We start from the raw sequence: 52,998 nt of genomic DNA on the forward strand, positions 1-52,998 counted from the left end.
GCCAGGGGGCGAGTCACCGTGAAGCCGCCGTCGTACTGGAGGAGTTGGGCCGGAACGTCACCCCGGCGCCCTACCTCACCAGCTCGATCGTGGCGACCGAGACGCTGCTCGCCTGCGACACACAGAGCACCGATGTCGCGGGGCTGCTGACCGCGCTCGCCAACGGCCACCGGGTGGCTGTCCTCGCGCTGCCGCTGTCGACGGCCCCCGACGCGCCGCTGCCCCTCGGCCTCGACACCATCACCGGTGTCGCCGACGCGGTGCGCGCCGATGTGCTGCTCGTCCCGCGCGGCGACGGCCTGTACGCGGTGGAGCTGGGGACGGAGTCGAGCGGTGTCACCGTCGAGCGCCTGACACCGCTCGACCTGACCCGCCCCCTCGCCGCGGTCACCGTGGAAGCGGGGGCGGGCGTCCGGATCGCCGACGCGGAGACCGCCGAGGCCGCCGTACGCCGCGGACTGCTGGCCGGGGCGGGGCTGCTCGCCTCCGAACAGCTCGGGATCGCCGAATGGTGCCTGGAGGAAACCGTCAGGCACACCAAGGAACGGCACCAGTTCAACCGCCCCATCGGATCCTTCCAGGCGCTCAAGCACCGCATGGCGCAGCTGTGGCTGGAGGTCGTCTCGGCCCGCGCCGCCGCGCGCAACGCGGCCGACGCGCTGGCCACAGGCAGCCCGGACGCTCCACTCGCGGTGGCCGTAGCGCAGGCGTACTGCGGACAGGTCGCGGTGCACGCGGCCGAGGAATGCGTGCAGTTGCACGGCGGGATCGGGATGACGTGGGAGCACCCCGCGCACCTCTATCTCAAGCGCGCCAAGAGCGACGCGGTCGCACTCGGATCCGCGGGCCGGCACAAGGAGACGATCGCCGCACTCGTCGGTCTGCCGGGGCCTTCCGCGACCCGGTAACGGCGCCCGTCCGGCCAATCACCCGTACGGCCGACCTGTCAGTCGGCTGTACGGGCCCTCCCCTCCGACACACTGGCGGCCGAATGCCGCATATGTCGCGCGGCGGAGGAGGTTCTCGATGGCCATTTCGATCTCACTGGTGCTGTTTCTCACGATTCTCGCGGTGATCTTTCTGCGCAACGGAGGACTGAAGCTCTCGCACGCGGTGGTCTGCGCTCTGCTCGGTTTCCTTCTCGCCAGTTCGAGCATGGCGCCGACCATCGCGGACGGGATCTCGGCCACGGCGGGCCTGGTGAGCAGCGTCAGACCGTAGGCTCTCCCGGCCGGATCCGGCCGGGGCCACGAGCCGGCCTCACCCGAACGCAAGCCCGCGCAGCCGGCCGGGCCCCGGGCCGCCGTTACGTACCGATCAGCCGCGAACGGATCAGGAAACGCACCCCCTCGGGAGCCTCCAGGGAGAAGCCGCTGCCGCGCCCCTCCACGACGTCGACGATCAGCCGGGTGTGACACCACGCCTCGTACTGGCTCACCGACATCCAGAAGGGGACCGGCTCGGCCACCCCCTCCACCTCCAGCGACTGGAGCAGCACGTCGGAGCCGCCCGTGCGGAACTCACCGGCGGGAAAGCACATGGGCGCGCTGCCGTCGCAGCAGCCGCCCGACTGGTGGAACATCAGGGGACCGTGGTCCGCCCGCAGCCGCCGGATCAACTCGGCGGCCGCCGCGGTGATTTCCACGCGCGGGGGCTGCTCGCTCATCGGGTGTCCACCACCGTTCACCACCGTTCTGGAAAGCCGGGCCCGTCGTCTCGTACGGGTACGCGCGCCGCTCGTACGGGGACACGTGCCGCCCCTCGCCGAAGCGGTGAGTCGAGTCAACTCCCGGCGAGGTTGCGAGGCCGTTGCACCCGACGTCTCGCACGCGTACCCGGCCGACCGGTCCTACTCCGCCGCCACATACGAGATGAGCTTGGCCATGTTCGCCACGTAGGCGGCCGAACTGATGCCCATCGGGTGATCGGCGGGCTGGTACGGGGCTTCCCGCGGCGGATCCTCGGGGTTGTAGGGCGAGGTGTCGCGCAGGTCGCCGACATTCTTGCTCATGTACGCCGTGCCGTCGTACGGCGTTTCCGAGCCCGGGCCCCGGAAGGGATTGGTGACCGCGTCGATCGGGGTCAGCCAGTGGTCCTTCGTGCCGAGATCGGTCACGAGCGCCGAGGCCTGCGCCTCGGTCACCTCGGGCAGTGGCAACGGAGCGTCGCGCAGCAGATCGGACAACTGGAGGTCCCGCACCGAGAAGAAGCGCGGCAGCGGGATCGGGCGGTCCGAGGAGAGCGGCGACCGGGCGCGCAGACCGGCCACTTGAGCCGGGGTCATTGCGGCCAGTTGGGTGTACGTGCTCCGCAGGCTGTCCACGTCGATGGAATGGCCGGAGCCGTAGTGGCTGAGCGTGTTCTTGTGGTCGTAGTCGTAGTAGTACGCGCCGTTGCGGATGTTGGAACCGAAGCGGTGGGTGAACTTCGCCCGGTTGGTGCCCAGTTCGACGAAGGTCGGGTGGGTGCTGCTGGCCAGCAGCGGGTTCTCCTCCTTCTGCCGGCTGGTGAGTGTGCAGCTTTCGAGCCAGGACAGCGCCTCGGGTACGCGGCTGAGGTAGGCGCGGTCGCCGGTCAGCCGGAAGTAGTGGAAGAGCTGAGTGATGTTCGTCTGGGTGGTGTGTGTGGCGAGGGCCCGCGGTTCGTAGGAGCGTGCGCCCGCCGGTGCCCCGGCCGGCCTGCCGTCCTTCTCCCGCGACAGATGCTGGAGCCCCCAGCCTGCTTGGGGCGCCGGCTGCTGCATGCGGCGCAGGCAGGCCATGGCGCGCTGCACCGGTGCGATCAGGTCACGGCGGCCGAGCGCCGACACGCACATCAGCAGGAACTTGATGTTCTCACCCAGGACGTCGTCGTTGAAGGTGACGTGGTGTGTGTAGTCCCCGTCCTCCATACCGTGCTGCGCGTCGCGCGGCAGCCAGGGCGGACGCTTCTCCGGCCAGGGCGTCCGGCTGACGGAGCCGGAGTACGCGGGAAAGCGCTGGGGCCAGCCGCCGTCGGCTGTTCCGCCGTTGAACTGCGAGGCCAGTACGAAGTTGACGGCCTTGTCCAGTGACCGCTTGAAGCGCGGGTCCCGGCGCTCCACATACAGCCGCAGGATCAGCTGGGCGGCGGCCGACGTGCCGGCGTCGTCGAATGTGGCGTTGCCGTAGTAGTGCTGGAACTCCTCAAGTCGCCAGCCGTTGGCGCCGATTGTCTCGTACCAGTCGCGCAGGGACTCCTCGCCGGCGAAGTCGTGTATGTAGTTCCAGCCGCCCACGGGGAGTTGGGCCTCCACCAGGGCGAGGCCCGTGCGGGCCGCGGCCCGGTAGCAGACTTCGCTGCCTGTCGCGTGAAAGGCGTCGAGCATGCTGTGCCCGACGGACGGGGTACCGGGCGGCTGGACCCAGCACATGGTGCGCTTGGCTTCCATCTCGCCCCAGGTGACCGAGAGATCGGGAAGGTAGTTCCAGACGTAGCCGCCTCGGTAGGAGACTTCTTCGTCCATGAAGGCGGCCGCGCGGCTCATCGCTCGGGTCGCGTCGGAGCGCTGCGGCGAGGCAGACGCGCCGGAGGGTGCGGGCGGCCCGGCGGCGGCAGCTGTTCCCGGCCCGAGTACGGCGGGGGCCGCGAGCAGCGGCGTGGCGGCGAGCTGGGTGAAGGTGCGGCGGCTCAGGGGCTTCTTCATGGGTGAAGTGCCTTCCTCACAGGTGGCCGGAGCGGATTGCGGCATGCGGCGGTGTTCAGCGGACTGAACGTTGATCCTGCTTGGAATCCGCTGATCTCCCTTGTAACGAGGCGAACGTAGGTCAGCGGACCTGAGTCTTCAAGTATGTGGACAAGAATTGCGTATAAGAACCATGGGGTTGGCCGTGGGAACGACAGGGCAGCGCCTGGAAGGTCCGCTCTCGGAAGGGTTTCGGTGGGTGTTCGGGGAGGCTCACGTCGTAGGGCCGAAGTGTGGCCCGGCGTCCACGCCCGATAGCCGTGAATGTGCGGTACGGCGCCCGGGGGCGGCTGCCCCGGTGCCTGGAGTTTCGATGCTGGGTGCCTCGCGCGGCGGGCCTTCCTCTGCGCGGCAGTGGGCATCGCCCAACACCACACACCGCCCGGTCGGCACGCGCCGTGACGCGCGAGCCGGCCGGGCGGCCAAGCGTGACCACCGCGGAGGGGGAAGTCGTCGGGCGACTCAGCCCTGACGCGCCTTGAACCGCGGATCCTTCTTGTTGATGACGAAGACGCGTCCCCGGCGCCGGATCACCTGCGCTCCCGGCCGGGCCTTCAGTGCGCGCACAGAGTTACGTACCTTCATGCCACATCTCCTCATAATTTGTCCGTACGCGGACAACGCCTCGCTCGGCGGTCCTATTCCGGCCATCCGCGGAACGCGGCGGATCCGGACCGCAGGATTCCGCTCGTGCTCCGCCGAGCCCTCCCCGCCCACCCCCTGTCGATCGGGCATCCTCGGACACCCCGGTTGCCGCCACAAGGAGTGATACCCATGGCAGAACTGCAAGTCATCGCCCGCTACACGCTCTCCGCCGGCAAGGAGGAGGAGGTTCTTCCGCTGCTCGCGCGGCTGGCCGAGGCCAGCCGGGCCGAGCCCGGCAACATCTCCTTCGGCGTCTACCGGTCCCTCGCCGACCCCCAGGACGTCGTCCTTCTGGAGCGCTACGCCTCCCCGGAGGCCTTCGCCGCTCACCGCGAGAGCCCGCACTTCAACGGCCTCGTGCTTCAGCGGATCGTTCCGCTCCTGGACGGCCGGGCGGTCGAGACATACGAGGCCCAGCAGGCGTGACCCCGCGCCCTGGCGCGTCGCCGGGCGCGCCAGGGAGGGGCGGTCCTGCTGTGTGGGTTACAGGAAACAGCCGGAGACAACACGAAAATCAGATCGCGATCGGTTCGGGTGATATGCGTGTGACGTCGCGTAGCGTCCCCTTCTGCCGCTCGGTTGGTGTCGCGGCCGTTCTCAACCACCGTGTCGAGGAGGAGAGCCTTACGTGACTGACCACACCCCCACACCGGAACTGGTCACCAGGAATCCCGAGCAGATCCCCGGCTACACGTACGGCACCGACAAGGTCTCACCCTCACCGCTGACGCTCCTGGATCTCGACCGGCTCAAGGAAGCGGTCTGGCTGACCGCGGACGACGAACAGGCGCTGCGCGAGACGGCCGAGGTTCTCGCGGACCAGGCCGAGGGCATGGTCACCGCCTACCGTGCGCGCCTCGGCGACCAGCCGTGGCGGGCAGGCTATTCGGGTCATCCCGACGGCACACCCAACCCGGAGTACAGCGCCGCGTCGAAGCCACGCTTCGACCGGTGGATCATCGACGCCTGCACCCGGCCCCTGGACCAGCACTGGCTGGACTGCCAGCGCGAAATCGGGCTGCGGCACTCGGCGGTGAAGAAGAACAAGACCGACAACGCCGATTCCCTCGACCGTGTCCCGATGCGCTACCTCCTCGCTTTCACCGCTGTCGTCATCGCCACGGCCCGCGGCTTTCTCGCCGCGAAAGGCGCCCCGCTCGAGCAGGTCGACCGGATGCACTCCGCACCAAATCCGTGATGCTTCACGTCACCGTGTGGACCCGCGCGTACATGGACGCCTCCGCCTGGTGAGCCGCGACGGGAGTGGGCGATCCGGCAGCCCACCCGCGCGAGGCGTCCACCGACACGGAAGACGGCGGCGTCCGTCCCCCCGGCCCCAACGTTCAGAAGGAGAACGGTGAAGAACAGTCTCAAGCCTGCCCGTACGGCCAGGTTCGCCCTCGCGGCAGCCGCCTCGCTCGCCACCCTCGTCGTCCCGGCCACCGCGCAGTCCGCACAGCGTTCCAGCCTCTCCGGCACCGCCGTGTTCGTCCAGACCGACAACACCGGCGGCAACCAGATCGTCGCCTACCACCGTGCCCCCGACGGCTCTCTCCACCGGACGGAGACCTACGGCACGGGAGGCAGGGGCGGGGTCCTCACCGGCTCCGTCGTCGACCACCTCGCGTCCCAGGGGTCACTGGCGTACGACCGCGCGCACCACTTGCTCTACGCGGTCAACGCGGGCAGTGACACCATCACGGTGTTCTCCGTCGACGGCGAACGGCTCCACCGGGAGCAGATCATCTCCTCCGGCGGCACGTTCCCCGTCAGCGTCACCGTGCATGAGGACCGTGTCTACGTCCTCAACGCCCGTAAGGGCGGGGCCATCCAGGGCTACCGGCTCACCGACCACGGGCTGCGCCTCATCGAACCATGGCACCGGCCGCTGCGTCTCGACACCGCCACCGCCCCCGAATTCCTGCACACACCGGGGCAGGTCTCCTTCACCCCCGACGGAACGCAGCTCGTCGTCACCACCAAGTCCGGCGGCAACAGCATCGAGGTCTTCAACCTCAGCCGCTCCGGGGCGCCTTCGGACAGACCGGCCGTCAACAGCAAGGAGGGATCGGTTCCCTTCGGAGTCACCTTCGACGCCCACAGCCGGCTGGTCGTCGCCGACACCGGCCCCAACGCCGTGCTGACCTTCCGCCTGCACCGCGACGGGGAAGCCGAACTCGTCGACGACATCCCCACCGCGCAGCAGGCCAGTTGCTGGATCGTCCGCGCCGGCGACCGCTTCTACGTCTCCAACGCGGGCAGCGACTCCCTGTCCGGCTACCGGCAGACACACGGCGCGCACCTCGCGTCACTCGGCAACACCCCCACAAGCCCGGGCACCGTCGACACCGCCGTGACCCCGGACGGCCGCTTCCTCTACGCCCAGACCGGAGGCAAGGGCATCGTGGACGCCTTCCGCGTGAACCCCGACGGCACACTCACCAGGATCGGCACGACCACGGTCCCGGACGCCGTAGGAGGCGAAGGCATCGTCGCGCTGTAGCGGCGGCTGCGGACGGGACGGACGTCCGGAGCGGCACGAGGCCTTGTCCCGGAACCGGCCAAGCGGACAACGGTTCCGGACACGGCCCGGCCCCTCCGGGACGACGCCGGCCGAATCGCTGTACCACCCTTGCCGCAGCCGCTTGTTGATCGCACGCCAGTCGCATGGCTCCGGCATTCAGCGAGATGAAGGGCGTACGACCTGTCCCCGCGTTTCGCCTGTGACAACCTCGGCGTACGTGCGGGCGACGTGGCGTACGGACACGCCTTCCCCGCTGTCCATACCGAGGTCTTCGAGCGTCTCCTTCACCCATCCCGGGCTGACGACGTTCACCCTCAGCCCGCGGGGCATCTCGAGGTCCGCAGCCCGGACGAACGCCTCCAGCCCGGCATTGACGAGTGCGCCGAACGAGCTGCCCGGCGTGGGCTTCTCGAAGGTGCCGCTGGTGAGCGTGATGGACCCGCCGTCCCGTACATGTCCCAGAGCCCGGCGCAGCAGCACCACCTGCCCCAGCAGCTTGCCTTGCAGACCGAGCGTGAACTCTTCGTCGGAAGGGGACGCGAGCGGAGTCAATCCACCACTGGCCGCGCAGCAGACGACCGCGTCCACCGTGCCGACGGTGTCGAAGAGGGCGTCGATCGAGTCCGGTTTTTCCAGGTCGACCCGTGCGCCGCGGTTGCGTGAGGCCCGGATGACCTCATGCTCGGTTTCCAGCCCGTCCGCGACCGCGCGGCCGATGGTGCCCGTTGCCCCGATCACAATGATCTTCATGCGATTCCTTCCGCAGTCGCGTGAGACAGGCCCGTTGGTCCAGCGGTCGGTCGCCCCCGTTCGCCATCGGGCTGTCCTGGTCATGTGACCAACGATCCGGCCGCCGCGCGTAACCGTCCAATACCTGCTTCCATAACGTGGCACCACCGGTATCCGCGGCCCCGCCCGCGGCGCCGCTCCCGGTGGACCCGTACCCGGTGTGCCCCGTACCCGTTGCCCGGGACCGCGCGTACCGTACGAAGCAGGATGCAGACGCACCGTGAACGCCACCCCCGAGGTTGTCCTGGGCGGCTCGCCGGCGGTCCGCGCGGGAGCGGTGGCTGCCGTGGGCGTCGCGGTGCCGGCCGGGTCGTGCGGCCCGGTCGAGGCCGGCGGCGCCGGGATCCGGTCTGCCCGCTGAACGGCTTATGGATACGAGGAGTTGTCGATGGTTGATCACTATGACGTCGTCGTGCTGGGGGCCGGCCCCGGGGGTTATGTCGCGGCCATTCGGGCGTCCCAGCTGGGACTGCGTGTCGCGGTCGTCGAGGAGAAGTACTGGGGAGGTGTGTGTCTGAACATCGGGTGCATCCCCACCAAGGCTCTGCTGCGCAACGCCGAGTTGGCTCATATCTTCACCCGTGAGGCCAAGACGTTCGGCATCAGGGCCGAGGGCGAGGTGCGCTTCGACTACGGCGAGGCATTCCAGCGCAGTCGGCGCGTGGCGGACGGCCGCGTGAGGGGCGTGCACTACCTCATGAAGAAGAACAAGATCACCGAGTACGACGGCCGTGGCACCTTCGTGGACGCGACCAGCCTCCAGGTGGCCCGGGCCGACGGAACCACCAGCACCGTCAGTTTCGACCACTGCGTCATCGCCACGGGCGCGAGTCCTCGTATGCTGCCCGGCACGAGCCGCACCGAGCGGGTGGTCTCGTATCAGGAGCAGATCCTTGACGGGACCCTGCCCGAAAGCATCGTGATCGTCGGTGCCGGGGCGATCGGTGTCGAATTCGCCTACGTCTTGCACAACTACGGCGTGAAGGTCACTCTCGTCGAGTTCCTTGACCGCATCGCCCCGCTGGAGGACGAGGAAGTCTCGGACGAACTGGCCCGCCAGTACCGCAAGCTCGGCATCGAGGTCATGGCCTCCACGCGCGTCGAATCCATCGACGACTCCGGAACCCAGGTCCGGGTGAACGTCCAGACGAAGGACGGAACCGGGCAGACTCTGGAGGCGGACAAGGTACTTGTGGCCATCGGGTTCCAACCGAACGTCACCGGCTACGGCTTGGAGAACACCGGCGTCCGGATCACCGAGCGCGGCGCGATCGAGGTGGACGGACGCTGCCGCACCTCGGCACCGGGGATCTACGCCATCGGCGACGTCACCGCCAAGCTCATGCTCGCGCACGCGGCGGAGGCGATGGGGGTCGTGGCGGCGGAGACCATCGCCGGCGCGGAGACCATGGAACTGGACTATCCGATGATCCCGCGCGCCACCTTCTGCCAGCCGCAGGTCGCCAGCTTCGGCTGGACGGAGGCGCAGGCGCGGGAGAAGGGCTTCGACGTACGGGTCGCGAAGTTCCCCTTCGCCGCCAACGGCAAGGCCCACGGCCTGGGCGACGCCACGGGCTTCGTGAAGATCCTCAGCGACGCGACGCACGGTGAACTCCTCGGCGCGCACATGGTGGGCCCCGACGTCACCGAACTCCTGCCGGAACTGACCCTCGCCCAGCAGTGGGACCTCACCGTGCACGAAGTCGCCCGCAACGTCCACGCCCACCCCACGCTCTCCGAAGCGGTCAAAGAAGCCGTGCACGGCCTGGCCGGACACATGATCAATTTCTAGCGCCGCGACGGGACGCCCGTCGGCCGGGAAGGGCACGTGGCCGTGGAGGCCCCTCCCGGCCTGCTCACCACGGCGGTGCCCACGTGCTCCTGGTGCACCGCGACCACCGGCACCGGCACTCACCTCGTGGTCAGAGGCGACGGCACCGACACCGAGGTTGATCCCGCCGCCGACATCCGGTCCCGATTACCAGGGAAGAGCGCCCTCGGCGTCGAAGTAGCCCCCGGTGGGGCCGTCCGGTTCCACCTGAGCCATGCGCACGATGATCTCCGCGCCCTGCTCGACCGTCTGCACGCCCGTGTTCCCGTTCAGATCGGTCTTGGTGAAACCGGGCTCCACGGCGTTGATCCGCATGTTCGGGAACGCCTTCGCATACTGCACAGTGATCATGTTGACCGCGGTCTTCGACGCCGGATAGGCAACGCCCGGGTAGGCGTACGCGGGGGTGCCCGGAGCGGAGAGCCCGGTCAGCGAGGCCAGGCCGCTGCTGAGATTGACCACCACCGGGGCGGCCGAGCGCTGCAACAGCGGGAGAAACGCGTGGGTGACGCGTACCGTGCCGAAGACGTTCGTCTCGAAGGTCTGCCGCATCAGGTCGGCGGTCACGTCCGCGGCGCCGATCACGGTGTTGCCCTCGCCCCTTTCCTCGATACCCGCGTTGTTGATCAGTACGTCCAGCCCGCCGTCAGCTGCGACGGCCTTGGCCGCGGCCTCCACGGACGCGTCGTCGGTGACGTCGAGCTGGACCGCCCGCGCGCCCAGCTGTTCGGCGGCCCGGCGTCCGCGCTCGGCGTCACGGCTGCCCAGATAGACGGTGTGACCCGCGGCGATGAGCCGGCGGGCGGTCTCGAAGCCGAGCCCCTTGTTCGCTCCGGTGATCAGTGTGGTTGTCATGTCTCCACGATGCGACGAAGCGGCGCGGTCAGCCAGACGTCCCGTCTTCCTGGGACTGCCGGTACCAGGCAGTCACCCGTCCGGCGGTGCACACTGGACAGCATGGCGACGGCGGAATTCGGCAAGGCGATACGGCGCCGCCGCGACCGGGTCTCACCCGAGACGGCGGGGCTGCCCGCAGGCGGACACCGCCGCGCGGCAGGGCTGCGCCGCGAGGAGCTCGCCCTGCTGGCCGGCATCTCCGTCGACTACGTCACCCGCCTCGAACAGGGCCGGGCGACCAACCCGTCGGCCCAGGTTGTCGAAGCCCTGGCCAGGGCACTGCGCATGGTCGGCGCCGAGCGCGAGCACCTCTTCCGGACGGCCGGTCTCGTGCCCCCGGGGCCGGACACGGTCCCCGCGTACATCACCCCGAGCGTCCAGCGCCTGCTGGACAGGCTGACCGGCACTCCGGTGGGGGTCTATGACGCGGCCTGGACGCTGCTGATGGCCAATCCCCTCTACGCGGCACTGATGGGCGACCCGTCCGCGTGGCGCGGCAACGAGCGCAACGGTGTGTGGCGCAATTTCCTCGGCCCCGGCAGCCGGGTCCGGCACACTCCGCGCGAGCGGCGCGCGTTCGAGGCGTCCCTCGTCGGCGATCTGCGTGCGACCGCGGGTCGGTACCCGGCCGACCAGCGACTACGGCGCCTGGTAGCGGAGTTGCGCACGAACAGTGACCGGTTCGCCGAGCTGTGGGACGCGGGCGCCGTCGGCCGTCAGGAGGCCGCGCGCAAGACGGTCGAACATCCGGAGGTGGGCCCCCTCACACTGGACTGCGACGTGCTCAGTGTGCGGGGCAGCGACCTGCGCATCATGATCTACACCGCGGAGCCGGATACTCAGGACGCCGAACGGCTCGCGCTCCTCGCTGTTCTCGGCACGCAGACACTCGTCGGATAGCCACGCAACCGGGCGTTCGCGGGCGGCGCCGGATCAACGTGACGGTGGCTCAGGCCGAACTCCCATGGTCAGTACGGATCATGTGACGCGGGCTGCCTGAGGTGCCCGATGCGGCTCAGGGCAGATACCGGACGAGCCGGTCGGCCAGATCCAGCGGGTGCGACAGTGCGGCCAGATGGCCCCCTGGGGTCTCGTCGGTGTCGGTTCCGAGACGGTCGCCGGCCACACGGCGCTGGAACTCCAGTGGGAAGAAGCGGTCCTGGGCTCCGGCCAGAACGCGCGTGGGTACGTCCGGCCAACGTTCGATGCCGCAGGGCTGGCTGAACGCGATGTCGGCCTCGGCCCGCTCGTGAGCCGCTCCGGCGGCGACCACCTCGGGCGGAACGTCGTGCAAGAAGTAGGTGGGCAGGTCGAATTCGACGCTGTAGCCGCCCGCTTCGGCCGCCGCGACACGGGCCGCCGGGGCCCCGGTGTTGTCCCACCACTGTCCCGGCGTCTCGGCCGGCAGCGGGATCATCGCATTGACCAGTACCAGCAGATCGACCGGCACGCGAGCGCAGACCATGGGGGCGGTGAAGCCGCCCATCGACTGAGCGACCAGTACGACATCACCGCGATCACCGATCACGTCCGCCACAGCGTCGGTGTACTCGGGCAGCCCCGCCGACTCGTCGTCGCCCGGCAGATCGACGGCCGCGGCCTCGTAGCCCCGGGCCCGCAACGTGGACACCACGCGATGCCAGTACCAGGCCGCGCCGCCGGCCCCGGGAATGAAGACGAACATGAGCGCCCCTCGCCTTGATCCGATGGTTTCTCACCCTATGGGACTGACGGGAAGGCCGAGAATCATCGGTCGGCGCGTGCCGCCCCGGCCCGGCGTCGCGTGCCGCCCCGGCCCGTAACCTGGCCACGGCAGCGCGCGTCGCCCCCACCAGTCTTGTACGGCTCTCAGCCGGCGGCTCCTCCCGTCACAGTGCCGGCGCCGGCGAAGTGCCAGTGGCCCGACCCGACCGCATAGCTGGCGCCGTCACCATCGACGCGCAGCAGCTTCGCGCCGAGTGCGGCGCCGATGCCGTCGTCTCCCTGGCCCTGGCCGCCGGCAAGCGGCACAGTCACCGTCGCGGTTGTCCCGATGGGGACGGTGACGTCCAGCTCGAACCGGTCGTCGGCAGTCCTGGTCCAGGACGTGGCGACGGTGCCGTGCACGGTGTCGATGGAAGCGGACGCGTGCGCGAGAGTGCCGGGGATCCGCGGGGCGATGGTCACGGTGCTGTAGCCCCGGTCCTGTCAGTGTGATGCCGCCCAACGCGGTGTAGAGGGAGGCGTTGATCCCGGCGAACATGGCGTGGTCGTGGGTCTCCATGTCCGAGCTGTACATCCACTGTTCCCAGGAGCTGGTCGCGCCCTTGCCGATCTCGAACCCGAAGCCCGGTTAGGTGCGTTGGTCCAGAATCCGCATCGCCACATCGATACGGCCGATACCGGAGAGGGCGTCCATGAGGTAGCGGGTTTGGCCACGGGGCCGGTGGCACCCTGTCGTCCCGATGCTCCCTCGCCACTGCCGGCCTCGGTCTCCCCATCGTCGCCCATAGCTTCAACTCCCTCTCTCTGAAGGCTCTTTGGAAGCGTCTCGGCTAGCGCGCAGGGATGTCAACGGGAATATGTGACGTGCCGTCAAGGCACTTGTCCGCCGGTACTCGAAGTGGTGACAGACTGATCGGCGGGCAGGCACCGAGTCTCAGCCCGGCGAGTGACAAGAGCCTGCCGCCGATGACAGCGGTGAACCGGTGGATGCCGAGGTGAGGGAGGGCCAGTCCGCCGGCCGCGCCCCAGCAGCCGATCATGCGGCCGGCGTCCGTGCAACCGCCATGTGACCGTGGACATCGGAGTCGAGTACGTAGCCGGTCCCTTACCCGACGTCATCATGGGGCTGGCCGAGTGTGGCGACGGCACGGTGCTCGACGTCCGTCCCTCGCAGCTCGGGTCGGGTCCGAGCGCTGCCCCCCGGACGAGGTCGGTGACAAGAGCGGGCGTACCGACGGGACCGGAACGCGCCGGGGTCCCCGCTGGTAATCTGGTGGCACGCTTCGAAACCGTTGGGGCCCGTACCGAGGGGTACGGGCCCCGGCGCGTTCCGGCGCCAGACCGAGGAAGGGTCCCCCCATGAACGCGAAGCCGCCGGCCCCGAAGGGCGAACTCACAACGCCGCAGGAGGCTGGCCTCGGCCTGCCGCCGGTCGAGTCCTTCGACGCACTCGGGCTGCCGCCGAAACTTACGGCGACGATGACCCGCCTCGGCGTGACAGAGCCCTTCCCGATCCAGGCGGCGACCCTGCCCAACGCGCTGGCAGGGCGTGATGTCCTCGGCCGTGCCCGGACCGGCTCCGGCAAGACGCTTGCCTTCGGACTTGCGCTGCTGGCGCGGACGGCGGATACGCGGGCTGAGCCGAAGCGGCCGCTCGCACTGGTCCTGGTGCCGACCCGGGAGCTCGCACAGCAGGTGAGTGACGCGCTGGCGCCGTACGCGCAGGCGCTGAACGTGCGGCTGGCGACGGTGGTGGGCGGGCTGGCGATCAACCGGCAGGCGGCGCTGCTGCGGACCGGCGCCGAAGTGGTCGTCGCGACGCCGGGGCGGCTCGCCGACCTCGTATCGCGCCGGTCCTGTGATCTGCAGCAGGTGCGGATCACCGTACTGGACGAGGCGGACCAGATGTGCGATCTGGGATTCCTGCCGCAGGTCTCGGAAATTCTGGACCAGGTCCGCCCCGACGGACAGCGGCTGCTGTTCTCGGCCACGCTGGACCGCAATGTCGACCAGTTGGTGCGGAACTATCTGCACGAGCCGGTAGTAGCCTCGCTCGACCGTGTGGCGGGCTCGGTCACCACGATGCATCACCATGTACTGAACGTGCACCCTGCCGACAAGTACGCGACCGCGACCGAAATCGCCGCGCGGGACGGCCGGGTCCTGATGTTCCTGGACACCAAGGCCGGCGTGGACCAGTTCACCCGGCACCTGCGGGCCAGCGGCGTGCGGGCCGGCGCCCTGCACGGCGGGAAGTCGCAGCCCCAGCGCACACACACGCTCGCGCAGTTCAAGGGCGGCGAGATCGCCGTGCTGGTGGCCACCAACGTCGCGGCGCGAGGCATTCACATCGAGGCTCTCGACCTCGTCGTCAACGTCGACCCGCCGGCTGACGCGAAGGACTACCTGCACCGCGGCGGGCGTACGGCTCGCGCCGGGGAGTCCGGGAGCGTGGTCACGCTGGTCACCCCGAACCAGCGGCGGGATGTGAACCAGATCATGACCGACGCCCGGATCCGGCCGACTGTCACCGAGGTGCGGTCCGGCGAGGCGAAGCTGACCGCCATCACCGGGGCGAAGCGCCCGCCGATCGAAGGGAAGGGCAGCGGCAACGCCCCCTTCCGCGGCATGGGCACTCGTCCGGGCCGCCCCAAGGAGTCCCGCAGAGCGGCCGACGCCCGCAAGACGGCGGAAGCACGCGCGGCGGCCCGGGTACGCAAGGGCCGCTGACCCGGGCGGACGTACCGGAAGGGGACCGAGCGCCTCCGAGGCCGCCGTCCGTCCGAGCACCGGTCAGTGGCCGCTGCCGAACATGGGCGAGCACTTCGACGAAGACGACCTTGAGGATGCCGGCACCGGCGTGGTTGTGCTGCGGGCGAATGGTCTGTACCGCGGTCTCCGCTGCGGCGTCGCCGATTCGCTTTGCAGCGGGCCGGAGGCGGCCAACTGCTTCGGCTCCTCGCTCCGCGGAGCGGTCATGCGTGACGGCAACTCACTTACGGGGCCTGCCCGGAGGTGAGGGACGGGCCGCGCTTCGACACACGCGACGTACGGCGTGGCACGTCGCCGCTTTGCGCAGGATCTCGCGGGGCGAAGGGCGCCTGACAGGTGAACTACCTGGTCAGGCGCCCTCTTTCGGCGTCTAGAAGAAGCCCAGCTTCTTCGGTGAGTACGACACCAGGAGGTTTTTCGTCTGCTGGTAGTGGTCGAGCATCATCTTGTGGTTCTCGCGGCCGATGCCCGACTGCTTGTAGCCGCCGAAGGCGGCGTGTGCCGGGTAGGCGTGGTAGCAGTTCGTCCATACCCGGCCCGCCTGGATCGAACGGCCCGCGCGGTAAGCGGTGTTGATGTCGCGGGTCCAGACTCCCGCGCCCAGTCCGTACAGGGTGTCGTTCGCCGTTTTGATCGCGTCGTCGAAGTCGTGGAACGACGTGACCGCGAGGACGGGGCCGAAGATCTCTTCCTGGAAGATCCGCATGCGGTTGTCGCCCTCGAAGATGGTGGGCTGTACGTAATAGCCTCCGGCCAATTCGCCTTCGTACTCGATTCGCTGACCTCCCGTCAGCAACTTCGCGCCCTCCTGCTGACCGATGTCCAGATACGAAAGGATCTTCTGGAGCTGGTCGTTGGAGGCCTGGGCGCCGATCATCGTGGTGGTGTCCAGGGGGTGGCCCGGCACGATGGCCTCGGTGCGGGCCACGCCCGCTTCCAGGAACTCGGCGTAGTTGCCGCGCTGGATGAGGGCGCGCGACGGGCACGTACACACCTCGCCCTGGTTCAGGGCGAACATGGTGAAGCCTTCGAGGGCCTTGTCGCGGAAGTCGTCGTCGTGTGTCCAGATGTCGTCGAAGAAGAGGTTCGGGCTCTTGCCGCCCAGCTCCAGCGTGACCGGCTTGATGTTCTCGGAGGCGTACTGCATGATCAGCCGCCCCGTCGTGGTCTCGCCGGTGAAGGCGACCTTGGCGACGCGCGCGCTGGAGGCGAGCGGCTTGCCCGCCTCGACGCCGAAGCCGTTGACGATGTTGACGACGCCCGGCGGCAGCAGGTCCGCGATCAGGCTCATCCAGAAGTGGATCGAGGCCGGGGTCTGCTCCGCCGGCTTCAGCACGACGGCGTTGCCGGCCGCGAGCGCGGGCGCCAGCTTCCATGTCGCCATCAGGATCGGGAAGTTCCACGGGATGATCTGCGCGACCACACCGAGTGGTTCGTGGAAGTGGTACGCGACGGTGTCGTCGTCGAGCTCGCTGAGAGAGCCTTCCTGGGCGCGCAGCGCTCCCGCGAAGTAGCGGAAGTGGTCGATGGCCAGCGGGATGTCGGCGGCAAGGGTTTCGCGTACCGGCTTGCCGTTCTCCCAGGTCTCGGCGACCGCGAGTTCTTCGAGATGCGCCTCCATCCGGTCGGCGATCCGGTTGAGGAGGGTGGCCCGCGCCTCCGGCGACGTCTTCGCCCAGCCGGGCGCCGCGCCGTGTGCCGCGTCCAGCGCGCGCTCGACGTCGTCGGCCGTGCCGCGTGCGATCTCCGTGAAGGGGCGGCCGTTGACCGGGCTCGGGTTCTCGAAGTACTGGCCGCGGGCGGGCGGTACGTACTCGCCCCCGATCCAGTGGTCGTAGCGGGACTGGTACGACATGAGTGCGCCGTCGGTGCCTGGAGCTGCGTAACGGGTCATCTCTGCTGGCCTCCCGGAATCCGCGCCGTCCGCCGTTGGGCGGCGCCCGGGCCGAGGCTAGGGGCCGGGAGGTTGCGCGCACGTTGCGCTGCCATGGCGTCAGAATCCCTCGCTCCACGTCTCTTTGACCATGTCGGCGCACTTCTCGCCGATCATCATCGTCGTGATGCACGGATTGACGGCGGGGAGGAACGGCATGACGGACGCGTCGGCCACCCGCAGCCCGGCGACGCCCTTCACCCGCAACTGCGGGTCCAGTGGCGACTCCTGGTCGCCGATCGCCCCCATCCGTACCGTGCCCGCCGGGTGATAGACGGTGTTGTGCGTCTCCCGGATGTACGCGAACAACTCGTCGTCGGTCTGCGCCGCGGGCCCCGGCGCGAGTTCCGCGCCGGTCCACCCGGCCATCGGAGCCCGCGCGGCGATCTCCCGGGCGAGCCGCATCCCGTGGGTCATCACCCGGATGTCGTGCTCGTGCGTGAAGTAGCGCGGGTCGACCTTCGGCTTGTCCCGGAAGTCACGGGTGCGCAGCCGGACGGTACCCAGGGACCGCGCCCGGGTGACGTTTGGTGTCAGACAGAACGCGTTGTCCGTCGTCGGGTAGCCGCGCCGGTAGGTGTTCAGGTCGAACGGCACCGAGCCGTAGTGGAACATCAAGTCGGGCCGGTCCAGGCCGGGTTCCGTGTCCGCGAAGATCCCGATCTCCCACCACTGGGTGGAGGAGGTGACCATGGGCTGCTTCGCCTCCCACATGATCACACCCTCCGGGTGGTCCTGGAGGTGGGAGCCGACACCGGGGGAGTCCACCTCTACCTCCACGCCGAGTTCACGCAGATGCGCGGCGGGCCCGATGCCCGAGAGCATCAGCAGCTTCGGTGAGTCGATGGACCCGCAGCTGACGATCACCTCGCGCCGGGCGGCGACCTCACCGCTGTGGATCGTGTCGGGCTCCAGGTATTCCACCCCCGTGCAGCGGCGGCTGTTGTCGAACAGCAGCCGCTTGGCCTGGAGTCCGGTGCGGACCTCGAGGTTCGGCCGGCCGAGCGCCGGGTGCAGGTACGACACGGAGGCGGACGAACGGGTGCCGTCCTCACGTGCGTTGATCTGGAACCAGTGCGCGCCCCTCACCACCGTCGGGCCCGCGTTGAACGGTGTGAGAGGGATGCCGCTTTCGATACACGCTGCCAACAGGGCTCTTCCGCAGGGGTCGTTGGGCGGAACCGTACGGATGGTCACCGGGCCGGATCGGCCGTGGTGGCCACCCGGCGCGTCGTTCGTCTCCAGCCGTCGGTAGAGCGGAAAGCAGTCGGCCGCGCTCCAGCCGGTGAGCCCGAGAGCGCCCCACTCGTCCAGGTCCTCGGCCGGCGCCCAGAAGGCGATGCAGGAGTTGTGCGAGGAGCAGCCACCGAGCACCTTGGCGCGGGCGTGCCGCATGAAGCTGTTGCCGTTCTCCTGGGGCTCCACCGGATAGTCCCAGTCGTACCCGGACTCCAGCAGGGCCATCCACCGGTCCAGCGCGAGGATGTTCTCGTCGCCCACGTCCGAGGGGCCGGCCTCCAGCACACACACCGTGACGCCCGGGTCCTCGGACAGCCGGGCCGCGACAACGGCGCCGGCCGTGCCGCCACCGACAACCACGTAGTCGAATTCGTGCACAGGGTTCGGCGTGGACATCGCTGCTCCTGATTCGGTGGGACTCGACGAGCCCCAGTGGGATCCGGTGGGTTTCAGGGAGTGCTGATCGGCGGGTCTTCGGCCAGAGCGCGGTGTGCGTCGAGCACACCGGTGTGCCTGCGCTGGACGAACCAGTAGTAGGCGAATCCGCCGCCCCCGACGATCGCCAGGAAGAGGAGCGCGCTCCAGCGCAGGTACCAGTGGTGTGGCGGGGTCGCGTTGTAGACCTGGTTGCGCGGCCAGGCCAGGTTGACCGACATGGCGAACCCCCAGAGCACCGCGAGGATGTTCACGGGCAGCCCGAACCTGCCGAGCGAGAAGTGCCCCTCGGCCGACTGCCGGTCGCCTCGCAGCCGTTTGATCAGCATGGGCGTGGTGACCAGCAGGTACGCCACATAGATCATGATGATCGCGATGCTCGTGATCACCGAGAAGATCTGCGGCTGGTCGATATTGATCACCAGGACGACGACGGCGACCACACCGATGATGATCGCCGGCAGGACGGGTGTCTTGAAGCGCGGGCTGACCCGCGCGAGCAGCGAGGACGCCGGCAGGTTGTTGTCGCGCGCCATCGCGAACGCCAGCCGGATGCCCGCGGCCTGTACGGCCAGTTCGCAGACGGTGACGGCGATGACCACACACCACAGCACGATCTCGCCGATGGTCGAGCCCAGTGTGGAGAGCACCACGAACTGCAGCCCGTCCTTGGACAGTTGCCTGGAACGCAGATCGGGTACGGCCAGCAGCGCGAACAGCAGGATCAGCCCGCCGATCAGGAAGGAGGCGCAGAGCGCCCGCAGGATCGCGCGCGGCCCGTTGCGGCTGGGGTTCACGGACTCCTCGCCGAGCGAGGACGCGGTGTCGAACCCGTACATCACATAGGCGGAGGCCAGCGAGGCGGTCAGGAACGCGCCGAAGTAGCCGAGCGACTGTCCCGCGCCGAAGCCGTTCGTCCGCACGATCGCGCTGGGACCGCGGGTGATGTGCGCGGCCAGCAGTCCGATCAGCACAACGGCGGCGATCAGCTCGATCATCACACCCGCCGAATTGATCGTTGCCATCAGTTTCACACCGAAGGCGTTGACCAGCGTGGTGAAGATGATCAGTACGGAGCCGAGCAGCACGGCGTTCTTCGCCGTGTCGGTGCGCCCCGCGCCGGTCCCGACGAACTGGAACACCGAGGAGATCTGCGGCAGCGTCACCTGGTAGGCGAGGGCCACGGCCGACAGCGACACCATGGTGGCGGTCAGCATCATCCAGCCGCCGAGCCAGCCGACGTGCGGCCCGCCCAGCTTCTTCGACCAGTTGTAGACGGACCCCGCGACCGGGTAGCGGGCAGCCAGTTCGCAGAAGCACAGCGCCACCATCAGCTGGCCGACGAACACCATCGGCCAGGACCACCAGTACCCGGGCCCCGCGAAACTGATACCGAAGTAGAAGAGCTGAAAGGTTCCGGTCAGGATCGAGATGTAGCTGATCCCGGCGGCGAACGTGTGGAAATTGCCGAGCGTGCGCTTCAGCTCCGGCCTGTAGCCGAACGACGAGAGCGAATCGTTGTCGTCCTCGCGCTGAGCCGTGGCCCGTGCCGCGCGGTCTGCTTTCTTCCTGTCGGCATCGTCCTGACTCACTCGAACCAGCCCAGCGGACGTGGGGCAAGATTGCGCCACACGTGTTTCGTCTCCTGGTACTCGGCGAGGCCTGCCGGGCCCAGCTCGCGTCCGAAACCGGACTGCTTCATCCCGCCCCACTCGGCCTGGGGCACGTACGGCTGGAAGTCGTTGATCCATACGGTGCCGGCCCGCAGCCGGGACGCCACCCGGTGGGCACGGCCGGCATCCTGTGACCAGACCCCGGCCGACAGCCCGTAGACCGTGTCGTTGGCGAGGGCGACGGCCTCGTCCTCGTTGCGGAACCGCTCGACCGTCAGGACGGGCCCGAACGATTCGTCGCGCACCACGGTCATCGTCGGAGTGCACTCGTCCAGGACCGTCGGCAGGTAGTAAAAGCCGTCGCTCAGTGCCGGGTCGTCCGGCCTGGCGCCGCCGCAGCGCAGCACGGCCCCCTCGGCCACACCCGCCGCCACGTACGCCTCGATCTTGGCGCGGTGCTTCGCCGAGATCAGCGGTCCGGTGCGGGCATGCTCGTCGAACGGGCCACCCAGGGGAATCACCCGGGCCCTGGTCACCACGTCCTCGACGAAGCTGTCGTGCAGCTCGTCCTGGACCAGCAGCCGCGCGCCCGCCGAGCAGACCTGCCCCGAGTGCAGGAACACCGCCGTCAGCGCGTAGTCGACGGCGGCCTCGTAGTCGGCGTCCGCGAAGACCACATTGGGGTTCTTGCCGCCCAGCTCCAGGGCGATCTTCTTCACGGTCGGCGCGGCGGCGGCCATGACGCGCCGCCCGGTCACCAGACCGCCGGTGAACGACACCATGTCGACCCGCTGATCCTCGCTGAGCGGGGCTCCGGCGGTGGGTCCCGCGCCGAGGACGAGGTTGGCGGTCCCGTCGGGAAGCCCCGCCTCCGTCAGCAGCCGCATCAGCATGATGGCGGTGTGCGGGGTCAGCTCGCTGGGTTTCAGTACGAAGGTGTTGCCGGCGCCGAGCGCGGGAGCGATTTTCCAGGCGGCCTGGAGCAGCGGATAGTTCCACGGGGTGATCAGCGCGCATACGCCCACCGGCTCGTGCACCACCCTGCTGTCCACCCCCGGGTCGCCGGTGTCGATGATCCGGTCCCTGCCGCCCGCCGCCGTCAGATTGCCGAAGTAACGGAAGCAGTTCGCCACGTCGGTCATGTCGAACTCGCTCTCCACCAGCCGCTTCCCGGTGTCCAGGGACTCGGCACGCGCGAGCGAGGGCTTGTCGCGCTCCAGCAGATCGGCGACGCGCAGCAGCAGCCTGCCCCGCTCGGCCGCGGGGGTGGTGGGCCACGGCCCCCGGTCGAAGGCCGTACGAGCCGCCGCGATCGCCGCCGAGGTGTCCCGGGGACCTCCTTCGTCGACGGTCGCGACCAGCGTGCCGTCCGCGGGGCAGCGGATCTCACGCTTCGCCCCGTCGGCGGCGGCGGTCCATGCGCCGCCGATGAACAGCTCCGGCATGGGGGCTCCTGTCGGGTAGGACCTGCGGTCACGTGCAGCACGTTTTGTGGTGATCCATTCACCGAGAGTAAGGATGCCATGCCGTGCGCGCAGTCCGGGACGGGCGGCCGGACACGCGGGACGGTGTCCTGGCCCGGGACGGTGGCCCGAGCCCAGGTGAGGTGTTACGCGCCCTGCCAGGCGTCGAGTTCCCGCACCCGGGCGAGTACGGGTGGTCGCTGCCGGGCGGGGAGCGCGGCGGCCAGGGCCTGCCAGAGGGGCAGGTCGTCCTCGCCCCACGGGCTGTACGCCCAGTCCGCGAGCAGCCCGGGATCGCCACGGGCGATCAGCGCGGCCCGCAACTGGCCGGCGAGACGCCGCCGCAGCCGCACCACCGCGGGCGCCCGCGACCCGGGCAGCAGAGGTCCGGCGTACGCGCTCATGGCGGAGGTCACCGCGCCGGAGGCGAGCCGGCGCGCCACGGCGTCGAAGTCCGTGTCGACGCGCCCGGCCAGCCGGTACGGGCGTGAGAGCAGCAGCCCCGGCCCGAGCAGCGCCCGTAACCGGGAGAGCTCGGCGCGCAGCGTGACCGGCGTGACCGACTCGTCCTCGTAGAGGTCCACCAGCAGCTCGTCACCCGTGACGCCCTCCGGGTGGCGCGCGAGCAGCGTCAGGATCTCGCTGTGTCTGCGGCCGAGGGAGATCTTGCGCCCTTCCGTCACGAGCAGCGCCTCGTCACGGCCGAGCGCCGACAGCTGTACGGACCCGGCGGCGGGCGGCGGCGCGAGCAGCGCGAGCTGCGCTTCCGCCGCACGCGCGACGGCGGTGACGAACGCCAGGCTGTGCGGATGCGCGAGCCGGTCACCGCCGGTGATGTCCACCGCGCCGAGCAGCCGGCCCGTGCGCGGATCGTGGACCGGCGCCGCCGCGCACGTCCAGGCGTGCACGGGCCGCTGGAAGTGCTCGGCGGCGAAGACCTGTACGGGCCGGTCCAGGGCGACGGCCGTGCCCGGCGCGTTCGTGCCCGCTGCGGCCTCGGCCCAGCGGGCCCCCGGTACGAAATTCATCAGACCGGCCTGGCGCCGGGACGCCGTGTGCCCCTCGACCCACAGCAGCCGGCCGTGCGCGTCGCACACCGCGACCAGATGCTCGCCGTCCATGGCGTAGGCGCCCACCAGCTCGCGGAAGAGCGGCATCACCCGGGCCAGCGGATGCCCGTCTCGGTAGCCGGCGAGCGCGTCGTCCGACAGATCGATGCTCGCCATGCCCTCCGGACTGACGTGCGCGCGGGCGGAGCGCCGCCAGGAGTCGGCCACCACGTCCCGTACGGGCCGCTCGACGCGCCCCGCCGTCGCGAACGACTCGTAGGCGCTGCACAGCGCCCCGCGGCGCTTCGCCGGATCGGCGCCCGCCTCCAGAGCCACCCATGCGTCGGTCAACTCGCCCTCCCCGGTCCCCGTTTCACCGGACACGGCCCATCGTCGCCCCAGCGGCCCGGACCGGCAAGCATGCCGTCAGGGTCGGCATGTGGACGGATGCGGGGCGAACGGGACTGCTGCCGAGGCGTGATGACGGTGTGAAAGTTTCGCCGCGCGAGCCCGGACCAGCGGCGATCGCGCCAACGCCACGTGCGCCGACAGCGTCCGTACCGTGAGATGGTGTGGGTCGGAGCCGACGACGGTCAGCGATTCCGGAGATCCCCACGCGCATGTGCCGCGGGAATCCCGCACGCGGCCACGACTCATTCCTCACGTTCGATCACGCGGTCGGAGCCGCCGAAAGCGCCCCACCGCGAAGCCACGCGGGAGCGGCACCTCCGTAAGACCGTCGCTCCAGCCGGGCGGGGTGTACCCAGCACCCCCCGGCCCCGGGCAGCCCCCCGCCGTTTTCCGGGTGGTAGCGCCATGGTCGCTCACCCCGCACCCCCGTACGTTTCATCAGGTCAGCGCGTCATGCGCGACCTTCACCCCAGAGCATCGGCCGACAGACCGGAGACCGACATGCCCCAGGCCACCGCCGCAGCCCTCATAGCGGAGCCCGTCCCTGACCCGGCCGCCGGTCGCACGGCGGGCAGCGACTTCGCACCTCTCCTGCGGACGGTCAAGGAGCAGGGCCTCCTGGAGCGCCGCGTCGCGTGGTACACCCGGGGCATCGCCGTCAACGTCCTCTTCCTGGCCACACTCGTGGCCGCTCTTGTCCTCATCGGCTCGTCCTGGTGGGCCCTGTTCCTGGCGCTGCCGCTGGCCGTCCTCTCCGCGCGCATGGCGTTCGTCGGACACGACGCGGGGCACAGCCAGGTCACCTCCGACCGGGGCCGGGGACGGCTCATCCAGCTCATCCACGCCAATGTGCTGCTCGGTATGAGCCAGGAGTGGTGGAACGACAAACACAACAGGCACCACGCCAACCCCAACCACATCGACAAGGACCCGGACGTCGCCGCCGATATCCTCGTCTTCACCCAGGGGCAGACCGCCGGCCGTACGGGACCGCGCGGCTGGCTCACCCGCCACCAGGCCTGGCTGTTCTTCCCGCTGACGACCCTGGAGGGCATCGCTCTCAAGGTGTACGGCTTCCAGGCCGTCTTCTCCCGCAAGGACGGGACCATGCCGACACGCCGCCGTGTGGTGGAAGGCCTGCTGCTCGCCGTGCATGTCGGCGCGTACGTCACCCTGCTGCTGACCACGCTGAGCCCCGGCCAGGCGATCGTCTTCGCGCTGATCCACCAGATGCTCCTGGGTCTCCACCTGGGGATGGCGTTCGCGCCCAACCACAAGGGCATGGAAATGCCCGACCCGGAGACCAGCGCGTCCTGGGGGCATCTGCGCAGGCAGGTACTGACCTCGCGGAACATCCGCGGCGGGGTGCTCACGGACTGGTTCCTCGGCGGTCTGAACTACCAGATCGAACACCATCTCTTCCCCAGCATGCCGCGCCCTCACCTGCGCCTCGCCCAGCCGCTCGTCCGCGCGCACTGCGCCTCGCTCGGCGTCCCGTACACCGAGACAGGGCTGGTGGACTCGTACCGCCAGGCCCTCGGGCATCTGCACGAAGTCGGCGAACCGCTGCGCGCGGACGCATAGTGGAACTGGTGGGCACGCGCACGCGTTCACCCAGCAGGAGCGGCCACGGCCGCGGAGGAGGCGTCGAAATGTCGACAAGGGCGAAGATCGCCATCGGGGGAGTGGCCGTAGGCCTCCTTCTGTGGCCGCTGATCGGATTCTGGTTCTCGCTGCTGGTGGTGCTCGGAGTGCCCGCGGTGGCGTATCTGATGCTGGATCCCTCGCAGCGTCGCAGGTTGCGAAGGATCAACCGCAACCAGATAGGGCGCTGAGGCCAGGCGGCGGCTCACCGCCGGCGACTGATCGCGGCGCACGGAGAAGCACCGCGGAGCAGGCATCCAGCCCGCGGGCCCGGATCATGCGGCTCGCCGGGCTGGGTGCTGCCTTGTCCCGCGCCTGTCGCACCGCGTGTCGCGTTGCGGGATCAGGACGGGCGTACCGCCATCGCGTCGAGCTCCTGGAGCAGGCGGGGAAGCTCGCTGCCCCGGCCGACCGGCATCACCTCGCCCGGCTCGTCGTCCAGCAGGATGAACGCCATGTCGTCGGTTCTGGCGACGAAGGACCAGCCGGGACCGTCCGCGCGCAGCGTCCGCGCCCCTTCCGGGGCGAAGGTGGAACGTACGCGGCCGGGCGGTGGCGCCGCGTCCACATAGCCGTGCAGTGCTGCGAGGGCCTTCCGCACCCCCGGGTGAGAGGGCGGGGGAGGCCTGTCGGCCTCCGCGTTCTGCTCGGGCTCGGATGTCTGCGGGACCTGCGTGGTCTCGGCAGCTTCCGAGGTCCGTGCTGTCTCCGTCTGCTGTTCCCCGGCGTCGAACTGTTCCCGCCAGGCCGTCCACTGCAAGGCGATCTCGTCCGCACCGAGCCGTCGCTGTGCCGGGCCCCAGATCTCGGTGTCGGGGGGCTCGAGCGCCGGCAGTGCGTCGCCGGCTCCGGGCCCCTCCTGCGAGCCTGCCGCCGGCTCGGGCTTCGGGTCGTGCGGCGCGGGTACGCCGGGCGTCGCCACGGCCAGCGCGAGCGGCCAGCCGGGGAGCGAGGCGACCACCGTGTCGTCTCTGGGAGACAGGTCGTACTCCATACCGCAGTCCCAGGAGGCGATGGCGACCGCGACCAGGGACACGTCGTCAACCACCACCGTCCAGCGAGCGCCGTCGGCGTCCTGGCCGAGTACCAGGCCGTACCCGCCCGCGAACGGTTGGAGACCGAGGGCGCCGCAGGCCCCCGGATAGTCGTCGCCGAGCACACTCGGGAACTGGGCGGGCGTCAGCAGCACCGCTGTCAGTACGTAGAACGCGTCCTGGTCGACGGATTCGCCGACGGCATTGTCCGTTCCGGTCACCGCACCTCCTCCTCCGGGTCCCTTGTCGGCGCACCTTAGCCAGTCGGTAACCCGGACGTCGAGCCTTCGGAAGGAGGCTCTCACCTGCTGAGCAGCCCCAGTGGGCCCGGTGCCACGGTCTGCGGGGACTCGTCCCGTCCCGCGGCGTGCGCCGGACGGCATGACGGGCCCCCGGATCCTCCGCAGGCCGTCTCACGGAGTGCGTGCCCACCATTCCTGGGAGCGGGACCTGCCTCGCTACGGTTTCGGCGCTTGTGCCGGCATGGGCGGTCTGCCGTCGGCGCCCGCGCCGTCCGCGCCGCTCAGCATCCGCTTGCGCAAGCGTGACGCGCGGAGGTTCGCGGCGTTGCCGCAGGTGCGTACGTCGTGCCAGACGCCGCTGTTGTTGCGGGACGTGTCGTAGAAGGACGATCCGCACTCCGGGTTGCGGCAGACCTTGAGCCGGGGCCAGATGCCGGCCCGCTGGGCGAGCAGGGCCTCCGACCAGAGCGCCGACTCGAGCCATCCGCGGCCCGCGCCGACCGGGACCAGCCGTACCTGGCCGTCGGTGTCCGGGACGAGCTGGACGGTGACGCGGTGGCCCGGGGCGCTCGGAGGGGCGGTCGCCTCGCTCTCCGGGCTGCTCAGCAGTCTGGTGAAGATCGCTCTGAGGTCGCGCAGCGGCGCCAGATCCGCGGTGGACAGCGAGCAGTCGACGGGATGCGTGCCCTGGAGAGCCGACCACTCCTCCGCGGCGCCGGTCAGCCACTCTTCGGCGCTTTCCCGGCGGATGAGCAGGTCAGGGGCGTACGTCCTGATCGCACGGGTGTTGATCAGCTCCTGCACCAGGGCGAACCCGTCGGGAGCCTGGCGGACACCGTATCGCTCACTCGCCGACCAAGACATAACCGAATCGTACTTGACTCTGTCGCCGTGTCACAGCAGGCTGAAGGCAGAGGCTATTTATTGACGCCTCTGTCTTCGGATGCGGAAGGAGAACGCCATGACCACCGTCAATGGAGCGACCGTTCTGGTCACGGGCGGGCAGCGCGGTCTGGGCCGGGCTTTCGTACGTGAACTGCTGGAGGCCGGCGCGGCCAAGGTCTACGCCACGGCCCGCACGCCGGTGGCGGAGAGTGACCCGAGGATCGTCCCGCTCGCTCTGGACGTGACGGACGAGGACTCGGTCACCGCGCTGGCCCGCGCCACCGGAGACGTGACCGTCGTGATCAGCAACGCGGGGGCCTACAACGGAGACCCGCTCACTGAGGTCGCCATGGACGACGTGAAGGCCGTGTTCGACGCGAATGTGTTCGGCGCTCTGCGGATCGCCCAGGCTTACGCGCCGATCCTGGCCGGCAACGGCGGAGGCGCGCTGGTGAACATCCATTCCGTGCTGTCCTGGCTGGCGGGCAGTGGCGCCTACGGCGCGACGAAGGCGGCGCTCTGGTCGATCAGCAACTCGCTGCGCCTTGAGCTGGCTCCCCGGGGGACGCAGGTGCTCGGAGTGCATCTCGGCTACACCGACACCGACATGACCGCCGGGCTCGATGTCGTCAAGAATGATCCGCGCGATGTGGCCCGGGATGTTCTCGCCGCGCTGGAGCGGGGCGAGAGCGAAGTCCTCGTGGATGACGTCACCCGTCACTTCAAGGCACTGCTTTCCGGACCGGTAGAGGGGCTTGGCCTCCCCGTCGCCGTCTGAGTGGCGGGTCCGGGCTACGGGTGGGGCCGCTTTCTGCCGGCAGGGCCACTCCTCGCGAGGGGAGGGGCCCTGCGCCATGCGGCGGTAAGGAGGGGGCGGTGCGCGAGGGGGCAGGTGGTGTGGCGGGCCGGGTCGGACAGGCGGTCAGGCCGCTACGTCCGCCATGGCGACGGCCTTGTCGACCCGTACCCGCACCAGCAGTTCGCCAGGTACTCCGTTGAGCTTCCCGATCTCCTCGGCGCGCTGGTCGCCCATGTACCGGGCGGCGATCCGGGTCGCCCACGTCAGCAGGTCGTCGGGATCCTCGCTGAGCTGGGCCTGCCCCTGGAGCACTACGAAGGAGAACGGCGGCCGGTCGTCGTCCACGCACAGCGCGACCCGGCCGTCCCTCACCAGATTGCGGCCCTTCACGCTCTCCTTGGCCGTGTTGAAGACGAGGTCGTCGCCGTCCAGTACGAACCAGACAGGCGCGATGTGCGGACTGCCGTCGGTTCGTACGGTGGACAGTTTTCCGGTGCGGGTGCCCTCGGAGACGAAGGCATGCCACTCGTTCTTGCTCATTTCTGTCGCCATGTCCGTATTTTCGGTCTCCGCGGCATCCGGCGCGATGCGACGCCCCGGGGTGAGGCGGAAACGCTTGCCCACGAGCGGCAGGTGAGGAAGTCTTACGGGCATCGCGTCAAAGGGAACAAATGAACGGGGAGGCTTGGAAATGGCGCTGGAAAAAGGGCTCGACTGGCTGCTCGACGACCTGACCGCACGGGTGGAGCACATACGTCACGCGCTGGTCCTGTCGAACGACGGCCTGGTGACGGGAGCGAGTTCGGGGCTTGAGCGTGAGGACGCAGAGCACCTCGCGGCGGTCTCCTCCGGGCTGCACAGCCTGGCGCGAGGATCGGGGCGCCACTTCAACGCGGGCAAGGCGCGGCAGACGATGGTCGAGTTCGACGAGGCGCTGCTGCTCGTCACGGCGGCGGGGGACGGCAGCTGCCTCTGTGTGCTCAGCGACGCGGAGGCCGACGTCGGTCTGGTCGCCTACGAGATGACCCTGCTGGTCAACCGCGTCGGCGAGCATCTCGGCGTCGCGGCGAGGCAGCGGGGCGGCACGGCGGTCGGCGGCCAGTGAACGGGGTTTCAGTACTGTCGGGTGAGTTATCCACAGGGCTCGACGGAGCGTGTTCGCACACCTACGGTTGTCACTGAGAGTAGTTGAGCACTCGCGGGGAGAACTGTCATGTCTGTCAGTAACACGCAGTACGCCAGGGCCGGGAAAGCGAAGGCGGCCGATGTCGTCGAGACGGTGGGCGTGGGACGGGCCGCGCAGGAACTGGAGCTGAAGCGCGGCGAGTTCGAGCTGGCCGTTCAGCTCGGGCACATCCGCACCACCACCTCGGTGGCGGGCGGCAGACGGCTCGTCGCTCGGCCGGAGATCGCCCGGCTGCGGGCCGCGGAGGGTTTCCCTGACACTCTGCGGGCGTGGACGAAGACGGTGGGTACGGCGGAGGGCGCGCGGCTCATGGCCGTCAGTCCCGGCCGGTTCACGCGGCTGGCCAGGGCGGGGTGCCTCACTCCGGCGAGGTTCTATCTGAACCGGTACCGAGTGATCGTCTGGCTGTATCTCGCCGATGAGCTGAGGGCGTTCGCGGCAAAGGAGCCGGCCTTGCTGACGGGGCGGCTTCCGCGCTCGCTCGCCGCTCTCGCCGACGAAGAGGACAGGCGGTCGCGTAACTGGCGTGGCCGGCGTATCGGGCATCTTCTGCGGCAGAGCGAGGATCCGTGGGAACGGGCCGCCGTGTTGAGCGGTGTACTCGACTCGGTGCAGTTGGCGGAGATCGTGCGTGATCCCTACGAACGGGCTTATCTGCGCCGGCTGGCGCCGGACCTTGCCCTCGGCCACCCCGACTCGGAGGCGGCACAGGCGGCGATGCGGCGCCTGCTGGTGGCCGACCATCCCGATGAACTCCAGTGGCACAGAACAGGCCTGGGCGTGCTGCTGGACGAAGCCCGGCGAGTACGCCCGGCCCCGAGGCCCGGCCCGGCGCCGGGCCGTGATCCGGCAGCAGCCAGAGACGGGCTGTCTCCGTACGGCGGGGATCACGGCGCCCCGATCGGCGGAGGCGCGACGCTCCCGAGGCGATCGGCCGGGGTACCGGATCGCGGCGGCCGGGGCGGTCTGCTGACCCGGCTCCGGGTGGCGAGGGGCAGAAGGCCGGTCCCGGGCCCGGCCGCGCCACGCTGACGCGACCGGCGACCGGCGACCGGCGACCGGCGACCGGCGACCGGCGACCGGCGACCGGCGACCGGCGGGCCCGGCAGGTCGTCAGGAGGCGACGTGCAGCACGAGCTTGCCGCGGGTGCGGCCCCTCTCGCCCCGGCAGTGGGCCTCTCCGGCGTCGGCCAGCGGCAGGACCTCGTCGATCTCCACCTTCACGGCGCCCTCGTCGATGAGGTGCGCGATCCGGTTCAGCGAGGCGCCGTCGGGCTCCACCAGGAAGCCGCTCGCTCGCAGTCCCTGGGAGCGGGCCCTCTCCAGCAGTTCGGGCGACACACCGGAGGGAACGGCGACGATGAAGCCGCCGGGACGCAACGTGGTGAGAGAGCGGGTGGTCGTGGAGTCGTATGCGTCGCCGACGAGGTCGATGACGACGTCGACGTTCTGTACGGCGTCCTCGAAGCGGACCTGGGTGTAGTCGACGAGCTCATCGGCGCCGAGCGAGCGCAGCCAGTCGTGCTTGGCGGCGCTCGCGGTGCCGATGACATGCGCCCCGAGGTGCTTGGCGAACTGCACCGCGAAGTGGCCCACACCGCCGGCGGCGGCGTGGATGAGGACACGCTGTCCCGGCTCGACGTGGACGGTGTCGACCAGCGCCTGCCAGGCGGTGAGTGCGGCAAGCGGCACGGCGGCGGCATGATCGTGGTCGAGGGTGGCGGGCTTGAGAGCGAACTGACGGGAGGGCGCGGTCACATACTCGGCATAGGCGCCGGCCTGCCGGGGGAACCAAGGCATTCCGTACACCTCGTCGCCGACCTTGAGCGTGGTGACACCGAAGCCGACCTCGCTCACGACTCCCGAGACGTCCCAGCCGAGCACGAAGGGCGGGTCGCCCATGATGCCGGCCATGCCGCCGCCCTGCCGGGTCTTCCAGTCGACGGGGTTCACGCCCGCCGCGTGGACTTTGACCTGCACCTCGGTCGGCAGCGGTGCGGGCCGGGGCACTTCGGTGAGCCGGAGCACTCCGGCGTCGCCGAGGCTGTCCTGGGTGATCGCGCGCATGGTGGTCGTCGTGCTGTTCATCGTGGTTCTCCTGAGAGGGGTGTCGGGATGCCTGCGCACCGCCCGCGGGTTGCTGATCAACGCGTTCACGCTATCCCTGGGCTACCGGTAAACCGCAAGGGCCACCGCTGTCCTTCGGGAATCGTGCGGTTCAGACGGGCGTGGAGGGCAATTAGACGGGCGCGGCCTGTGCGACCGGCCGACACACCGAGCGCGGTGTCTCCGAGTTCCACGGGCAGATAAGGACGTTCAGGGGGGCGAATACGAACGGGTCTGGGGCGGGGAGTCACGGGGCACAATGATCATGGTCAAGGACGCCACGGAGAAAGGATCTGACATCGTGCGCATCGATCTCGCAGGCAAGACGGCTCTGGTGACCGGGTCCACTCAGGGAATCGGAGCGGCCATCGCGACCGGCCTCGCCAGGGCGGGGGCGCGGGTCGCCGTCAACGGGCGCACCGAGGAATCGGTGAACAAGGCGCTGGAGCGGCTGCGGAGCGAATCTCCCGGCGCCGAATTCATGGCGGCGCCCGGGGACATCGCCTCGGACGACGGCACACGGCAGGTACTCGACGCGCTCCCTCAGGTGGACATCCTCATCAACAACCTGGGCATCTTCGGCACGCGGCCCGCGCTGGAGATCACCGATGAGGAATGGCGCCGGTACTTCGAGGTGAACGTCCTCACCGCGATCCGGCTGACCCGGGCCTATCTGCCCGGGATGACCGAGCGGTCCTGGGGGCGTATCCAGTACATCGCCAGTGACTCAGCCATCGTGGTGCCCACGGAGATGATCCACTACGGCATGTCCAAGACCTCACTGCTCGGGGTCTCGCGCGGTTTCGCGAAGACGGCGGCAGGCAGCGGAGTCACCGTCAACTCCGTACTCGCGGGCCCGACGCACACCGGCGGCGTCGAGGACTTCGTGTACGAGCTGGTGGACTCGGCGCTGCCCTGGGACGAGGCGCAGCGCGCCTTCATGCGCGAGCACCGCCCGCAGTCCCTCCTCCAGCGCCTCATCGAGCCCGAGGAGATCGCCAACATGGTGGTCTATCTCAGTTCGCCCCTCGCCTCGGCCACCACGGGTGCGGCGGTCCGGGTCGACGGCGGCTACATCGACTCGATCGTGCCCTGACCGTGGCCATACACGGGGCCGGAGACCGGCCGCGCCACGTCCGGCCGGTGCGCCACCGGATCAGGCGGCGTGCGGCCGGTGACCTCGACGGCTGCCTGCGGGTCCTCGCCGAGGTCCATGAGAGCGACGGATACCCGGTGAACTGGCCGCAACGGCCAGCCGATTGGCTGGCGCCGGAGTCCCAGCTCGCGGCCTGGGTGGCCGAACTGGACGGGCGGACCGCCGGGCATCTGGCACTGTCCCCGGCCGGTGCGGGCGACGCCGCTCCCGCGCTGTTGAGCGGCCGCACGGGGGCGCGTACCGAGGACATCGCCGTCGTGACCCGCCTGTTCGTTTCCCCGTCCGCACGAGGCCACGGACTCGGCGCCCTGCTGATGGCGCAGGCGGAGCGGGAGGCACGAGAGCGCGGTCTGCATCTTGTCCTGGACGTCGTCACCTTCGACGCCGCGGCCTCAGCCCTGTACGAACGCCTGGGCTGGAAGCTGCTGGGGGTCGCGGAACAGCGCTGGAGCGCCGACCAGACCGTTCAGGTCCGCTGTTACGCGGCGCCCCGCTGACCTGGTGAAGCCACGGGTCGTGAGGCAGCGCGGTCGTGGGTGCGCGCAGTCGGGACCGGCCGGTGATGCAGCGGGCTTTCAGCGGTCGAGCCTGCGCGTCGAGCTGCGGACCACCAGCTCCGGCTGGAGCACGACGGAGCGGTGGGTGTGGTTCGCCGCGCCGGGCCCCGTCTCGTCCATCAGCATCTCCGCCGCCGTACGGCCCATCCGGTCGGCGGGCTGGCGTACCGACGTGAGCGGCACGACGGCCGCCGCGGCGAACTCGATGTCGTCGTACCCCACGATGGACACATCGCCGGGTACATCGACGCCCGCGCCGTACATCGCCTGAAGGACACCCAGCGCCAGCAGGTCGTTCGCGCAGAAGACCGCAGTCGGGCGCACCGCGAGACCCAGCAGCCGGGCGCCCGCGTCGATGCCGGAGGCCACGTCGAGCCGCGCCGTCTCCACATGCCGCAGCGCGTCTTCCGGCAGCCCCGCCTCGCGCAGCGCCGCCAGGGCGCCGGTACGGCGGTCCCGGCACTGGGCGAGGTCCATCGGCCCGCTGATGTACGTCACGGAGCGGTGCCCGGCCGCCAGCAGGTGCCCGGCCGCGAGCGCGCCGCCCGCCACGTCGTCCACCGACACCGAGCAGCCCTCGGCCGCGGGCAGCGCCCGGTCGACATGGACGTACGGGATGTCCCTGCGCGCGAACTCCCGCACATTGTGGCCTGTTTGATCGGCGGGAGTCAGCAGCACACCGCGCACCCGCTGCTCGGCGAAGAGCGACAGGTACTCCGCCTCCTCCGCCACGCTTCCCGCGCTGTTGCAGAGCATCACCCCGAGCCCGGCCTCACGCGCCGCGCGCTCGGCGCCCTTGGCCATGGCGACGAAGAAGGGGTTCGCCATGTCGAGCACGAGCACGGCCAGGATGCGGCTGCTGCCGACTCTGAGCTGCCTGGCCATCTCGCTGCGTACGAAACCCGTCTCCTCGATGACGGCCCGTACCCGCGCGCGGGTCGCCTCCGACACCTTCTCCGGCCGGTTGAGCACGTTCGAGACCGTACCGACCGAGACCCCGGCCAGTCGGGCCACCTCTTTGATGCCCACCGTCTGCGCCACGCGTCCCGCCCTGCTCACTCTTTGATGTGTTTCCGACCCGGTGGATCATTTTATGTGCTGATCAGTGCCGCTGTGCGGTCCCAGTCGGACCTGTCCCCGGTGGGTTCGTAACGCCGCGGTTCCAGCGTGCTCCTGAGCAGCGCGCGCAGATCCCACAGGTCACCGTGTACGGCGCCGGCGGCCCGTGCCTGGACGAGTACGTTCCCGAGAGCGGCTGCCTCCGCGGGACCCGCGACGACGGGCAGCCCGCAGGCGTCAGCGGTGAGCCGGCACAGCAGTTCGTTGTGGGCGCCCCCGCCGACGATGTGCACGGTGTCCACGGCGCGGCCGGCCAGGCGCTGGGCGTCCTCGATCGCGCGGCGGTGGGCCAGGGCCAGGGAGTCGAGGACACAGCGTGCGATCTCAGCGGGTCCCTCCGGCACGCGCCGGCCGGCACGGCGGCAGGCCTCCGCGATCCGGCGCGGCATGTCGCCCGGGGCGAGGAACGCCGGATCGCCGGCGTCGACGAACGACCGCAGCCCCGGCACGTCGGCGGCCTCACGCAGCAGTTGGCCGAGCCGCTGGGGCGTGCCCTCGGACTCCCAGGCGCGCAGGCACTCCTGGAGCAGCCACAGGCCCATGATGTTGCGCAGATAGCGGACGGTGCCGTCGACGCCCAGTTCGTTGGTGAAATTGGCCAGCCGGCTCTCCTCCGTGAGGACGGGGGAGTCGAGTTCCAGCCCCGCGAGAGACCACGTGCCGGTGGCGATGTAGGCGAAGCGCTCACCGGACGCCGGGACCGCCGCGACAGCGGAGGCGGTGTCGTGCGAGCCGACCGCCGTCACCGGCACGGGCCCCGTCAGACCCGTCTCGGCGAGAACACCGGGCAGGAGGTGCCCTGCCGGGTCGCCGGGCCCGCGCAGCGGTGCGAACAGCGCCAGGTCGATGCCGAGCGCCCTGGCGACGGAGAAGGACCAGTCGCGGGTCCGCGGATCGATGAGCTGTGTGGTGGACGCGTTGGTGAGTTCGGTGCCGGCCTCCCCGGTCAGCCAGTACGTGGCGAGATCGGGGATCAGCAGCAGCCGGTCCGCCGCTGCGAGTGCCACGCTGCCCTGGGCGGCGGTCAGTTGATACAGCGTGTTGAAGGGCAGATACTGCAGACCGGTGGCCTCGTACAGCACCGGCGGCGGCAGCACGGCCGCCACCTTCGCCGCCTCGCCCTCGGTACGGGTGTCGCGGTAGTGGACCGGATTGCCCAGCAGCGCCCCCGACGCGTCGAGCAGGCCGTAATCGACGGCCCAGGTGTCGATCCCGACACTCGCCGGGGCGCGGCCCGCCGTCGCGCCCGCCGCACGGAGTCCGTCCAGCACGCCCTGATGGAGCGACAGGATGTCCCAGTGCAGTGTGGAGCCGATCCGCACGGGCCGGTTGGGGAAGCGGTGGACTTCCTCCAGGCGCAGCGTGCCCGCGCCGCGCCCCGACACATGCCCCAGCATGACGCGGCCGCTCGACGCGCCGAGGTCGACGGCGGCGAAGGGCAGGGGCTCGGGGTGCGGCACGTCGGACCTCGTCGTTCGGCGGTCGGGTCGGGTCAGGCCGGTTAGGTCGGGGCGGTCGGTTGTCAGGTCTGGGGCCGGCCGGTGGTTCAGGAGGAGCGGCGGCCGGCGGAGACCGGCGTGCGGGACCGGTACGCGCGGGGCCGCGTACCTACGTCAGCGCAGGAAGGCCGCCGCGACCCCGGCGTCGACCGGGATGTGCAGCCCCGTCGTATGGCTGAGGTCGCCGCCCGTCAGGGCGAAGACCGCGTTGGCCACGTTCTCCGGAAGCACCTCGCGCTTGAGGAGCGTGCGCTGCGCGTAGAACTCGCCGAGCTTCTCCTCCTCGACGCCGTAGACCGCCGCGCGCTCCGCGCCCCAGCCGCCGGCGAAGATCCCGGAACCGCGGACCACACCGTCGGGATTCACCCCATTGACCCTGATCCCCTGCCCGCCCAACTCCGCCGCCAGCAGACGTACTTGATGCGCCTGGTCGGCCTTTGTGGCGGAGTACGCGATGTTGTTGGGTCCGGCGAACACCGAATTCTTGGAGGCGATGTAGATGAGGTCACCGCCGAACCCCTGCTCCGCCATCACCCGCGCCGCCTCGCGCGAGACGAGGAACGAGCCGCGGGCCATGATGTCGTGCTGGAGGTCCCAGTCCCTGGCCGTGGTCTCCAGCAGCGGCTTGGAGATCGAGATGCCGGCGTTGTTGACGACCAGGTCCACACCGCCGAACGCGAGAGCGGCCGCGTCGAAAGCCGCCTTGATCTGCTCCTCGTCGGTCACATCGACGGTGACGGCGAGTGCCTTGTCGGCGCCTCCCAGCTCCTCCACGACGGTCGTCGCGCCCTCGGTGTTGAGATCCGCGACGACCACACACGCGCCCTCCGCGACGAGCCGGTGCGCGATGGCCCTGCCGATCCCCGAGCCCGCCCCCGTCACCAGCGCGACCCGCGTGGCCAGCGCCTTCGGAGCCGGCATCCGGCGCAGCTTGGCCTCCTCCAACTCCCAGTACTCGATACGGAACTTCTCGCTCTCCTCGATGGGCGCGTAGGAGGAGACGGCCTCCGCGCCGCGCATCACGTTGATCGCGTTGACGTAGAACTCCCCGGCCACCCGGGCCGTCTGCTTGTCCTTGCCGAACGAGAACATCCCGACCCCTGGCACCAGCACGATCGCCGGGTCCGCCCCGCGCATCGCCGGGGAGCCGGGCACCGCGTGCCGCTCGTAATACGCCCGGTACTCCTCGCGGTAAGCGGTATGCAGCTCCGCCAGCCGTTCCTTCATCTGCTCCAGCGGCGCGCCGGCGGGCAGATCGAGAACGAGAGGACGGACCTTGGTGCGCAGGAAGTGATCGGGACACGAGGTGCCGAGGCCCGCGAGCCGCGGATGTTCCGCGCGCGAGAGGAAGTCGAGAACCGGGTTGGTGGCGGTGTAATGGCCTACCTGCGGCCGGTCCGTGGAAACGAGGCCCCGGATCAGCGGGGCCAGTGCGGCCGCCCTGGAACGCCGTTCGTCCTCGGGCAGCTGCTCGTACCCCGGCTGTACGGGACCGAAGGGCTCCGGCTTGCCGCGCTCGGTCAGGAACTCCTCCGCCGTACGGATGATGAGCAGCGAGTTGCGTTCGCACTCCTCCGAGGTGTTTCCCCACGCGGTGATGCCATGGCCGCCGAGCACGCAGCCGATCGCCTGCGGGTTGGCCTCCTTGACAGCGGCGATGTCCAGTCCGAGCTGGAAGCCGGGGCGGCGCCAGGGCACCCAGACCACCCGGTCGCCGAAGCACTCGGCCGTCAGCTTCTCCCCGTCGGCCGCGCAGGCCAGAGCGATCCCCGAGTCCGGGTGCAGGTGGTCCACATGCGGCGCGTCGACCAGACCGTGCATCGCGGTGTCGATCGACGGCGCCGCGCCGCCCTTGCCGTGCAGGCAGTAGTCGAACGCCGCGACCATCTCGTCCTCGCGCTGGACCCCTGGATAAACGCCGGTCAGCGCGCGCAGCCGGTCCACGCGCAGCGCGGCGAGCCCGGCGGGGGCGAGCGTGCCCAGATCGCCGCCGGACCCCTTGACCCACATCAGCTCGATGTCGTCACCGGTCACCGGGTCGGGGGCGAGGCCCTTGGCCGAGGTGTTGCCGCCCGCGTAGTTGGTGTTCCGCGGGTCGGCGCCGAGCCGGTGCGAGCGGCTGATCAGTTCCGCCGCCACCGGGTGTGTGCCGGGATGATTCTCGGACTGGCTGGTCATCATGTCCCTCTGCGAAGTGCGGACTTCAGGTCTGGAGTCGGGGGAGTCAGGGTTACTGAAGGACGGTGGCGCGTCCCGGGAGACGCCTCAGGCGCCCCAGCCCGCCTGGCTGCCGCCGACCCGTCCCGCGATGATCTTCTGGCCGTAGCCGGAGGCGTGGTACGCCGCCACCGGGTCGGCGTCCGCGCCGAGTTCGGCCCGCGCCTCTGCCACCAGCGGCCGTACGTCGGTGTTGTACGCGTCCATGACCGCGGCGTTGGCCGCCAGCACGTCGCCGGAGCGCTGCGCAGCGTCCAGCGCCTCCGCGTCCACCAGCAGCGCCTTCGCCGTGGCCTCCTGGACGTTCATCACCGAGCGGATGATCGCGGGGATCTTCTCCTCGATGTTGTGGCACTGGTCGAGCATGAACGCCGTGTCGGAGGTGAAGCCGCCGCCCCGGATCACCTCGTACATGATCCGGAAGAGCTGGAAGGGGTCGGCGGCCCCGGCCATCAGGTCGTCGTCCGCGTAGAAGCGCGAGTTGAAGTCGAAACCGCCGAGCTTCTTCTCACGCAGCAGGAGCGCGACGATGAACTCGATGTTGGTGCCCGGCGCGTGGTGCCCGGTGTCCACGACGACCCGGGCCTTCTCGCCGAGCTTCAGGCAGTGCGCGTACGCCGTGCCCCAGTCCGGCACGTCCGTGGCGTAGAAGGCGGGCTCGAACAGCTTGTACTCAAGCAGCATCCGCTGACCCTCGCCCAGCCGCTCGTACACCGCCGACAGCGCCTCGCCGAGCCGGCCCTGACGCGCCGAGATGTCGTCCTGTCCCGGGTAGTTGATGCCGTCCGAGAACCACAGCTTCAGATCGCGGGAACCGGTGGCGTCCATGACGTCCACGCACTCCAGCAGATGCCCGAGCGCCTTGCGGCGCACCGCGGCGTCCGGGTGGGTGACGGATCCGAGTTTGTAGTCGTCGTCCTGGAACACGTTCGAGTTGATCGCACCGATGCCCAGCCCCAGCCCCCGGGCGTACGAGGCCAGCGCGGCGTAGTCGTCCACGCGGTCCCACGGGATGTGCAGCGCGACCGTCGGTGCCACGCCCGTGTGCGCGTGCACCCGCGCGGCATCCTCCAGCTTCTCCTGCGGAGTCCGCGGCACGCCTGGCTGAGTGAACACCTTGAACCGCGTGCCCGAATTGCCGAACGCCCACGAGGGCAACTCCACAGCCTGCGACTTCAGCGCCGCTTTCACAGCGGACACGGCGGATCGACCCGTCATCTCTCAGCGCTCCCGTGGTGCGGACTCGCGGTGCGAGTCGGTGAGGCAACTCTGCGTGAATCGTTTCATTGCGGCGAAGTTATGAGAGGTGTGAGGGTGTGTCAACCCTTCTCACCACACCTTTGGCCTCTCGAAACACACCGCGCCAACACACCCGAAAATATCGCGCACACCCCATTGACGCCGCATGCAAACGCCGTTTAGCTTCCGTGCAACCTCATTGAAACCTTTCATGGCGGGTAGCGCTACCGGCCTCACCGCTGAGGAGCCCTCATGAACGAACCCGCCCCGGGCCCCGCCCCGGTCCTGGCCCTGAAGGGCGTGAGCAAATCCTTCGGTGCCGTACGGGCCCTGCAAGGCGTCAGTCTGCAGCTCTTCCCCGGTGAGGCACACGCCCTGGCCGGGGAGAACGGCGCCGGCAAGTCCACCCTCATCAAGACGCTCGCCGGGGTCCACCAGCCGAACACCGGCGAGGTGGTCCTCGACGGCAGGCCTGTCGTCTTCCACGGCCCCGCCGACGCCAGAGACGCCGGAATCGCCGTCATCTACCAGGAACCGACGCTGTTCCCCGATCTCTCGATAGCCGAGAACATCTTCATGGGCCGTCAGCCGCGCCGGAGCCTGGGGCGTATCGACCGCGCGGCGGTCCGGGACACCACCGCCGCCCTCATGAAGCGGCTCGGCGTGGAACTGGATCCCGGCAGGCCCGCCCGCGGGCTCTCCATCGCCGACCAGCAGATCGTCGAGATCGCCAAAGCGCTTTCCTTCGACGCGCGCGTCCTCATCATGGACGAGCCCACCGCCGCCCTGACCGGCAGTGAGACCGCACGGCTCTTCGCCGTCGTACGGACACTGCGCCGCGAGGGCGCCGCCGTCCTGTTCATCTCCCACCGCATCGAGGAGATGTTCCAGCTCTGCCAGCGGGTCACCGTCCTGCGCGACGGCCGGCTCATCTCCTCGGAACCGCTCGACGGACTCACCCAGGACGACCTGGTGCGCTCCATGGTCGGGCGCGAACTCGGCGAGCTGTACCCCAAGCAGCGCACGGACGTCGGGCAGACGGCGCTCTCGGTGCGCAGGCTGACCCGGGAAGGGGTGTTCCGGGACATCACCTTCGACGTGAAGCGCGGCGAGATCGTCGCCCTGGCCGGACTCGTCGGCGCCGGACGCAGTGAGGTGGCGCAGGCGGTCTTCGGAGTCGACCGCGCCGACGCGGGCGAGGTCGAGGTGGACGGGCGCAGGCTGCCCGCCGGTTCACCCACCGCCGCCATGGACGCCGGGCTCGCGCTCGTCCCCGAGGACCGCAGGCAGCGCGGACTCGTCATGGAGATGTCCATCGAGCGCAACATCGGCCTCACCGGACTCTCCCGGCTCGGCAAGGGCGGGATGGTGCGCCGGGCCCTGGAACGCGGCAGGGCCGCCGACTGGGCCGTACGGCTCCAGCTCAAGTACAACCGTCTCGCGGATCCCGTCGGTGTGCTCTCCGGCGGCAACCAGCAGAAGGTCGTCCTCGCCAAGTGGCTGGCCACCGACCCCTCCGTCCTCATCGTCGACGAACCCACCCGCGGTATCGACGTCGGTACGAAGGCCGAGGTGCACCGCCTGCTGTCGGCACTGGCCGCCGACGGCCTCGCCGTCCTCATGATCTCCTCCGACCTGCCGGAGGTCCTGGGCATGGCCGACCGGGTGCTCGTGATGCACGAGGGCAGGCTCACCGCCGAGATCCCGCGCGCCGAGGCCACCGAGGAGACCGTGATGGCGGCCGCGAGCGGACTGACCGAGAGGGCGGCGGCATGACAACCCTGCTGGAAAAGCCCGCCGCGGCGGCGAACGGGGACCGCTCGGCCCGCGCGCTCGTGGACGCCGTCTTCCGGGCCCGCGAGATCAGCATCGCCGGGGCGCTCGTCCTGCTCGTTCTCGGCACCTGGCTGACCAACCCGCGCTTCCTCGACGACCAGGGCATCAAGGACCTTCTGCTCAACGCCTCCATCCTGGTCCTGCTCGCCGCCGGGCAGTCCGTGGTCGTCGTCACCCGCAACATCGACCTCTCGGTCGGTTCCGTCGTCGGGCTCTCGGCCTTCGCCTGCGGCAAGTTCGTCGCGGGCACCGGCCACGGTGTTCTCGTCGTCATGCTGCTCGGCATCGCCATCGGCATCGTCTGCGGACTGGTCAGCGGAGCCCTCGTCAGCTTCGGCCGGGTGCCCGCGCTGGTGGTCACGCTCGGAATGCTCTACATCATCCAGGGCGTCGACTACTGGTGGGCGCAGGGCGATCAGATCGGTGCGGCCGACGTCCCCGACCCGATCCTCCACCTGGGCAGCGGCAGCGTCCTCGGCGTCCCCTACCTGCCACTCATCACGCTGGTCCTGCTCGCCGCCACCGCCTACTACCTGCGCGGCTACCGCTCGGGCCGCGAGCTGTACGCGATCGGCTCCAACCCGGAGGCCGCCCGGCTCGCCGGCATCCCGATCCGCCGGCGGATCCTCGGCGCGTACGCCTTCTCCGGAGCCGTGGCGGGCTTCGCGGGCACCCTGTGGCTCGCCCGCTTCGGCACCGTCGTCGCGGACAACGCGCACGGCTGGGAACTGACCGTCGTCAGCGCCGTCGTCGTCGGCGGAGTCGCCATCACCGGCGGTACCGGCACGGTGTGGGGCGCGGCGCTCGGAGCGCTGCTGCTCACCACCATCGGCAGCGCGCTCGTCGTCCTGAAAGTCGACGCGTTCTGGCAGGGAGCCATCACCGGAGCCCTGCTCCTCGCGGCCATCAGCGTCGACCGGATCGTGAACCTGCGCATGACAGCCGCACTGAGGAAGAGGAGCGCCCGCCATGGCAATGGCGCCTGACACAGAGGCCGCGCGCCGTCCCCCGGCCCCGGACACCGGGCCGCGCGCCGCGAAGGCCGGGGAACGGGCCAGAGCGGTGGCCCTGCGCTGGGACACGGCGGTCGGCGTGCTGCTGGTGGCCGTCTTCCTGGTCGGCCTCGGCACCACAGAAGGCTTCGCCTCCGGCGAGAACCTCGCCTTCGCCTTCAACGACATCGCCGAAGTCGCGCTCATCGCCCTGCCCATGACCCTGCTCGTGGTGGCCGGACAGATCGACCTGTCCGTCGCCTCCATGCTGGGCCTCGGCAGCGCCCTGACCGGCGCTCTGTGGAACGCGGGCTGGGCCTTCGAGACGATCGTGCCCGTCGTCCTGCTCGTCGGCGTCGCGGGCGGCCTGCTCAACGGCTGGCTGGTGACCCGGGTCGGCCTGCCCTCCCTCGCCGTCACCATCGGCACGCTCGCACTCTACCGGGGCCTCGCGTCGGTCGCGCTCGGCAGCGACGCCGTCACCGACTTCCCGCAGACGTACGCCGACTGGGCCGTGGACACCACCACGATCCCCGGCACGTTTCTCACGTACCCCGTCGCCCTCTTCCTCGTACTCGCCGTGGCCACCGCCGTACTGCTGCACTCAACCGTCTTCGGGCGCTCCCTGTTCGCCATCGGCGCGCAGGAGGAGGCCGCGTACTTCGCCGGGATCAGGGTCAAGCGCTTCAAGCTCGTCCTCTTCGTGGTCACTGGCCTGTTCTCCGCCTTCGCCGGAGTCGTCTTCACCCTCCGCTACGGCAGCGCGCGCGCCGACAACGGACTCGGCTTCGAAATGCTCGTCATCGCCTCCGTCCTGCTCGGCGGCGTCGACTTCGACGGCGGAAAGGGCACCCTCTTCGGCGCGGTCGCCGGTGTGCTGCTCATCGGCGTCCTCAAGAACCTGCTCACCCTCAACGACGTGCCCAACGAGGTCCAGGTCATCGTGACCGGACTCCTGCTCGTCGCCTCCGTCCTCACTCCCCGGGTCATCGCCACCGCCGTCGAACGCAGACACCGCCGCGCGGCCGCCTCCCCGGCCGCGCCCTGACTTTCCCGAGCCGTCCCGAGCCCTCCGAAAGGTCCACGCCCGCCATGATGATCCGCACCGCCGCCCGACGCCGCGCGGCCGCCACCGCGGCCACCGCCTGCGCCCTCGCCGTCGCGCTCACCGCCTGTTCGGGCACGACGAAGGACAGCGCGGAGAAAGACACCCCGACCGCCGGCAGCTCCGGGGCGAAGGCGAATCCGGACGCGCCCCTGAAGAAGGGCCTCAAGCTCGCGTTCCTGCCGAAGCAGATCAACAACCCGTACGAGAAGATCGTCGACGAGGCGGGCATAGCCGCCGCCAAGGACTTCGCCTCCGCCGGCAAGGAGGTCGGCCCCTCCGACGCCAGCGCCTCCTCGCAGGTCTCGTACATCAACACCCTCATCCAGCAGCGCCAGGACGCCATCCTGATCGCGGCGAACGACCCGAACGCGGTGTGCGGGCCGCTCAAACAGGCCATGGCGAAGAAGATCAACGTCGTCGCGTACGACTCCGACACCGCCAAGGACTGCCGTCAGCTGTTCATCAACCAGGCCAGCTCCGAGGAGATCGGCCGCAGCCTCGTCCAGCACCTGGGCGAGCAGATCGGCTACAAGGGCAAGATCGCGATTCTCTCCGCGACCCAGAACGCCACGAACCAGAACACCTGGATCGGTTTCATGAAGGACGAGCTGAAGCTGCCCAAGTACAAGGACATGCAGCTCGTGAAGGTCGCGTACGGGGACGACGCCGACCAGAAGTCCTTCCAGCAGACGCAGGGCCTGCTCCAGGCGTACCCCGACCTGAAGGGCATCATCTCGCCCACCACGGTCGGCATCGCGGCGGCGGCCCGCTACCTCAGCGACTCCTCGTACAAGGGCAAGGTCGTCCTCAACGGCCTCGGCACGCCGAACCAGATGCGCAAGTACGTCAAGGACGGCACCGTCGGGCAGTTCTCGCTGTGGAACCCCGAGGAGCTGGGCTACCTGGGCTCCTACGCGGCCGCCGCGCTCGCGTCCGGGCAGATCACCGGCGCCGAGGGGGAGAAGTTCAAGGCGGGCAAGCTCGGTGAGTACACCGTCGGCAAGGACGGTGAGGTCATCCTCGGCGAGCCGACCGTCTTCGACAAGCAGAACATCGACACGTTCCACTTCTGAGCCGGCTCATTCCGAGTTGGCGGCCGGTTCCTGACGGGCGGTGCCGCTCGTACGGCGTGTCGTGTCCCCGGCGCGACACGCCGTCACATCCTGGACGGGCCCACCCGCGACCGAAGGAGCCGCCATGACCGCCCGTACCCCCGCCGTCGCCCGCAAGCCCAGGATCGGGCTCGTCGCGGGGGGACTCGGCGCCTACTGGCCGCAGTTTCCGGACCTCCTGCCGCAGCTGCGCCGCTCCGCGGACCGCGTCACCGCGCGCATGCGGGCCTTCGACGCCGACGTGATCGACGCCGGTTTCATCTCCGACGCGCAGGAGGGGGCCGCGGCCGCGGAGACGCTGCGCGCCGCCGACTGCGATCTGATCGTCGGCTTCCTCACCACGTACATGACGGCCAGCATGCTCGTGCCGGTCGCCCGGCGCAGCGGCGCGCCCGTGCTGCTCATCAACCTCCAGCCCACGGAGTCGATGGACCACGCGAACTTCGACACCGGGCAGTGGCTGGCGTACTGCGGCGCCTGCCCGCTGCCGGAGATGGCCAACGCCTTCGAGCGCGTCGGCGTGCCGTTCCGTTCCGTCTCCGGGTATCTGGAGGACGACCGGGCGTGGCAGCGCATCGGCCGCTGGATCCGCGCGGCCGGGGTCCGCTCCGTACTGCGTCACGGCAGACACGGCCTGATGGGGCATCTCTACCCCGGCATGTACGACGTCTCCACCGACCTGACCATGGTCACCGGCAACCTGGGCGGACACGTGGAGGTGGTCGAGTTCGACGATCTGCGCGTGCGGGTCGAGGAGGTCACCGACCGTCAGCTGGACGCCAAGCTGGCCGAGACCCGTGACGTCTTCGAACTCGCCGACTCCGTCGTGGCGGAGGACCTGCGCTGGGCGGCCCGGGTCTCCGCCGGACTCGACCGGCTGGTCGCCGACTTCGACCTGGACACGCTCGCGTACTACCACCGGGGGCTGGACGCCGAGATCCACGAACGGCTCGGCGCGGGCATGATCCTCGGCTCCTCGCTGCTGACCGCCCGGGGAATCCCGGCGTGCGGCGAGTACGAACTGCGCACGTCCCTGGCCATGCTCGTCGCCGACCGGCTCGGCGCGGGCGGCTCGTTCACCGAACTGCAGGCGCTGGACTTCACGGCCGGCGTCGTGGAGATGGGCCACGACGGCCCCGGGCACCTCGCCATCAGTGAGCGCAAACCGCTGCTGCGCGGCCTCGGCGTCTACCACGGCAAGCGCGGCTGGGGCGTGTCCGTCGAGTTCGACGTACGGCACGGACCCGTCACCCTCGTCGGGCTCGGGCAGAGCTGTGAAGGGCGCTACCGGCTCGTGGCGGCCGAGGGAGAGGTCGTGCCGGGGCCTCACCTGACGATCGGCAACACGACCTCACGCGTCGACTTCGGCTGCGACCCGGGAGAGTGGACCGACGCGTGGAGCGCGAGCGGGGTCGGCCACCACTGGGCACTGGCCACCGGCGGGCTGCTGCCGGAACTGCGGGCTCTGGCCGGGCTGACGGACCTGGAACTCGTGGAAGTCACCGTATGACCATCAACCCCCTGGCTTGGTCTAGACCTTGACAGGGCGGCTCGATTCCGATGTGGTTCCCTCACCCCCATGGCGGCCACCGGGACAACCGGTGGCCGCGCGAAGGAGTGAGTCTTGTGAGACGTATCTCGGCACTGCTCACGGCGATGGTTTCGGTCCTCGCCCTTGCGCTGTTCCTGCCCGCGGCGTCCGCCACGGCCTCGGTCTCCGCCACGGCCGCGGCCTGCACCGGGTCCTGGAACGCGGGCGCCGTCTACTGGGGCGGGGACACCGCCTCGTACAACGGGCACAACTGGCAGGCGAAGTGGTGGACCCAGGGCGAGACGCCCGGTACCACCGACGTCTGGGCCGACCAGGGTGCCTGCGGCGGCGACACCCCGCCCCCCACCGACCCGCCGGCCGGCGGTTTCGTGGTCAGCGAGAGCCAGTTCAACCAGATGTTCCCCGGCCGGAACTCCTTCTACAGCTACAGCGGCCTCACCGCCGCCCTGAGCGCCTACCCGGGCTTCTCCAACACCGGCAGCGACAGCGTCAAGCGCCAGGAGGCCGCGGCGTTCCTGGCGAACGTCAGCCATGAGACCGGCGGCCTCGTCTACGTCGTCGAGCAGAACACCGCCAACTACCCGTACTACTGCGACGCTTCGCAGCCCTACGGCTGCCCGGCGGGTACGGACAAGTACTACGGGCGCGGTCCCATCCAGCTCAGCTGGAACTTCAACTACAAGGCCGCCGGCGACGCGCTGGGCATCGACCTGCTGAACAACCCCGACCTCGTCCAGACCGATTCGGCGGTCGCCTGGAAGACGGCCCTGTGGTACTGGAACACCCAGAGCGGTCCCGGCACCATGACGCCGCACAACGCCATGGTCAACGGCGCGGGCTTCGGTGAGACCATCCGCAGCATCAACGGCAGCATCGAGTGCAACGGCGGCAACCCCGCCCAGGTGCAGAGCCGGATCAACAGCTACACCGGCTTCGCGCAGATCCTGGGCGTCGACCCGGGCGGCAACCTCAGCTGCTGACCCTGTGAACTGCCTTGCCGGGACGCCCGATCCCGGTGGAGCGCGCCGGTCCGACGACACGCGAGTCGTCGGACCGGCCGTCGCCGCCCTCGCCGTCCTGGTCGTCCCGGGCCGGATCCTCCCGGAAGAGTTCGGCGTTGAACTGGGCACCGGCCAGCAGCGAGAGATTCGTGACCCAGAGCCAGACGAGGAACACGATGACGCCGGCGAGCGATCCGTAGAGCCGGTTGTACGTCCCCGCGTGGGACGTGTAGAGCGCGAAACCGGCTGAGGTCAGCAGCCAGAGCGCCACGGCGAGGAACCCGCCGGGCAGGGCACGCCGCAGCCTGCGCGTCCCCGGCGGCCCGTTGCGGAACACGATCAGTACGAGGACGGCCGCGAGCGCGAACAGCAGCGGCCACTTCAGACCGCTCCAGGCCAGACTCGCGGCGGAGCCCATCCCCAGCATCCGCCCGAGCGCCCCCGCGGCCTCACCCGTCAGGACCAGTGTGAAGGCACTCGTCACGAGCAGCGCGAGCAGCGCGCAGGCGGTCAGGGCGATCCGGGGAGCCGTGCGCCACGGCGGCCGGTGGTCGACCGCGCCGTGCATGATGTGCAGGGCGCGCCGGAAGATGCCGAGGTAACTGGAGGCCGACCACAGGGCCCCGACCGTGCCGAACGACGCCAGTAGCCACGCGGCGGAACGCTGCTTCGTCATCTCCTCCAGGACGCTGTGCACCAGGTTCTGCGACTGCGCGGGCACCAGCGAGGTCACCTGGTCGGCGAACTTGCCGGTCGCCTCGGGACCGGCGAGACCGATGCAGCAGACGGTGACCAGAAGCGCGGGAAAGATGGCCAGGACCGCGTAGTAGGTGAGCGCGGCCGCCCGGTCGGTCGCGTCGTCGTTCCACATCGCGATCGGCACGCGCCGCAGCGCACCGAGGTACCGGCCGCGCGGCAACCGCCCGCCCAGCGGGCGCCGCGGCCGTGCGCCCTCCTCCGTACCCTCGTCGCTCGGCCCTTCGGCGGACACGCTGCCTCCCGCATCGTCTGCGTACGCTGTCAGCCGTCTTCTCGCCGGCCTCGCCATACCTTGCCTCATGCGCGGCGGCGCCGCCCGACCGGCGCCACCTGCCACGACCTGTACGGAACCATGTTCCCGCGCCGCGCCGGGACAGCGGCGTCGCAGAACTGTTTCGCCTTCGCCTCGTTGTCCGGATCGGGACAACGGTTGTCCGATCCGGACACCGCGCATCGAAGAGCGGAGATCCTCATGCCAGGCGAAAACCACCGCACCCGGCGCGGACTGTTGCGCGCGCTGTTCACCTTCGGCGTGGTGGGAGGTACGTCCGCGGCACTGACCCCGGTCGTCAGGGCGGGCCGCCGCCCGGACCTGGCGGCGCCGGCGCCCGGCCCCGAAGCGCAGGCCCCCGCGCCCTTCGACGGGATGTACCGGGGGCGGCGCCTCCAGATCGGTCCGGAGACGGCGGAGTCCCGCGTCCCCGCCACCGGCATCTCACCCGCGTCCTCCGGCGCCTCCCGGCTGTCGCCCGGCTCGCCCTTCGGCGTCCGGATCGACGGCAGGCCCCTGCGCGTGATGCGGCGCGCCGACGGCAGTTATCTCAGCGTGGTCAACCACTACGAGTCGTTCCCCACCCTGCTCGAAGCGGCGCGGGCGGCGGTCGACGACCTCGGCGGCGCGCAGCTGTCGCTCTCCGGACCGATCCACCACCTCTGAGCCCCGGGAAGGGGATCCACCGGTGTACACGAGAAAGAACCAGCGGAATCTGACCGGCGCCGAGAAGAAGAAATTCGTCCAGGCCGTCCTCGAACTCAAACGGCGCGGCACCTATGAGGAATTCGTCGAGCTGCACATCCAGTACTACATCTCCGACGCGGAGGACGGACTGCGCGCCGGGCACATGGCTCCTTCCTTCCTGCCGTGGCACCGGCAGTTCCTGCTGGATTTCGAAGGCGCCCTTCAGAAGGTGGACAAGTCGGTGACCATTCCCTACTGGGACTGGACGGCCGACAACTCGCACTCCTCCTCACTGTGGGCCGAGAGCTTTCTCGGAGGCAACGGCAGGCAGGGCGACCGCCAGGTGATGACGGGTCCGTTCGCCCACCGCGCCGGGAACTGGCCGATCAGAACCAGCGTGACCGACAGCGACTTCCTCACCAGGAACTTCGGCCGCCCCGCCGACCCGGTCTCGCTGCCCACCGCGGCGGAGCTGGCCGGCGCGATGAACGAGAAGGTGTACGACGCGTCCCCCTGGGACTCGACCGCCAGGACCGGCTTCCGCAACCGGCTGGAGGGCTGGACCACCGGTGGTGACAAAGCACCCTGGCGCAACCACAACCGGGTGCACCGCTGGGTCGGCGGCGAGATGCTGGGCGCGGCATCCCCCAACGACCCTGTCTTCTGGCTCCACCACGCCTTCGTCGACCTGCTCTGGGACCGCTGGCAGAGCAAGCACCCGAAGGCGACGTATCTGCCGCACAAGCGGCTGCCCCGGAACGACCCGCAGAGCGGCCGGGCCCTCAGCGCCGAGGAACCGATGCCGCCGTGGAACATCAAGCCGTCCCAGCTGCTCGACCACAAGAACCTCTACCGGTACGACGCCTGAGCCGCGCCTGTACGGACGCGGCGCGCGGTCTCCTGTGCGGATGCGTGGGAGGCCGCGCGCCGCGGAGACGGGCGCCAGGAGGCCCGGCGCCCGCCGCTCGGAGACCGGATCAGCCGCCGTAACCGCCCTGGTGGCCCTCGTGAACCTCGTGGTGCGCCTCGCGCTCGGCCAGTCCGCCCGAGATGTTGGCGCACTGGTTGCCGAACGCCGGGTTGAGCACACCGACGACATCGATGGTGTTGCCGCACAGGTTGACCGGGATGTGCACGGGCACCTGGATGGCGTTGCCGGAGATGACACCGGGGGAACCGACAGCGGCGCCCGACGCACCGGCGTCCGCGGCAGCCATACCGGCGCCGCCGGCCAGCACGGCGCCCGCGCTGACGAGTACGGCCGCTGCCTTTGCGATACGGGACATCAGGTTTCTCCTCGGATTGCGAGTGCGGCCGCACGACGTGCGGCCTTTACGCACGTTCAACGCCGGGATTCACACGCGGTAACGCAATTCACCGCATCGGATCCACGGGCACCGGACCAGCGCGGCGGACTCGGCGGATTCAGCGGTAGCGGCCTCGCGCTCACCCCTCCAGAGCGGTGAGGTCGACCGCGCCGGCCAGCGCCAGCATGCCCGCGTCGTTCGGGTGCAGATGGTCACCGGAGTCGAATTCCGGCAGCATCCGCCGGGGCTCCGCGGGATCGCGCAGGGCCAGATCGAAGTCCACGACCGCGTCGAAGTCCCCGCTCGTCCGGATGAAGGCGTTGACGGATTCCCGTACGGCGTCCGCCTCCGGTGTCCATTCGAACCAGCCGTGGAACGGCAGCACGGTCCCGCACACGAGGCGCTTGCCGGCGCCCCGGACCCGGACGCTGATGTCCCGCAGGGCGGCGATCAGTTCGGCGGCGGTCGGAGCGGGATCGGCCTTGAGGTCGTTCACCCCCTCCAGCAGGACGACCGTACGCACCCCCTGGTGGGACAGCACATCGCGGTCGAGTCGTTTCAGCGCGCTCTGCCCGGCGCCGTCGGCGAGCAGCTTGTTGCCGGATATTCCGGCGTTCGCGACCCCTTTGAGGCTGCTCGCGGGATCGGCGAGCAGCCGCCGGGCCAGATGATCGGGCCAGCGACGGTTCTGGTCGTCGGTGGAGGCCGAACCGTCGGTGATGGAGTCCCCGAAGGCCACCACGGCGCCCGGCGCGGCCGTCCCTTCGGCGGGCGGGATGTCGACGGTGATCGCGTCGAGGTGGAACCAGGACATGATCTGCTCGTCGTAGCCGGCCGCGCCGTCCGCGCCCGCCCGGTCGCCCCTGGCGAGGTACGAGGTCTGCCCGGCACGCTGATGGCCCGTCACGGCGCCCCCCGCGTCCTGCACGTACACACTCACCGCGAGATCGGCCTGCGGGAGCACCGCACCGGGCAGCGGGTCGCTGGAGACGTCGGCGCCGGGTGCCACGGTGACGGTCGCGGAGCCCGCGAACGTCAGCGGCCGGTTCGTACCGGCCACGACCGAGGCCCCGGCCGCCACCTCGCCGGCGTACACGGGCCCGAAGACGACGGGCCGCTCACCGAAGGCGTTGGAGAGCCGTACGCGCAGGTTCCGTCCACCGGCGCTCGTGCGGACGATCAGACGGCATGTCAGGTCAGGGGAACCCGCCACGTCCAGCCGGACGGCGCTCGCCGCCCACGTGACGACGGTCGGCCCGGGCGTGGTCGGCGATTCCATGGATATCGGCATGTCCAGGACCCTACCGACCGCGCCTCCGACTTCCCCATGGGCGGTCGCCTGCGGGTTCCCCGACCATGAGGATGATTGATCGAACATTCGCTTTAGCTGTTAAGTGATGGTCGGTCTGTCGGTTGAGTCGGTCCGCCAATGAACGCATGAGCCGACGAACGCATGAGACGACAGAAGCATCAGGTGACGACATAACAGGCCGACGAGTTATTAGGTGACGAGACAATGGAACGATGAGGCTATGAGGTGGCGAGCCGACAGGATGACGAGGGACGGCGCCTGCTTCCGTCCCCGCGCCTGCCCATCACGGCGCCCTCCCGCCCCCGCACCGGCCCGAAACAGGCGGCACGGGGACCGCGCGGCCGCGTGCCTACCCCAGCCGTCGCGGCTGGAGCGTCGTCGCGTACGCCCCGCCGCGCGCGAGCAGTTCGCGATGGCTGCCGATCTCCACGATGCGGCCCTGGTCCATCACGATGATGCGGTCCGCGCTCTGGATGGTGGACAGCCGGTGTGCGACGACGAAGACCGTCCTGCCTTGCACGAGACGGGACAGCGCGTCCTGGATGAGCCCCTCCGACGTGTTGTCGAGGGCCGAGGTCGCCTCGTCCAGCACCAGGATGCGCGGATCCCTGATCAGCGCCCTGGCGATGGCAAGACGCTGCTTCTGACCACCGGAGAGCCGGGCGCCGCGCTGCCCCACCACGGTGTCCAGCCCCTTGGGAAGCCGGTCGACGAACTCCGTCGCGTGGGCGGCGTGCAGCGCCGCCCGCAGGGCCGTGTCGTCCGTGCCGCCCTCCAGACCGTAGGTCACGTTCTCCCTGATGGTCCCCTCGAAGAGGATCGACTCCTGCGGTACGACCGACAGGAAGCGCCGGTAGGTGCGCAGGTCCAGCGCCGCCATGTCGGAACCGTCCAGCAGGATGCGGCCCTCGGAGGGCCTGATGAAGCCGATCAGCAGGTTCAGGATCGTGGACTTTCCCGCCCCGGAAGCGCCGACCAGCGCCACGGTCTCGCCCGCCCGTACGGACAGGTCGAATTCGCGCACCGAGGCCTCCTCGGCCTCCGGATAGACGAAGCTCATCCGCTGGAAGTCGATACGTCCCTCGACGCGCTCGACCGTCGTCTTGCCCTCGTTGGATTCCAGGTCGGGCACCTGAAGGACCTCGCCGACCGAACGCACCGACTCCAGGCCCTTCGCCACGATCGGCGTCAGATTCATCAGCGTCATCAGCGAGGTGGTGAGAGCCGTGAAGAAACTGCTGATCATCACGACGTCACCGGCGGAGATGCCCAGCCAGCCGTAGTACGCGACGATCCCCGAGCCCGTGAGACAGCCGACCGCCATCGTGTTGAGCAGGATCCAGGAGAGCGATCCGAAGCGGCCGTTGAGGACATCGAGCCGGAATCCCGCGGTGAGTACCCGCTCCAGTGTGTGGTCCACCCGGTGCAGCGCGGTGCGTTCGAGGCCGTGCGCGCGGGTGATGGGTATGAGCGTGGTCATCTCGCCGACACGCGAGGACAGCCGCTCGATCTCCAGCCGGAACTCCTCGTTGTTGGTCCGGATCCGCGAGCGCAGCCGCCGGACCAGCAGAGCGGCCAGCGGTACGACCACCACGAACACCGGCAGGACCACCGGCGTGCGGAAGCCGATCACCACCAGACCGCCGAGCAGCGTCATGATCGCGCCGAGCCCCAGGTCGGCGCTCTGCTGGGTCATCTGCTCGACCGCCTCGACATCCCGTACGACTTTGGTCTGCAGGACACCGGCGCTCACCCGGGCGTGATAGCCGATGGACAGGTACTGCATCCGCCGGCACAGCGCGGACCGCAGTTCCCTGCCCATACGGCGGATGCTGGCGCTCATCAGGCGGGCGTAGAGCAGTGCCAGCGGGAAGTTCAGGACCAGGACGAAGACCAGGGCCCCGGCGTTGTACCAGAGTTCGGCGACCGGCCTGTGCTCCACGACCACGTCGATGATGTTGGCCGTGATCAGGGGCAGCAGCCAGACCGGTATGTGTTTGAACGAGAAGACCGCCACGGCGAGAACCAGCCTGCGGCGGTCGGGCCGGAAGAGGTAGGCGAGCGTCCGGAGCGGATGCTCCCCGGAGTAGTGGTGATCCAACGGGCTGGAACGGGGACCGGATTCGGGTTTCTGCATGGAGAGCGAAGTCCTCTTTCGGCGGCGATGACACGCGCTCGACGTGCAGACACGCAGTCTCCTCCGCTTTGGCCGCCATCGGAAGCGGTTTCTGTGCGGTACGGCTGCCACGCTCCTCCGGTACGGTCCGCCGCTGCCCGCTGCCCGCTGCCCGCTGCCCGCTGCCCGCTGCCCGCTGCCCGCTGCCCGCTGCCCGCTGCCCGCTGCCCGCTGCCCGCTGCCCGCTGCCCGCT

At 69.9% G+C, this 52,998-nt stretch carries 47 protein-coding genes and 1 pseudogene (1 of these 48 cut by a window edge); 24 read left to right on the top strand and 24 right to left on the bottom strand.

The annotated features are described in order from the left end of the window. Positions 1-908 carry the 3' portion of an acyl-CoA dehydrogenase family protein gene (locus tag ACIP6N_RS23930; protein WP_401818562.1) on the top strand. Its footprint begins 229 nt before the window's first position, so 908 of the gene's 1,137 nt are visible here — the last part of the coding sequence; its start codon lies beyond the left edge, outside the window; it ends in the stop codon at positions 906-908. Between the two features lie 118 nt (positions 909-1,026). Next, positions 1,027-1,221 (top strand): hypothetical protein, encoded by a 195-nt coding sequence (locus tag ACIP6N_RS23935; protein ID WP_401818563.1) that lies wholly within the window; start codon positions 1,027-1,029, stop codon positions 1,219-1,221. Positions 1,222-1,306: 85 nt separating this feature from the next. Here the strand turns inward: ACIP6N_RS23935 and ACIP6N_RS23940 are convergent, their stop codons facing one another. The 3 genes from ACIP6N_RS23940 to ykgO all read right to left on the bottom strand — a co-directional run bounded on the left by ACIP6N_RS23940 (position 1,307) and on the right by ykgO (position 4,288). Beyond that, positions 1,307-1,666, bottom strand: a complete 360-nt coding sequence (locus tag ACIP6N_RS23940; protein ID WP_401818565.1) for a DUF779 domain-containing protein — start codon at positions 1,664-1,666, stop codon at positions 1,307-1,309. A gap of 183 nt (positions 1,667-1,849) precedes the next feature. Next, positions 1,850-3,664, bottom strand: a complete 1,815-nt coding sequence (locus tag ACIP6N_RS23945) for a pectate lyase (protein WP_401818566.1) — start codon at positions 3,662-3,664, stop codon at positions 1,850-1,852. Between the two features lie 501 nt (positions 3,665-4,165). Further along, the gene (gene ykgO, locus ACIP6N_RS23950; protein ID WP_401818567.1) at positions 4,166-4,288 is read right to left on the bottom strand and encodes a type B 50S ribosomal protein L36; all 123 of its coding nucleotides are present in this window, start codon (positions 4,286-4,288) and stop codon (positions 4,166-4,168) included. A 189-nt stretch (positions 4,289-4,477) separates the two neighbouring features. On the opposite strand from ykgO, the gene ACIP6N_RS23955 reads away from it, so the two are divergent. The 3 genes from ACIP6N_RS23955 to ACIP6N_RS23965 all read left to right on the top strand — a co-directional run bounded on the left by ACIP6N_RS23955 (position 4,478) and on the right by ACIP6N_RS23965 (position 6,851). After that, complete coding sequence (locus ACIP6N_RS23955) at positions 4,478-4,774, top strand: putative quinol monooxygenase (RefSeq protein ID WP_401818568.1); 297 nt, start codon at positions 4,478-4,480, stop codon at positions 4,772-4,774. A gap of 202 nt (positions 4,775-4,976) precedes the next feature. Then, positions 4,977-5,546, top strand: coding sequence for a protoglobin domain-containing protein (locus ACIP6N_RS23960; protein ID WP_401818570.1), 570 nt, complete (start codon positions 4,977-4,979; stop codon positions 5,544-5,546). Between the two features lie 159 nt (positions 5,547-5,705). Then, positions 5,706-6,851 carry a lactonase family protein gene (locus ACIP6N_RS23965; protein ID WP_401818572.1) on the top strand — a complete coding sequence of 382 codons (1,146 nt, stop codon included), beginning with the start codon at positions 5,706-5,708 and terminating at the stop codon, positions 6,849-6,851. Positions 6,852-7,028: 177 nt separating this feature from the next. Here the strand turns inward: ACIP6N_RS23965 and ACIP6N_RS23970 are convergent, their stop codons facing one another. Continuing rightward, entirely contained in the window at positions 7,029-7,622 is a 594-nt protein-coding gene (locus tag ACIP6N_RS23970) for a short chain dehydrogenase (RefSeq protein ID WP_401818574.1), read from the bottom strand. Between the two features lie 259 nt (positions 7,623-7,881). Here ACIP6N_RS23970 and ACIP6N_RS23975 point away from each other — a divergent pair, with 259 nt between their 5' ends. Continuing rightward, positions 7,882-8,022, top strand: coding sequence for a hypothetical protein (locus ACIP6N_RS23975; protein ID WP_401818577.1), 141 nt, complete (start codon positions 7,882-7,884; stop codon positions 8,020-8,022). Between the two features lie 27 nt (positions 8,023-8,049). After that, positions 8,050-9,453, top strand: a complete 1,404-nt coding sequence (gene lpdA, locus ACIP6N_RS23980) for a dihydrolipoyl dehydrogenase (protein WP_401818579.1) — start codon at positions 8,050-8,052, stop codon at positions 9,451-9,453. A 186-nt stretch (positions 9,454-9,639) separates the two neighbouring features. Here the strand turns inward: lpdA and ACIP6N_RS23985 are convergent, their stop codons facing one another. Beyond that, positions 9,640-10,347 (bottom strand): SDR family NAD(P)-dependent oxidoreductase, encoded by a 708-nt coding sequence (locus ACIP6N_RS23985; protein ID WP_401818581.1) that lies wholly within the window; start codon positions 10,345-10,347, stop codon positions 9,640-9,642. 102 nt (positions 10,348-10,449) lie between these two features. Between ACIP6N_RS23985 and ACIP6N_RS23990 the strand changes: the two genes are divergently transcribed. Further along, complete coding sequence (locus ACIP6N_RS23990; RefSeq protein WP_401818584.1) at positions 10,450-11,289, top strand: helix-turn-helix transcriptional regulator; 840 nt, start codon at positions 10,450-10,452, stop codon at positions 11,287-11,289. Between the two features lie 115 nt (positions 11,290-11,404). Here the strand turns inward: ACIP6N_RS23990 and ACIP6N_RS23995 are convergent, their stop codons facing one another. Together ACIP6N_RS23995 and ACIP6N_RS24000 are read right to left on the bottom strand one after the other, a co-directional pair. Further along, the gene (locus ACIP6N_RS23995) at positions 11,405-12,073 is read right to left on the bottom strand and encodes an alpha/beta fold hydrolase (RefSeq protein ID WP_401818586.1); all 669 of its coding nucleotides are present in this window, start codon (positions 12,071-12,073) and stop codon (positions 11,405-11,407) included. A 164-nt stretch (positions 12,074-12,237) separates the two neighbouring features. Further along, positions 12,238-12,558, bottom strand: a pseudogene (locus ACIP6N_RS24000) (alpha-L-rhamnosidase C-terminal domain-containing protein); the annotation flags it as partial. An 894-nt stretch (positions 12,559-13,452) separates the two neighbouring features. Between ACIP6N_RS24000 and ACIP6N_RS24005 the strand changes: the two are divergent. After that, positions 13,453-14,823, top strand: coding sequence for a DEAD/DEAH box helicase (locus ACIP6N_RS24005; protein ID WP_401818588.1), 1,371 nt, complete (start codon positions 13,453-13,455; stop codon positions 14,821-14,823). Between the two features lie 412 nt (positions 14,824-15,235). On the opposite strand, the gene ACIP6N_RS24010 is transcribed toward ACIP6N_RS24005, so the two are convergent. The 5 genes from ACIP6N_RS24010 to ACIP6N_RS24030 all read right to left on the bottom strand — a co-directional run bounded on the left by ACIP6N_RS24010 (position 15,236) and on the right by ACIP6N_RS24030 (position 22,948). Beyond that, complete coding sequence (locus ACIP6N_RS24010; protein WP_401818590.1) at positions 15,236-16,759, bottom strand: aldehyde dehydrogenase family protein; 1,524 nt, start codon at positions 16,757-16,759, stop codon at positions 15,236-15,238. A gap of 99 nt (positions 16,760-16,858) precedes the next feature. Continuing rightward, complete coding sequence (locus ACIP6N_RS24015) at positions 16,859-18,433, bottom strand: GMC family oxidoreductase (RefSeq protein WP_401818593.1); 1,575 nt, start codon at positions 18,431-18,433, stop codon at positions 16,859-16,861. A gap of 53 nt (positions 18,434-18,486) precedes the next feature. Then, the gene (locus tag ACIP6N_RS24020; RefSeq protein ID WP_401818596.1) at positions 18,487-20,064 is read right to left on the bottom strand and encodes an APC family permease; all 1,578 of its coding nucleotides are present in this window, start codon (positions 20,062-20,064) and stop codon (positions 18,487-18,489) included. Further along, positions 20,061-21,530, bottom strand: coding sequence for an aldehyde dehydrogenase family protein (locus ACIP6N_RS24025; RefSeq protein ID WP_401818598.1), 1,470 nt, complete (start codon positions 21,528-21,530; stop codon positions 20,061-20,063). The genes ACIP6N_RS24020 and ACIP6N_RS24025 overlap by 4 nt, the downstream gene beginning before the upstream one ends. Before the next feature lie 164 nt (positions 21,531-21,694). Continuing rightward, positions 21,695-22,948: a GAF domain-containing protein gene (locus tag ACIP6N_RS24030; protein WP_401818600.1), complete on the bottom strand. Its 1,254-nt coding sequence runs from the start codon at positions 22,946-22,948 to the stop codon at positions 21,695-21,697. 561 nt (positions 22,949-23,509) lie between these two features. Between ACIP6N_RS24030 and ACIP6N_RS24035 the strand changes: the two genes are divergently transcribed. Together ACIP6N_RS24035 and ACIP6N_RS24040 are read left to right on the top strand one after the other, a co-directional pair. Continuing rightward, positions 23,510-24,592, top strand: a complete 1,083-nt coding sequence (locus tag ACIP6N_RS24035; protein ID WP_401818602.1) for a fatty acid desaturase family protein — start codon at positions 23,510-23,512, stop codon at positions 24,590-24,592. 68 nt (positions 24,593-24,660) lie between these two features. Further along, positions 24,661-24,843, top strand: a complete 183-nt coding sequence (locus tag ACIP6N_RS24040; RefSeq protein WP_401818605.1) for a hypothetical protein — start codon at positions 24,661-24,663, stop codon at positions 24,841-24,843. A gap of 152 nt (positions 24,844-24,995) precedes the next feature. Here ACIP6N_RS24040 and ACIP6N_RS24045 read toward each other — a convergent pair whose 3' ends face one another. Next, on the bottom strand, positions 24,996-25,907 hold the full coding sequence (locus ACIP6N_RS24045; RefSeq protein ID WP_401818608.1) for a hypothetical protein: 912 nt from the start codon (positions 25,905-25,907) through the stop codon (positions 24,996-24,998). Between the two features lie 237 nt (positions 25,908-26,144). Further along, a complete protein-coding gene (locus ACIP6N_RS24050) occupies positions 26,145-26,792 on the bottom strand; it encodes a CGNR zinc finger domain-containing protein (protein WP_401818610.1) in 648 nt (215 codons plus the stop codon). 97 nt (positions 26,793-26,889) lie between these two features. On the opposite strand from ACIP6N_RS24050, the gene ACIP6N_RS24055 reads away from it, so the two are divergent. Next, positions 26,890-27,591: an SDR family oxidoreductase gene (locus ACIP6N_RS24055; protein ID WP_401818613.1), complete on the top strand. Its 702-nt coding sequence runs from the start codon at positions 26,890-26,892 to the stop codon at positions 27,589-27,591. A gap of 144 nt (positions 27,592-27,735) precedes the next feature. Here the strand turns inward: ACIP6N_RS24055 and ACIP6N_RS24060 are convergent, their stop codons facing one another. Next, positions 27,736-28,164 carry a PPOX class F420-dependent oxidoreductase gene (locus ACIP6N_RS24060; protein ID WP_401818615.1) on the bottom strand — a complete coding sequence of 143 codons (429 nt, stop codon included), beginning with the start codon at positions 28,162-28,164 and terminating at the stop codon, positions 27,736-27,738. A 139-nt stretch (positions 28,165-28,303) separates the two neighbouring features. On the opposite strand from ACIP6N_RS24060, the gene ACIP6N_RS24065 reads away from it, so the two are divergent. Both ACIP6N_RS24065 and ACIP6N_RS24070 read left to right on the top strand, forming a co-directional pair. Next, complete coding sequence (locus ACIP6N_RS24065; RefSeq protein ID WP_401818617.1) at positions 28,304-28,717, top strand: roadblock/LC7 domain-containing protein; 414 nt, start codon at positions 28,304-28,306, stop codon at positions 28,715-28,717. A gap of 108 nt (positions 28,718-28,825) precedes the next feature. Beyond that, the gene (locus ACIP6N_RS24070) at positions 28,826-29,830 is read left to right on the top strand and encodes a DUF6397 family protein (RefSeq protein ID WP_401818619.1); all 1,005 of its coding nucleotides are present in this window, start codon (positions 28,826-28,828) and stop codon (positions 29,828-29,830) included. Positions 29,831-29,911: 81 nt separating this feature from the next. Here ACIP6N_RS24070 and ACIP6N_RS24075 read toward each other — a convergent pair whose 3' ends face one another. Continuing rightward, positions 29,912-30,886: an NADP-dependent oxidoreductase gene (locus tag ACIP6N_RS24075; protein ID WP_401818620.1), complete on the bottom strand. Its 975-nt coding sequence runs from the start codon at positions 30,884-30,886 to the stop codon at positions 29,912-29,914. Between the two features lie 319 nt (positions 30,887-31,205). Between ACIP6N_RS24075 and ACIP6N_RS24080 the strand changes: the two genes are divergently transcribed. Together ACIP6N_RS24080 and ACIP6N_RS24085 are read left to right on the top strand one after the other, a co-directional pair. Further along, positions 31,206-32,000 (top strand): SDR family NAD(P)-dependent oxidoreductase, encoded by a 795-nt coding sequence (locus tag ACIP6N_RS24080; RefSeq protein ID WP_401818622.1) that lies wholly within the window; start codon positions 31,206-31,208, stop codon positions 31,998-32,000. A 2-nt stretch (positions 32,001-32,002) separates the two neighbouring features. Beyond that, entirely contained in the window at positions 32,003-32,557 is a 555-nt protein-coding gene (locus tag ACIP6N_RS24085) for a GNAT family N-acetyltransferase (protein ID WP_401818624.1), read from the top strand. 78 nt (positions 32,558-32,635) lie between these two features. Here ACIP6N_RS24085 and ACIP6N_RS24090 read toward each other — a convergent pair whose 3' ends face one another. From ACIP6N_RS24090 to rhaI, 4 genes are all read right to left on the bottom strand, one after another. Beyond that, entirely contained in the window at positions 32,636-33,658 is a 1,023-nt protein-coding gene (locus ACIP6N_RS24090) for a LacI family DNA-binding transcriptional regulator (protein WP_401818626.1), read from the bottom strand. 50 nt (positions 33,659-33,708) lie between these two features. Further along, positions 33,709-35,196: a rhamnulokinase family protein gene (locus ACIP6N_RS24095; protein ID WP_401818629.1), complete on the bottom strand. Its 1,488-nt coding sequence runs from the start codon at positions 35,194-35,196 to the stop codon at positions 33,709-33,711. A gap of 153 nt (positions 35,197-35,349) precedes the next feature. Then, positions 35,350-37,413: a bifunctional aldolase/short-chain dehydrogenase gene (locus tag ACIP6N_RS24100; protein ID WP_401818632.1), complete on the bottom strand. Its 2,064-nt coding sequence runs from the start codon at positions 37,411-37,413 to the stop codon at positions 35,350-35,352. Positions 37,414-37,500: 87 nt separating this feature from the next. Then, complete coding sequence (rhaI, locus tag ACIP6N_RS24105) at positions 37,501-38,670, bottom strand: L-rhamnose isomerase (protein WP_401818634.1); 1,170 nt, start codon at positions 38,668-38,670, stop codon at positions 37,501-37,503. A gap of 273 nt (positions 38,671-38,943) precedes the next feature. On the opposite strand from rhaI, the gene ACIP6N_RS24110 reads away from it, so the two are divergent. From ACIP6N_RS24110 to ACIP6N_RS24135, 6 genes are all read left to right on the top strand, one after another. Continuing rightward, a complete protein-coding gene (locus ACIP6N_RS24110) occupies positions 38,944-40,467 on the top strand; it encodes a sugar ABC transporter ATP-binding protein (protein ID WP_401818636.1) in 1,524 nt (507 codons plus the stop codon). Then, positions 40,464-41,513, top strand: coding sequence for an ABC transporter permease (locus ACIP6N_RS24115; protein WP_401818637.1), 1,050 nt, complete (start codon positions 40,464-40,466; stop codon positions 41,511-41,513). Before ACIP6N_RS24110 ends, ACIP6N_RS24115 begins: the two co-directional genes overlap by 4 nt. Continuing rightward, positions 41,497-42,567, top strand: a complete 1,071-nt coding sequence (locus ACIP6N_RS24120) for an ABC transporter permease (protein WP_401818638.1) — start codon at positions 41,497-41,499, stop codon at positions 42,565-42,567. Before ACIP6N_RS24115 ends, ACIP6N_RS24120 begins: the two co-directional genes overlap by 17 nt. A 44-nt stretch (positions 42,568-42,611) precedes the next feature. After that, positions 42,612-43,700, top strand: coding sequence for a rhamnose ABC transporter substrate-binding protein (rhaS, locus tag ACIP6N_RS24125; protein WP_401818640.1), 1,089 nt, complete (start codon positions 42,612-42,614; stop codon positions 43,698-43,700). A 124-nt stretch (positions 43,701-43,824) separates the two neighbouring features. Continuing rightward, complete coding sequence (locus ACIP6N_RS24130; RefSeq protein WP_401818643.1) at positions 43,825-45,249, top strand: arabinose isomerase; 1,425 nt, start codon at positions 43,825-43,827, stop codon at positions 45,247-45,249. A gap of 146 nt (positions 45,250-45,395) precedes the next feature. Next, positions 45,396-46,271: a glycoside hydrolase family 19 protein gene (locus ACIP6N_RS24135; RefSeq protein ID WP_401818835.1), complete on the top strand. Its 876-nt coding sequence runs from the start codon at positions 45,396-45,398 to the stop codon at positions 46,269-46,271. Here the strand turns inward: ACIP6N_RS24135 and ACIP6N_RS24140 are convergent. Continuing rightward, a complete protein-coding gene (locus ACIP6N_RS24140) occupies positions 46,261-47,283 on the bottom strand; it encodes a YihY/virulence factor BrkB family protein (protein WP_401818644.1) in 1,023 nt (340 codons plus the stop codon). The genes ACIP6N_RS24135 and ACIP6N_RS24140 overlap by 11 nt on opposite strands. A 240-nt stretch (positions 47,284-47,523) precedes the next feature. Between ACIP6N_RS24140 and ACIP6N_RS24145 the strand changes: the two genes are divergently transcribed. Both ACIP6N_RS24145 and ACIP6N_RS24150 read left to right on the top strand, forming a co-directional pair. After that, positions 47,524-47,988, top strand: coding sequence for a tyrosinase family oxidase copper chaperone (locus ACIP6N_RS24145; protein WP_401818646.1), 465 nt, complete (start codon positions 47,524-47,526; stop codon positions 47,986-47,988). A 22-nt stretch (positions 47,989-48,010) separates the two neighbouring features. Continuing rightward, positions 48,011-48,877 (top strand): tyrosinase family protein, encoded by an 867-nt coding sequence (locus ACIP6N_RS24150; RefSeq protein WP_401818649.1) that lies wholly within the window; start codon positions 48,011-48,013, stop codon positions 48,875-48,877. 109 nt (positions 48,878-48,986) lie between these two features. Here the strand turns inward: ACIP6N_RS24150 and ACIP6N_RS24155 are convergent, their stop codons facing one another. The 3 genes from ACIP6N_RS24155 to ACIP6N_RS24165 all read right to left on the bottom strand — a co-directional run bounded on the left by ACIP6N_RS24155 (position 48,987) and on the right by ACIP6N_RS24165 (position 52,765). Continuing rightward, positions 48,987-49,295: a chaplin gene (locus ACIP6N_RS24155; RefSeq protein WP_401818651.1), complete on the bottom strand. Its 309-nt coding sequence runs from the start codon at positions 49,293-49,295 to the stop codon at positions 48,987-48,989. 160 nt (positions 49,296-49,455) lie between these two features. Further along, positions 49,456-50,607 (bottom strand): SGNH/GDSL hydrolase family protein, encoded by a 1,152-nt coding sequence (locus tag ACIP6N_RS24160; RefSeq protein ID WP_401818652.1) that lies wholly within the window; start codon positions 50,605-50,607, stop codon positions 49,456-49,458. Between the two features lie 370 nt (positions 50,608-50,977). After that, positions 50,978-52,765, bottom strand: a complete 1,788-nt coding sequence (locus tag ACIP6N_RS24165) for an ABC transporter ATP-binding protein (protein WP_401818654.1) — start codon at positions 52,763-52,765, stop codon at positions 50,978-50,980. Positions 52,766-52,998 lie beyond the last annotated feature (233 nt).

Source organism: Streptomyces sp. NPDC088725 (assembly GCF_044751305.1).
Taxonomy (GTDB): Bacteria; Actinomycetota; Actinomycetes; order Streptomycetales; family Streptomycetaceae; genus Streptomyces.

What these genes read in the sequence shown, in the direction of transcription:
- ACIP6N_RS24040 (WP_401818605.1), top strand. Translation starts at nt 24,661, where the DNA reads ATGTCGACAAGGGCGAAGATCGCCATCGGGGGAGTGGCCGTAGGCCTC.
- ACIP6N_RS23990 (WP_401818584.1), top strand. Translation starts at nt 10,450, where the DNA reads ATGGCGACGGCGGAATTCGGCAAGGCGATACGGCGCCGCCGCGACCGG.
- ACIP6N_RS24060 (WP_401818615.1), bottom strand. Translation starts at nt 28,164, where the DNA reads ATGGCGACAGAAATGAGCAAGAACGAGTGGCATGCCTTCGTCTCCGAG.
- ACIP6N_RS23985 (WP_401818581.1), bottom strand. Translation starts at nt 10,347, where the DNA reads ATGACAACCACACTGATCACCGGAGCGAACAAGGGGCTCGGCTTCGAG.
- ACIP6N_RS24035 (WP_401818602.1), top strand. Translation starts at nt 23,510, where the DNA reads ATGCCCCAGGCCACCGCCGCAGCCCTCATAGCGGAGCCCGTCCCTGAC.
- ACIP6N_RS24130 (WP_401818643.1), top strand. Translation starts at nt 43,825, where the DNA reads ATGACCGCCCGTACCCCCGCCGTCGCCCGCAAGCCCAGGATCGGGCTC.
- ACIP6N_RS24115 (WP_401818637.1), top strand. Translation starts at nt 40,464, where the DNA reads ATGACAACCCTGCTGGAAAAGCCCGCCGCGGCGGCGAACGGGGACCGC.
- ACIP6N_RS24070 (WP_401818619.1), top strand. Translation starts at nt 28,826, where the DNA reads ATGTCTGTCAGTAACACGCAGTACGCCAGGGCCGGGAAAGCGAAGGCG.
- ACIP6N_RS24025 (WP_401818598.1), bottom strand. Translation starts at nt 21,530, where the DNA reads ATGCCGGAGCTGTTCATCGGCGGCGCATGGACCGCCGCCGCCGACGGG.
- lpdA (WP_401818579.1), top strand. Translation starts at nt 8,050, where the DNA reads ATGGTTGATCACTATGACGTCGTCGTGCTGGGGGCCGGCCCCGGGGGT.
- ACIP6N_RS24010 (WP_401818590.1), bottom strand. Translation starts at nt 16,759, where the DNA reads ATGACCCGTTACGCAGCTCCAGGCACCGACGGCGCACTCATGTCGTAC.
- ACIP6N_RS23970 (WP_401818574.1), bottom strand. Translation starts at nt 7,622, where the DNA reads ATGAAGATCATTGTGATCGGGGCAACGGGCACCATCGGCCGCGCGGTC.
- ACIP6N_RS24135 (WP_401818835.1), top strand. Translation starts at nt 45,396, where the DNA reads ATGGTTTCGGTCCTCGCCCTTGCGCTGTTCCTGCCCGCGGCGTCCGCC.
- ACIP6N_RS24165 (WP_401818654.1), bottom strand. Translation starts at nt 52,765, where the DNA reads ATGCAGAAACCCGAATCCGGTCCCCGTTCCAGCCCGTTGGATCACCAC.
- ACIP6N_RS24145 (WP_401818646.1), top strand. Translation starts at nt 47,524, where the DNA reads ATGCCAGGCGAAAACCACCGCACCCGGCGCGGACTGTTGCGCGCGCTG.
- ACIP6N_RS24110 (WP_401818636.1), top strand. Translation starts at nt 38,944, where the DNA reads ATGAACGAACCCGCCCCGGGCCCCGCCCCGGTCCTGGCCCTGAAGGGC.
- ACIP6N_RS24155 (WP_401818651.1), bottom strand. Translation starts at nt 49,295, where the DNA reads ATGTCCCGTATCGCAAAGGCAGCGGCCGTACTCGTCAGCGCGGGCGCC.
- ACIP6N_RS24015 (WP_401818593.1), bottom strand. Translation starts at nt 18,433, where the DNA reads ATGTCCACGCCGAACCCTGTGCACGAATTCGACTACGTGGTTGTCGGT.
- rhaS (WP_401818640.1), top strand. Translation starts at nt 42,612, where the DNA reads ATGATGATCCGCACCGCCGCCCGACGCCGCGCGGCCGCCACCGCGGCC.
- ACIP6N_RS24005 (WP_401818588.1), top strand. Translation starts at nt 13,453, where the DNA reads ATGAACGCGAAGCCGCCGGCCCCGAAGGGCGAACTCACAACGCCGCAG.
- ACIP6N_RS23955 (WP_401818568.1), top strand. Translation starts at nt 4,478, where the DNA reads ATGGCAGAACTGCAAGTCATCGCCCGCTACACGCTCTCCGCCGGCAAG.
- ACIP6N_RS23945 (WP_401818566.1), bottom strand. Translation starts at nt 3,664, where the DNA reads ATGAAGAAGCCCCTGAGCCGCCGCACCTTCACCCAGCTCGCCGCCACG.
- ACIP6N_RS23940 (WP_401818565.1), bottom strand. Translation starts at nt 1,666, where the DNA reads ATGAGCGAGCAGCCCCCGCGCGTGGAAATCACCGCGGCGGCCGCCGAG.
- ACIP6N_RS23935 (WP_401818563.1), top strand. Translation starts at nt 1,027, where the DNA reads ATGGCCATTTCGATCTCACTGGTGCTGTTTCTCACGATTCTCGCGGTG.
- ykgO (WP_401818567.1), bottom strand. Translation starts at nt 4,288, where the DNA reads ATGAAGGTACGTAACTCTGTGCGCGCACTGAAGGCCCGGCCGGGAGCG.
- ACIP6N_RS24120 (WP_401818638.1), top strand. Translation starts at nt 41,497, where the DNA reads ATGGCAATGGCGCCTGACACAGAGGCCGCGCGCCGTCCCCCGGCCCCG.
- ACIP6N_RS24160 (WP_401818652.1), bottom strand. Translation starts at nt 50,607, where the DNA reads ATGCCGATATCCATGGAATCGCCGACCACGCCCGGGCCGACCGTCGTC.
- ACIP6N_RS24055 (WP_401818613.1), top strand. Translation starts at nt 26,890, where the DNA reads ATGACCACCGTCAATGGAGCGACCGTTCTGGTCACGGGCGGGCAGCGC.
- rhaI (WP_401818634.1), bottom strand. Translation starts at nt 38,670, where the DNA reads ATGACGGGTCGATCCGCCGTGTCCGCTGTGAAAGCGGCGCTGAAGTCG.
- ACIP6N_RS23995 (WP_401818586.1), bottom strand. Translation starts at nt 12,073, where the DNA reads ATGTTCGTCTTCATTCCCGGGGCCGGCGGCGCGGCCTGGTACTGGCAT.
- ACIP6N_RS24065 (WP_401818617.1), top strand. Translation starts at nt 28,304, where the DNA reads ATGGCGCTGGAAAAAGGGCTCGACTGGCTGCTCGACGACCTGACCGCA.
- ACIP6N_RS24050 (WP_401818610.1), bottom strand. Translation starts at nt 26,792, where the DNA reads ATGTCTTGGTCGGCGAGTGAGCGATACGGTGTCCGCCAGGCTCCCGAC.
- ACIP6N_RS24100 (WP_401818632.1), bottom strand. Translation starts at nt 37,413, where the DNA reads ATGACCAGCCAGTCCGAGAATCATCCCGGCACACACCCGGTGGCGGCG.
- ACIP6N_RS24075 (WP_401818620.1), bottom strand. Translation starts at nt 30,886, where the DNA reads ATGAACAGCACGACGACCACCATGCGCGCGATCACCCAGGACAGCCTC.